This window comes from Candidatus Lokiarchaeota archaeon (assembly GCA_014730275.1).
GTDB lineage: Archaea > Asgardarchaeota > Thorarchaeia > Thorarchaeales > Thorarchaeaceae > WJIL01.
On the sequence record WJIL01000061.1, the window covers coordinates 1 to 57,671 of the forward strand.

General features: G+C 44.3%; 59 protein-coding genes and 1 pseudogene (1 of these 60 running past the window's edge). 31 read left to right on the forward strand and 29 right to left on the reverse strand.

Annotated features, from left to right (window positions below):
• On the reverse strand, positions 1-482 hold a 482-nt coding region (locus GF309_06235; protein MBD3158374.1), incomplete at its 3' end, for a hypothetical protein.
• A gap of 41 nt (positions 483-523) precedes the next feature.
• On the reverse strand, positions 524-1,018 hold the full coding sequence (locus GF309_06240; protein ID MBD3158375.1) for a PIN domain-containing protein: 495 nt from the start codon (positions 1,016-1,018) through the stop codon (positions 524-526).
• Positions 1,019-1,405: 387 nt separating this feature from the next.
• Between GF309_06240 and GF309_06245 the strand changes: the two genes are divergently transcribed.
• The 3 genes from GF309_06245 to GF309_06255 are packed head-to-tail and all read left to right on the forward strand — an operon-like array spanning position 1,406 to position 2,135.
• Positions 1,406-1,576, forward strand: a complete 171-nt coding sequence (locus GF309_06245; GenBank protein MBD3158376.1) for a hypothetical protein — start codon at positions 1,406-1,408, stop codon at positions 1,574-1,576.
• Positions 1,577-1,591: 15 nt separating this feature from the next.
• Positions 1,592-1,762, forward strand: coding sequence for a DUF86 domain-containing protein (locus GF309_06250; protein MBD3158377.1), 171 nt, complete (start codon positions 1,592-1,594; stop codon positions 1,760-1,762).
• On the forward strand, positions 1,722-2,135 hold the full coding sequence (locus GF309_06255) for a DNA polymerase subunit beta (GenBank protein MBD3158378.1): 414 nt from the start codon (positions 1,722-1,724) through the stop codon (positions 2,133-2,135). Before GF309_06250 ends, GF309_06255 begins: the two co-directional genes overlap by 41 nt.
• A gap of 87 nt (positions 2,136-2,222) precedes the next feature.
• Here the strand turns inward: GF309_06255 and GF309_06260 are convergent, their stop codons facing one another.
• The 6 genes from GF309_06260 to GF309_06285 all read right to left on the reverse strand — a co-directional run bounded on the left by GF309_06260 (position 2,223) and on the right by GF309_06285 (position 8,205).
• Entirely contained in the window at positions 2,223-3,602 is a 1,380-nt protein-coding gene (locus GF309_06260; protein MBD3158379.1) for a hypothetical protein, read from the reverse strand.
• Positions 3,602-5,098 (reverse strand): TldD/PmbA family protein, encoded by a 1,497-nt coding sequence (locus GF309_06265; protein MBD3158380.1) that lies wholly within the window; start codon positions 5,096-5,098, stop codon positions 3,602-3,604. The genes GF309_06260 and GF309_06265 overlap by 1 nt, the downstream gene beginning before the upstream one ends.
• 62 nt (positions 5,099-5,160) lie before the next feature.
• Positions 5,161-5,838, reverse strand: coding sequence for an ABC transporter permease subunit (locus GF309_06270; GenBank protein MBD3158381.1), 678 nt, complete (start codon positions 5,836-5,838; stop codon positions 5,161-5,163).
• Positions 5,838-6,584, reverse strand: coding sequence for an ATP-binding cassette domain-containing protein (locus GF309_06275; GenBank protein MBD3158382.1), 747 nt, complete (start codon positions 6,582-6,584; stop codon positions 5,838-5,840). The genes GF309_06270 and GF309_06275 overlap by 1 nt, the downstream gene beginning before the upstream one ends.
• Positions 6,585-6,587: 3 nt before the next feature.
• Positions 6,588-7,253 (reverse strand): ABC transporter permease subunit, encoded by a 666-nt coding sequence (locus GF309_06280; GenBank protein MBD3158383.1) that lies wholly within the window; start codon positions 7,251-7,253, stop codon positions 6,588-6,590.
• A gap of 103 nt (positions 7,254-7,356) precedes the next feature.
• On the reverse strand, positions 7,357-8,205 hold the full coding sequence (locus tag GF309_06285; protein MBD3158384.1) for a transporter substrate-binding domain-containing protein: 849 nt from the start codon (positions 8,203-8,205) through the stop codon (positions 7,357-7,359).
• Positions 8,206-8,464: 259 nt separating this feature from the next.
• Here GF309_06285 and GF309_06290 point away from each other — a divergent pair, with 259 nt between their 5' ends.
• Positions 8,465-9,808 carry a M48 family metalloprotease gene (locus GF309_06290; protein ID MBD3158385.1) on the forward strand — a complete coding sequence of 448 codons (1,344 nt, stop codon included), beginning with the start codon at positions 8,465-8,467 and terminating at the stop codon, positions 9,806-9,808.
• A gap of 44 nt (positions 9,809-9,852) precedes the next feature.
• On the opposite strand, the gene GF309_06295 is transcribed toward GF309_06290, so the two are convergent.
• Positions 9,853-11,142: an aminotransferase class I/II-fold pyridoxal phosphate-dependent enzyme gene (locus GF309_06295; protein MBD3158386.1), complete on the reverse strand. Its 1,290-nt coding sequence runs from the start codon at positions 11,140-11,142 to the stop codon at positions 9,853-9,855.
• Positions 11,143-11,282: 140 nt separating this feature from the next.
• On the opposite strand from GF309_06295, the gene GF309_06300 reads away from it, so the two are divergent.
• Positions 11,283-11,525: an Lrp/AsnC family transcriptional regulator gene (locus GF309_06300; GenBank protein ID MBD3158387.1), complete on the forward strand. Its 243-nt coding sequence runs from the start codon at positions 11,283-11,285 to the stop codon at positions 11,523-11,525.
• Between the two features lie 107 nt (positions 11,526-11,632).
• On the opposite strand, the gene GF309_06305 is transcribed toward GF309_06300, so the two are convergent.
• The 4 genes from GF309_06305 to GF309_06320 form a co-directional block, all read right to left on the reverse strand.
• Positions 11,633-12,550, reverse strand: a complete 918-nt coding sequence (locus tag GF309_06305; protein ID MBD3158388.1) for a hypothetical protein — start codon at positions 12,548-12,550, stop codon at positions 11,633-11,635.
• Positions 12,504-13,406, reverse strand: a complete 903-nt coding sequence (locus tag GF309_06310) for a hypothetical protein (GenBank protein MBD3158389.1) — start codon at positions 13,404-13,406, stop codon at positions 12,504-12,506. Before GF309_06310 ends, GF309_06305 begins: the two co-directional genes overlap by 47 nt.
• Positions 13,403-14,395: an ATP-binding cassette domain-containing protein gene (locus tag GF309_06315; protein ID MBD3158390.1), complete on the reverse strand. Its 993-nt coding sequence runs from the start codon at positions 14,393-14,395 to the stop codon at positions 13,403-13,405. Before GF309_06315 ends, GF309_06310 begins: the two co-directional genes overlap by 4 nt.
• Before the next feature lie 332 nt (positions 14,396-14,727).
• On the reverse strand, positions 14,728-15,348 hold the full coding sequence (locus GF309_06320; GenBank protein ID MBD3158391.1) for a dinitrogenase iron-molybdenum cofactor biosynthesis protein: 621 nt from the start codon (positions 15,346-15,348) through the stop codon (positions 14,728-14,730).
• 244 nt (positions 15,349-15,592) lie between these two features.
• Between GF309_06320 and GF309_06325 the strand changes: the two genes are divergently transcribed.
• The 5 genes from GF309_06325 (at position 15,593) to GF309_06345 (ending at position 20,320) form a co-directional block, all read left to right on the forward strand.
• Complete coding sequence (locus GF309_06325; GenBank protein ID MBD3158392.1) at positions 15,593-15,958, forward strand: hypothetical protein; 366 nt, start codon at positions 15,593-15,595, stop codon at positions 15,956-15,958.
• 67 nt (positions 15,959-16,025) lie between these two features.
• Positions 16,026-16,934 carry an EamA family transporter gene (locus tag GF309_06330; protein ID MBD3158393.1) on the forward strand — a complete coding sequence of 303 codons (909 nt, stop codon included), beginning with the start codon at positions 16,026-16,028 and terminating at the stop codon, positions 16,932-16,934.
• Between the two features lie 92 nt (positions 16,935-17,026).
• Positions 17,027-17,932 (forward strand): EamA family transporter, encoded by a 906-nt coding sequence (locus tag GF309_06335; protein ID MBD3158394.1) that lies wholly within the window; start codon positions 17,027-17,029, stop codon positions 17,930-17,932.
• Positions 17,933-17,999: 67 nt separating this feature from the next.
• A complete protein-coding gene (locus tag GF309_06340) occupies positions 18,000-18,902 on the forward strand; it encodes an EamA family transporter (protein ID MBD3158395.1) in 903 nt (300 codons plus the stop codon).
• 68 nt (positions 18,903-18,970) lie between these two features.
• On the forward strand, positions 18,971-20,320 hold the full coding sequence (locus tag GF309_06345) for a M20/M25/M40 family metallo-hydrolase (GenBank protein MBD3158396.1): 1,350 nt from the start codon (positions 18,971-18,973) through the stop codon (positions 20,318-20,320).
• A 21-nt stretch (positions 20,321-20,341) separates the two neighbouring features.
• Here GF309_06345 and GF309_06350 read toward each other — a convergent pair whose 3' ends face one another.
• The gene (locus tag GF309_06350) at positions 20,342-20,998 is read right to left on the reverse strand and encodes a hypothetical protein (GenBank protein ID MBD3158397.1); all 657 of its coding nucleotides are present in this window, start codon (positions 20,996-20,998) and stop codon (positions 20,342-20,344) included.
• 173 nt (positions 20,999-21,171) lie between these two features.
• Between GF309_06350 and GF309_06355 the strand changes: the two genes are divergently transcribed.
• The 3 genes from GF309_06355 to GF309_06365 all read left to right on the forward strand — a co-directional run bounded on the left by GF309_06355 (position 21,172) and on the right by GF309_06365 (position 24,283).
• A complete protein-coding gene (locus GF309_06355) occupies positions 21,172-22,710 on the forward strand; it encodes an AMP-binding protein (protein MBD3158398.1) in 1,539 nt (512 codons plus the stop codon).
• On the forward strand, positions 22,711-23,736 hold the full coding sequence (locus tag GF309_06360) for a 3-oxoacyl-ACP synthase (protein MBD3158399.1): 1,026 nt from the start codon (positions 22,711-22,713) through the stop codon (positions 23,734-23,736).
• A 118-nt stretch (positions 23,737-23,854) separates the two neighbouring features.
• Positions 23,855-24,283: a hypothetical protein gene (locus GF309_06365; protein ID MBD3158400.1), complete on the forward strand. Its 429-nt coding sequence runs from the start codon at positions 23,855-23,857 to the stop codon at positions 24,281-24,283.
• Between the two features lie 8 nt (positions 24,284-24,291).
• Here the strand turns inward: GF309_06365 and GF309_06370 are convergent, their stop codons facing one another.
• Complete coding sequence (locus GF309_06370; GenBank protein MBD3158401.1) at positions 24,292-26,115, reverse strand: PAS domain S-box protein; 1,824 nt, start codon at positions 26,113-26,115, stop codon at positions 24,292-24,294.
• Between the two features lie 233 nt (positions 26,116-26,348).
• Positions 26,349-27,125: an alpha/beta fold hydrolase gene (locus GF309_06375; GenBank protein ID MBD3158402.1), complete on the reverse strand. Its 777-nt coding sequence runs from the start codon at positions 27,123-27,125 to the stop codon at positions 26,349-26,351.
• 126 nt (positions 27,126-27,251) lie between these two features.
• Here GF309_06375 and GF309_06380 point away from each other — a divergent pair, with 126 nt between their 5' ends.
• From GF309_06380 to GF309_06390, 3 genes are all read left to right on the forward strand, one after another.
• Positions 27,252-28,427 carry a hypothetical protein gene (locus tag GF309_06380; GenBank protein MBD3158403.1) on the forward strand — a complete coding sequence of 392 codons (1,176 nt, stop codon included), beginning with the start codon at positions 27,252-27,254 and terminating at the stop codon, positions 28,425-28,427.
• Between the two features lie 102 nt (positions 28,428-28,529).
• Complete coding sequence (locus GF309_06385; GenBank protein ID MBD3158404.1) at positions 28,530-29,441, forward strand: hypothetical protein; 912 nt, start codon at positions 28,530-28,532, stop codon at positions 29,439-29,441.
• 2 nt (positions 29,442-29,443) lie between these two features.
• Positions 29,444-30,217 (forward strand): hypothetical protein, encoded by a 774-nt coding sequence (locus GF309_06390; GenBank protein ID MBD3158405.1) that lies wholly within the window; start codon positions 29,444-29,446, stop codon positions 30,215-30,217.
• A 2-nt stretch (positions 30,218-30,219) separates the two neighbouring features.
• Here GF309_06390 and GF309_06395 read toward each other — a convergent pair whose 3' ends face one another.
• Positions 30,220-30,960 (reverse strand): hypothetical protein, encoded by a 741-nt coding sequence (locus tag GF309_06395; protein ID MBD3158406.1) that lies wholly within the window; start codon positions 30,958-30,960, stop codon positions 30,220-30,222.
• Between the two features lie 202 nt (positions 30,961-31,162).
• Here GF309_06395 and GF309_06400 point away from each other — a divergent pair, with 202 nt between their 5' ends.
• The 5 genes from GF309_06400 to GF309_06420 all read left to right on the forward strand — a co-directional run bounded on the left by GF309_06400 (position 31,163) and on the right by GF309_06420 (position 38,102).
• Positions 31,163-31,417 carry a hypothetical protein gene (locus tag GF309_06400; GenBank protein ID MBD3158407.1) on the forward strand — a complete coding sequence of 85 codons (255 nt, stop codon included), beginning with the start codon at positions 31,163-31,165 and terminating at the stop codon, positions 31,415-31,417.
• The gene (locus GF309_06405; GenBank protein ID MBD3158408.1) at positions 31,393-32,031 is read left to right on the forward strand and encodes a GTP-binding protein; all 639 of its coding nucleotides are present in this window, start codon (positions 31,393-31,395) and stop codon (positions 32,029-32,031) included. The genes GF309_06400 and GF309_06405 overlap by 25 nt, the downstream gene beginning before the upstream one ends.
• 120 nt (positions 32,032-32,151) lie before the next feature.
• Complete coding sequence (locus GF309_06410) at positions 32,152-34,932, forward strand: heavy metal translocating P-type ATPase (GenBank protein MBD3158409.1); 2,781 nt, start codon at positions 32,152-32,154, stop codon at positions 34,930-34,932.
• Between the two features lie 84 nt (positions 34,933-35,016).
• A complete protein-coding gene (locus GF309_06415) occupies positions 35,017-36,405 on the forward strand; it encodes an MFS transporter (protein MBD3158410.1) in 1,389 nt (462 codons plus the stop codon).
• Between the two features lie 110 nt (positions 36,406-36,515).
• On the forward strand, positions 36,516-38,102 hold the full coding sequence (locus GF309_06420) for a hypothetical protein (GenBank protein ID MBD3158411.1): 1,587 nt from the start codon (positions 36,516-36,518) through the stop codon (positions 38,100-38,102).
• Between the two features lie 39 nt (positions 38,103-38,141).
• Here the strand turns inward: GF309_06420 and GF309_06425 are convergent, their stop codons facing one another.
• The 4 genes from GF309_06425 to GF309_06440 all read right to left on the reverse strand — a co-directional run bounded on the left by GF309_06425 (position 38,142) and on the right by GF309_06440 (position 41,008).
• A complete protein-coding gene (locus tag GF309_06425) occupies positions 38,142-38,909 on the reverse strand; it encodes a glucose 1-dehydrogenase (GenBank protein MBD3158412.1) in 768 nt (255 codons plus the stop codon).
• Between the two features lie 72 nt (positions 38,910-38,981).
• Positions 38,982-39,944 (reverse strand): TSUP family transporter, encoded by a 963-nt coding sequence (locus tag GF309_06430; GenBank protein MBD3158413.1) that lies wholly within the window; start codon positions 39,942-39,944, stop codon positions 38,982-38,984.
• Positions 39,945-40,032: 88 nt separating this feature from the next.
• The gene (locus GF309_06435; GenBank protein ID MBD3158414.1) at positions 40,033-40,461 is read right to left on the reverse strand and encodes a hypothetical protein; all 429 of its coding nucleotides are present in this window, start codon (positions 40,459-40,461) and stop codon (positions 40,033-40,035) included.
• A gap of 100 nt (positions 40,462-40,561) precedes the next feature.
• Positions 40,562-41,008, reverse strand: coding sequence for a hypothetical protein (locus GF309_06440; protein MBD3158415.1), 447 nt, complete (start codon positions 41,006-41,008; stop codon positions 40,562-40,564).
• 109 nt (positions 41,009-41,117) lie between these two features.
• Here GF309_06440 and GF309_06445 point away from each other — a divergent pair, with 109 nt between their 5' ends.
• Positions 41,118-41,780, forward strand: coding sequence for a methyltransferase domain-containing protein (locus tag GF309_06445; protein MBD3158416.1), 663 nt, complete (start codon positions 41,118-41,120; stop codon positions 41,778-41,780).
• A 22-nt stretch (positions 41,781-41,802) separates the two neighbouring features.
• On the opposite strand, the gene GF309_06450 is transcribed toward GF309_06445, so the two are convergent.
• From GF309_06450 to GF309_06460, 3 genes are all read right to left on the reverse strand, one after another.
• Positions 41,803-42,321 (reverse strand): hypothetical protein, encoded by a 519-nt coding sequence (locus GF309_06450; protein MBD3158417.1) that lies wholly within the window; start codon positions 42,319-42,321, stop codon positions 41,803-41,805.
• 61 nt (positions 42,322-42,382) lie between these two features.
• Entirely contained in the window at positions 42,383-43,021 is a 639-nt protein-coding gene (locus tag GF309_06455; protein MBD3158418.1) for a methyltransferase domain-containing protein, read from the reverse strand.
• Positions 43,022-43,225: 204 nt separating this feature from the next.
• Positions 43,226-44,290 carry an aminopeptidase gene (locus tag GF309_06460; GenBank protein MBD3158419.1) on the reverse strand — a complete coding sequence of 355 codons (1,065 nt, stop codon included), beginning with the start codon at positions 44,288-44,290 and terminating at the stop codon, positions 43,226-43,228.
• A gap of 124 nt (positions 44,291-44,414) precedes the next feature.
• On the opposite strand from GF309_06460, the gene GF309_06465 reads away from it, so the two are divergent.
• The gene (locus GF309_06465; protein MBD3158420.1) at positions 44,415-44,951 is read left to right on the forward strand and encodes a hypothetical protein; all 537 of its coding nucleotides are present in this window, start codon (positions 44,415-44,417) and stop codon (positions 44,949-44,951) included.
• Positions 44,952-45,110: 159 nt separating this feature from the next.
• Positions 45,111-45,581 (forward strand): hypothetical protein, encoded by a 471-nt coding sequence (locus GF309_06470; protein ID MBD3158421.1) that lies wholly within the window; start codon positions 45,111-45,113, stop codon positions 45,579-45,581.
• Positions 45,582-45,648: 67 nt separating this feature from the next.
• Here GF309_06470 and GF309_06475 read toward each other — a convergent pair whose 3' ends face one another.
• The gene (locus tag GF309_06475) at positions 45,649-46,296 is read right to left on the reverse strand and encodes a phosphoribosyltransferase (GenBank protein ID MBD3158422.1); all 648 of its coding nucleotides are present in this window, start codon (positions 46,294-46,296) and stop codon (positions 45,649-45,651) included.
• Between the two features lie 24 nt (positions 46,297-46,320).
• Between GF309_06475 and GF309_06480 the strand changes: the two are divergent.
• Positions 46,321-46,398, forward strand: a pseudogene (locus GF309_06480) (LPXTG cell wall anchor domain-containing protein).
• Between the two features lie 106 nt (positions 46,399-46,504).
• Here the strand turns inward: GF309_06480 and GF309_06485 are convergent.
• Positions 46,505-46,753, reverse strand: a complete 249-nt coding sequence (locus GF309_06485; GenBank protein ID MBD3158423.1) for a translation elongation factor-like protein — start codon at positions 46,751-46,753, stop codon at positions 46,505-46,507.
• Positions 46,754-46,819: 66 nt separating this feature from the next.
• A complete protein-coding gene (locus GF309_06490) occupies positions 46,820-47,815 on the reverse strand; it encodes an NAD-dependent epimerase/dehydratase family protein (protein ID MBD3158424.1) in 996 nt (331 codons plus the stop codon).
• A 98-nt stretch (positions 47,816-47,913) separates the two neighbouring features.
• Here GF309_06490 and GF309_06495 point away from each other — a divergent pair, with 98 nt between their 5' ends.
• Positions 47,914-48,246: a hypothetical protein gene (locus tag GF309_06495; protein MBD3158425.1), complete on the forward strand. Its 333-nt coding sequence runs from the start codon at positions 47,914-47,916 to the stop codon at positions 48,244-48,246.
• Between the two features lie 71 nt (positions 48,247-48,317).
• On the opposite strand, the gene GF309_06500 is transcribed toward GF309_06495, so the two are convergent.
• Positions 48,318-49,868 carry a dihydrolipoyl dehydrogenase gene (locus GF309_06500; GenBank protein ID MBD3158426.1) on the reverse strand — a complete coding sequence of 517 codons (1,551 nt, stop codon included), beginning with the start codon at positions 49,866-49,868 and terminating at the stop codon, positions 48,318-48,320.
• A gap of 151 nt (positions 49,869-50,019) precedes the next feature.
• Between GF309_06500 and GF309_06505 the strand changes: the two genes are divergently transcribed.
• The 5 genes from GF309_06505 (at position 50,020) to GF309_06525 (ending at position 56,494) form a co-directional block, all read left to right on the forward strand.
• A complete protein-coding gene (locus GF309_06505) occupies positions 50,020-50,262 on the forward strand; it encodes a hypothetical protein (protein ID MBD3158427.1) in 243 nt (80 codons plus the stop codon).
• Positions 50,263-50,380: 118 nt separating this feature from the next.
• A complete protein-coding gene (locus GF309_06510; GenBank protein MBD3158428.1) occupies positions 50,381-52,204 on the forward strand; it encodes a hypothetical protein in 1,824 nt (607 codons plus the stop codon).
• Positions 52,205-52,383: 179 nt separating this feature from the next.
• Positions 52,384-52,725, forward strand: a complete 342-nt coding sequence (locus GF309_06515; GenBank protein ID MBD3158429.1) for a hypothetical protein — start codon at positions 52,384-52,386, stop codon at positions 52,723-52,725.
• Positions 52,667-54,556, forward strand: a complete 1,890-nt coding sequence (locus tag GF309_06520; protein MBD3158430.1) for a hypothetical protein — start codon at positions 52,667-52,669, stop codon at positions 54,554-54,556. The genes GF309_06515 and GF309_06520 overlap by 59 nt, the downstream gene beginning before the upstream one ends.
• A 114-nt stretch (positions 54,557-54,670) precedes the next feature.
• A complete protein-coding gene (locus GF309_06525; protein MBD3158431.1) occupies positions 54,671-56,494 on the forward strand; it encodes a hypothetical protein in 1,824 nt (607 codons plus the stop codon).
• Positions 56,495-56,562: 68 nt separating this feature from the next.
• Here GF309_06525 and GF309_06530 read toward each other — a convergent pair whose 3' ends face one another.
• Positions 56,563-57,671, reverse strand: partial view of a radical SAM protein gene (locus tag GF309_06530; protein ID MBD3158432.1) — the 3' portion only. 460 nt of this gene lie beyond the right edge of the window; only the last 1,109 of its 1,569 coding nucleotides appear in the window; its start codon lies off the right edge, out of view — the gene reads right to left on this strand; its stop codon occupies positions 56,563-56,565.

Genomic DNA, 57,671 nt, shown 5'->3' on the forward strand with positions numbered 1-57,671 from the left:
TCAACAGTATCTTCTACTCGAGGCTTTTCTATGATTGCTCCTCGCTGATTTCCGTCTTTGTCGAAAATCGTCACCCACGGAATTGCGGTCACATTCCATTCCTCGATTTCGGGGGGAGAGGGTGGAATCCTCCATTGTCGGTCTTTGTTGAGAGGGTCAGTCTTGATACCACCAAACACTCTCACGTCAAGTCCGGCTTCTTCCTCCAACTTAGCAAGTGCTGGAACCATCTCTTTGCAGTCACCACACCATGCTGCGCTCATAACAACGAATACATAATCATCAGAAATCTCTGCAAGCTTTTTTGTTGCTTCAGGAGCAAGTCTACATTCGTTATACTTCTCAAGGAACATATCGCCTTGCTTACCTTCCATCTTCTCAATGTACTCTTTTGCCGTGACAGTCCGGCTTCTAATATCGTCGAGATCAACCATATCGAATCGGATGTACGAAGACAGAGTTCCCATAAAAGTTGTTGTCATCTGCAAAAATCAAGCTGTTCAGGCTATTGGAATTGGTTCATTTACTCGAAAGGATTCCTAATCGTAAGAAATTCATATTTCTCAAAATCTCTAACATTTTCTGTAAGGAGCATTTTTACATGATTCTCTTTCGCAATCGCAGCCAATACACAATCAAATAATTCAGCCCCACTGATTCCGTGTTTCCTCGTGAGCTCAAATACCAAGCTGGGAGTTGTGATTTGAGGTTCAATGATTTCTATTGCGCCACTAATCCACAAATCCTGGCAAATACTGGCGGCTTGATCAGTACTCAGGGGATGGTGCACCCTTCGAACATTGGTAACAACCGAAAAGAATTCGTATAGTATCTGAGAAGTTATGCAAACCTCTAACTGACCATCAAGCGCTTCACGAAGTACTCCTGCTGCTTTCTCTTGATGTGGAGATGCGTGATTATGAGCGTGGACAAAGATATTAGTATCAAGCAACATCTTCATAGATTTCTTCCCTTCTGAGAGTACCTTTGATTTTCCCAAGATTGGGTGGCGCATCAATTCGTTCTAGAATCCGATTAGTAGCTTCAGTAGATTTTAGAACAATCAACTTTACACCATCATCTGTTAGATGAAACCGAATAATATCTCCATCTCTCAACCTGAGTTTTTCACGAATCTCTCTCGGAACGTAGATTTTGTCCTTGTAGTACCTCGTCTCGTTCATTTCAACCTCACGATTACCCAATGTATTGGGTAATTATAACCTTTTGCAAGGAAATTGATAGATTACTAATTGCCCTGGAAATCACAATAAGCAGAGTTAACCAGTAAGGCATATGCTAACAGATAAGCAAAGCAAATGCTCGCCAAAGCATATTTGATAAGGGTGAAAATCGAAGTACAAATAAGTCAGAGTGAGTGGTTTCTAATCCAGTAGTGGACTACATGGAGCGCAGCAGAGCTATCAGGTATAAACAGAAGATTGCCTATATCCTTACTTGCCTTGATGAAATTGACAGCGCTATGCCCAAACCAGAAGGGATTGTGTTAAAGGGAATATACTATGACCTCAGTTTCGCGATTGATGCGGCAATGGATATGATTGCCATGCTTTGAAAGGATTTAGGAATAATGCCAAGGGGAGACTATGAGAATATCGAGAGCTTAGAAGCGAAAAGCATTCTGAATGCTGATTTGGCAGAGAGGTTAGCAAAGTGCAATGGACTAAGGAATGTCCTAGTTCATCAATGCAATGGAATAGATGAGAACTTGGTTGCGGAGGAACATATTACCAAGCATTGATGAAATTCGAGATAATTTGAGCTTCCTATCAGACAAAGGAGTTGTGCTTTTTGGTTCATACGCATCTGGAAAAGCTGGGCCTCAATCGGATATTGATGTAGCCATTGTTACACGTTTAGACGATCGAAAAGAAATGATGCAGATTAGAATTGAAGCTGCTGGAAAGGCTCCGGATTATTATGATATTCAAGTATTCGAAGCTCTTCTACTGATTCTACAAGGAGCCATAATAGAGAATTTCGTAGTTCTAATTGGCGATCCTCTTGAAATTGGAATGTATTTCTACCACATCAGAAAAATCTGGGATGATTACCGCCACAGGATTGAAGTTCCCACGATAGATGAAATTCGCAAAGGAATAGCAGAAAGCTAAGAGGGAATTTGGAAACAGCAACATATACTTCCTAGTAAACACGGAAAAAAGAGGGGGAATGAGACCCCCCTAAGACGATTCTACCAGCTATTTTGTTGCAGCGCTGAACGTACAGTCCTCAATTCTCACACTAGGAATGAATGTCGGTGTATTTACTTCCCACCAGTACACCTGCCTTCGATCATTCCCCAACGCGGAAATATTCGAGAACATCCGGAGAAGATTGTCGCTTATTCTCAGATTCTTGATAGGTTTCATTGCACCATTCTTGATGAGGAACATCGCATCCCGCGGAATACTCGAAAACTCGCCGCTTTGGTAATTCTGGAATCGCGTGTACCAATTGCTTGTAACGTATATAGCGGGGTCATTCCCTTCTATCAATTCTTCAAAAGAATGATCGCCATTATCGAAAACCAGATTCGTAGGAGCTGGCAAAAGCATCTTGGTTCCTCGACCCAGCGATACTGCATCCGAATTCCCGGTAGATTCTGTTTCATACATCCGAGCGGTACTCGTATTATGTATGAAGCTCTTTAGCACGCCGTCTCCAACAATTTCTGTTTCCTCTGTGGCTGTACCTTCCATATCGAATGTCTTGCTCGCCACTCCGCCTTCAACTTGAGGGGCATCTCGGACAGTAATAGATTCAGGAGCAATCTGCTCACCCATTTTGTCACCCAAGGGAGACATGCCTATGAGGACAAAGAATGGATTAGCAGCACCAGGAATATAGCCAATGAGATTCGCAGCAACAGTAGGACTGAAAATTACATCGTAAGTACCCGGCTCTCCTTGTTCCGCCCCTTCAGCCATTTTTGAAAGACGACCGGCTTTTCTGCCAGCGTTGACGAAATCATCTTCAGATTCGGAAGGGATGGTTCCGCATGTAAGACCTTGTCCGGAGTAGTCTAGTTCATCCTGAAAGGCGCGTATATTGAAATCATATTGCGTTCGTTTCTCATCTGCCTCGGGACCAAAACTGGACCGGAAGAAAATTGTTTCCTCTGAAAACTTGAGCGCTCCAGCCACTCGCTTGGCACCTTTAGCAAGAGCCGCATCTATGGCAGCATTGACATGCTCTGGCGCTTCCGCGGTGAAATCATCGATATTAGAATCATAGCAGCCAGACAATGATTCGTATTCCTGAGCACTATCCTCGACACCTGCAAAGAATTTCGACTCGGGGAGTCGTTTGATGAAAGTAATGGCATCATCAATGGTTTCTTTGACTTCAGCCTCGCCGGTTACGGAGCGATTGGTAAAACCAGTTTTAGCACCTTCAACTATAAGAAACAGATCAAGTTCAAGTTCTTCCCAGCGTTTGCTAATGTCAATGGCATTTTGCGAAAAGCGAATCTGAGAACCTGTTGAAATAGTTCCCCGAGCAAGGATGCCTTCAACCTTATCTTCTGCATAATCCACGGCTACGTCAACGTAATGCTTCAAGCGATCTATATCATGCATTAGCCAACACCTCCAAGCCGGATATTTCTGAATCGGATTTGCCCGCCTCCAGCATAAATCGGGACACCCTGCATCGGATCGCTTTTGCCGCACGTTCCAGGAAAGTCCAAGCTGAGTTCATCGGATACAGCGTCTACAGAGCTTAGCAAACCAACGCTTGTGGTCTCCAGAACGGGACGCTTAATCATTGTATCAGTAAGCTCTCCATCCTTTATCAGATACGCTTCAGAGCCCTTGTACTTGCTCTGATACCTCCTATCATCTATATTCCACTCAGCAAAGCTTCGCATGTACACGCCCAAATCCACATCCTCGATGAGCTCTTCAAAAGAATGGTCACCAGGTTCGAAATAGGTATTGCTCATTCGAATGATAGGCTCACGATTGAATCCGGAACAACGTGCAGCTCCATTCGAGCCCATGCCAAATTTGACTCCGAATTCTCGATTCAGGAGCGGCTCATTCGCAATTCCATCCTTGATGAGTTCGCGTTTGCGTGCCTTCACACCTTCATCATCGTAAAGGTAGTAGCCGCCAGTATTCGGAATTGTGGGGTCTTCAGAGACGTTTACAACCTCGGATCCTACCCTCGATTCACCAATATCTAGATCCCGCCAGAAACTCTCACCTGCCTGTGCCCCTTCTCTGCCCATGATTCGGTCACCTTCGCTAGGATGTCCGACATTCTCGTGGGCTATGATGCCGGCAACTTCATGACCAACCACCATGTCAATCTCTTGTTCCATCAGTTCAGGAACTTCTTCAGCTTCTTGAGCAGCACTCTTGAGCCGCTCGACTTTGTCCTTCAGATCGTCAACTAGGTTAGTCTCTTCAATCCGTTCCCAGCCGCCACATTTCGTTAAATCGAAGAATTTCTGTTCCGTTCCGACTTTGGCTTTTGCGGTCAGTATGGCACTAATCAGGATGAAACTCTTGAAGGCAGAGATTTTGCAGCCCTCATTTGTTACCAAGTACTTCTCATATTCTGTTGGTGTCATCATGAGAGTATATTGAGATAAGCCCTCCATCTGTTCATTAAGATCGTTGCAGACTTCCATGATGGTGTCATTATCAACATCTGAGACCCGTTGATCGACATCTATTCTCCATTCTGCTTCCGTGTCTACTGGCTCACCAAAATCAATGGGTTCCTTCCGATTCGCGTTCTTCGCCATTTTGTAAGCAGCCTCAATGACTTCCTTGGCTAGGCCTTTTTCCATTCTATCAAAGGATCCAAAACCTAAGCCACCATCGGCAAGAACTCTGACACCGATTCCCTCAGCGGGTTGAAATCCTCCAGCCATTGGTTCGCCGTTTCTGTAAGCAAAAGATCGCGACTGTTGATTGATATAGCGAGCTTCTACGTAACTGCAGCCGAGTTCAGTACCGTAATCTATACAGAATTCAGCCATATCCTTTCCGTTGTTCAAGATTCTCTCCACGAGAATTGTAGATTGGTTACTAGAAATAAAGACTCCGAATATCTTTTTTCGCATACTCTCCAGTTTAGATGTGAAATAATCAGCGATTTCTCACCAGTTTCCCAATGACGTAGATTCTATCCAGGAATCTTGACGCGTTCATAGATGATATTTAGAACCTCTGCAATTGCAAAAATTGTTATCACATAACCGATCGCGACGAAAATATAGACTTCTAGAATTCTGTAGGTAAAATGGGCAATTGCCCACCCTGCACTCAAAAAATCAAAGAAACCAATCAGAAGGCCAAGAGATGTCATTTTTGGCAGATATGTAGCCTCGTTTGACCAACCTGGAATCATTGTTCTAACTGCTTGCGGAATGACGATGTAGATTATCCCCTGTAGTTTGGTCATTCCAAGGGATCTCGCAGCTTCCATTTGCGTTCCCGCAACCCCCTCGATGGCACCCTTTATGTATCCTTCTTGGTAAGCACTACTATTCAACCCCAAAGCCAGGCACATTGCGGTGAAAGTATCAAATGCAAGAAAAGGATACTGCTCAATGAGACCTGAGGCGCCTCGGAGACCGAAATAGAGAATGAAGAGCTGAACTGTCAGGGGGGTGCCTCGGAATATCTCGACATAACCAGAAATAATAGTCTTGGAGATTCTCCCACCAAATACTTCAACAATAGATGCTGGAAATCCTATAACAAACCCCAAAAGCAAGGCAATACCAGCTACCTGAAGAGTATGAATATACCCTTCAATTAGCATATCTTGATAGATTGGATTTGTTAACCACTCAAACATTAGTACCCCTTCAGTATTTCCAAGAAGCTCTTGGCTCTCTTACTCTCCGGATTCTCGCTGAAATGCTGTGGTGTTCCCTGTTCAACTATCTGTCCATCTTCCAAGAACATCATTTCATCAGCCGCAGCCATAGCGAAGCCCATCTCATGAGTAACCAATATGATTGTTCGTCCTTCTTCTGATAGTTCGCCCATCACATCAAGAACTTCACCCGTGAGTTCGGGATCTAGCGACGAGGAGGGTTCATCAAAGATTATGAGTTCAGGATTCATTACAAGTGCTCTGGCTATCCCCACTCGTTGTTTCTGGCCCCCAGACAGCTCTGCTGGATAGTGGCTTGCATGAGTTTCAAGTCTCACATCCTCGAGTGCTTTCATAGCCCTTTCTTCTGCTTCTTCCTTCGAAAGACCCATTACCCTCCTCGGACCAATACTAACATTTCCTAAAGCTGTCAGATGATGAAACAGATTAATGTTCTGGAAGACATACCCTATCCTTGCTCGGATTTTATTCAGGTCAGTCGAAGCAGAAGTTATTTCGATATCACCAAGCCATATCTCTCCCTTTGTTGGTATCTGAAGCATGGCTATACACTTAACAAGTGTACTCTTTCCACTTCCACTAGGACCGAAAAGGACTTTGGTTTCACCCTTGGCTAAGTCAAAGGATACCCCTTTCACAGCAGTTATGTCGGGGTATTCCTTCCAAAGGTCTCGAACTTTCAGGACTATGTCACTCAATTCTATCCCTCATATACCTAATTCCTTTCTTTTTCTAGTTGCCCACCAGTTGAGAGCTCGTGATATTGGCAGAGTTAGGCACATATATAGAATGGCGGCCAGTACATATGCCCAAAGCACAGGAATTGCCGGATTGGCTCTCAGGTAATCTGCCCTCCTCATAAGCTCGGCAATACCTAGTATATAGGCAAAGGATGAATCCTTCAGCACAACAGCGTATTCGCTTGACCATCCTTGGAGAGATACGGTGAGGGCTTGGGGCAGTATAATCAATCGTATAGCTTCGCCTTTCGTGAGTCCAATTGACCTTGCTGCATCCATCTGTCCTGTACTCACAGTATCAATCGCGCTTCTGAATATTTCTGATTGGTAGGCTCCACTTCGTATTCCAAGCGAAAAAGATGCAGCAGGAAGTGGTTGGTTGAAAAATGGAATGAACAAACCCAATACAAAATACGTTATCAAAATCAATGCGAGAATTGGTATTCCTCTAAGGATCCGTTCATAGCCTCTTGCAATTGCTCGTATTTCACGCCCACCATAAACTCGGCCAATAGCGACGATAAACCCAATGCCAATGCCAATCACAAGGGCAATTATGCTTATAAGGAGAGTCTGGGGAATTCCTGGACCCAAGTAGAAAAGAATGTAAATCAATGAATCCAAGATAGTCATTCGAGTCCCCTTGTATTTCTCTTTTGATTAGATATAGATAATAAGTGTGTTGAAAATCAGAATTGCAATCAAAAAAAAAGATTGGGAGGGGAATTGAAATTCCCTATACGTCCCATTTTGCTCTCAATTCGTCTATTGTTCCATCAGCTATCATATCAGTTATTGCTGCATTCATCTTTTTGCAGAGCATATCAAAGTCTTCATGGAGTAGGATTCCATATGGCCTTCCGCTACCTCTGAAGACAATGGTCATTGCTGGTCCTAGCCAACTTGCCTTCTCAGAACCCTCAGCTATATCCTCAATAAAGGGTGCGTCCATGAAGGCACCATCAACTGGAACTGATGTTGAGTTCAATGCTGATACTATGGAGTCAGCCTTCTCGTAGGTTTCTATGTAGTCAGACAATCCCAAATTCAACATCCGTTCATGCTGGACGGTACCTGATTGAACAGCGATTGTGAAATCGTAGTCCTCAACTTCTGTTAGACTCGAAATTGAGCCATTGCAAGCCTCAGTAGCGCTTTCAGTAAGAACCAATGCCACACCACCCGGAAGGTAGCCAAGAGTTGTTTGGATGGGGTTCCCTTCCAATCTTGATGCCTTGATGGTAAAAGCAGCTATAGCAGCATCGAAGTTCTTGTATTTTATGTCAGGGATAATGGTGGTGAAAGACTTCTCAGACCATTCCAGGGTAAGATTCAATCTGGCCGAGATATTTCGCATGATGTCAGCGTCAAATCCTACAATCTCGTCGCCTTCTTTGAATTCGAACGGCGGATAGTCAGGACTTGTCGCCACTGTTAGATAGCCGCGCTCTTGGATTTCTTCCCAACGCGTTGCTTCGGTTTCGGCTCCCATCGGGGAGAAGTAGAGAGCTGTCATTGCAGCACCCCAGATGATAGCCACAACCATCACAACGGCCAGAATTTTGTTCATTCTACCTGATTCCATATTCACTCCTCATGCCTTAATAATGTGTAAACTCCCTTAAAAACATCCTCAAACCTGAATAATCAAATAAAAATCACATATAGCCCGATAGGTAGATTATAGCTACATTATTCACTCAATTGGACCACTAATGACTACCAGAAATGCACAGCATTGTGAAATGCAGTTAGAAACGACACTTAGTAACCCTCGAGCAAGCTCATAGAAGATATAAAATAGGAAGAGGCACTATCCCAAAAAGAACATCGAGTGATGCAGCTTGGAAGACATACAGAACATAGAAGTTATCCGGAACAGGAAGAACATAGCCATAGCCATATTCCTCATTTTAGATTTTATCCAAATCGCTTTTGTCTCCTTTCTTACGTTTGACGAGCAATCACCCCTGGTAATCGGATTTGATCTTGCAAGGGCAAATCCATACAGCTCCATATCGGTATTCACAAGTATTTGTGTAGCTCAGGTTTTGCTAATCTATCTGTTTGTTGCAAGCATCATCAACAAGAAGGAAATGATTCAACTCTATCCTGAATATGATGAAAGCCAAAAACTGCCATGTGATTTTGCTCGTGACGAGATTGTTGATTGGACCCAGAAATTGGCCCAAGAAGCCTCAGTAGATGTTGATAGAATATTTCTGTTACACTCACCTATACCAAATGCATTTACATTCAGTTTGCCAATTGTGGGAAACGCGATTGTTCTTCATAGCAATACGCTTGATTTCCTGTTACCAAGTGAAGTAGAATCCATTATTGCTCATGAATTGGGTCATATTAAGAATAAGGATTCGATAATCAACATATTGACACATATGCCAGGGTTCTTTGTGCAACTAATCTATCTGTATGTTTACCTTCGTTTAGGACTTGCTGCTGCTACCTCGTTCATAGTCGATTTCAATCCGCTATTCGGAATGCTCAGAATTGCAATTCTTGTTAGTTTCTTCTTTCTTTCAAGGTTCATGGTGAATCTAAGCAGGTTATTTACTAAGAAGGCATCAAGAGACGCAGAGCTTCTGGGCGATTTCTATTCTGCAGAGATGACAGAATCGAATCAAACAATGAACGCACTTATTCGACTAGGGCAAAGAGTTGAGACAGTTACGATTTTTGCAGAGGAGCTGAGATGGTTGGATTCGCTTAGTGAAGAGAATCGCTGTAAATTGACAGGAGAACAGCTTAGGGAAATCATATTTTCATATCCACTGGACGAAATTGATGAAACGAACGCAAGAGAAGAGGCCCCAAGGATATACTTGACGAGGAAACTGGAGAATCTAAGAGAAGACTACAAACTGAAGATTTCAGATGAGGAGATTAAGGAAGCCATAGACCCTGCAGTGGAATCTCTTAGTCTAGCCAGAAAGACGAAGACAAAATTAGAAAATCTCGAAGATAAAACTGTCAACTGGAGAGAGGTGGACTACAACAGCGATAAGCGGCTTAACAAAGAAGAGCTCGCCGATTTGGTAAAGTTGTTGAAAAGCAACCCAACCAAGCTGATGTTTACAAATGAAGTTGGAGCAAAGCTTCTGATGATTGATCATCCGGATTTCAGAAAGAGAATTCTAACGCTTGCCAAACACTTTCCATTGGAATGAAAACAACCAAACAACAGTAGCAACGAAAAGCATTGTGACGGTGCCTAATCCAGTGATTCAGTGAATGATGTAATTCTGTCACAGGCAGCCACAACCCGTGGAGCTACAGTCATGATGAATTCTTGGTGGTTTTTATGGATTCTATCTTTTGAGTTCAAGAAGTTTTCAAGCGCTGAAGCTCCGTCATAATCCACCGATGCTAGACGTAAACACAAGTCTTGCTCGGGCATGCCAAATTCCGAGCCGGGTAGACTAACAACACCGAGGTTTTTCAAGAAGAATTGTGCAAGTTCTTTTGAGGTAGAAACCCCTCTTTCTTGCAATGATGCTCGATGCTTGTTCCAATCAGGAAGAAGATAGAAGGCCCCTTCAGGTGCAGGACATCGAATGTCTGCTGAATCAAGACGGTTATGCACGTATTTTGTCATAATCTCATGAATGGAAGCACAGTCTTTGATGTAGTTGACCATCGTAGAGGCTGTACTATAGCCTTCTATGGCGGCATATTGAACAGGGGCTGCAACACAGGACCATGTCTCGCTGGCAATCGATGAAATAGCATCAACAAGTGTTTCCTCGCTTTCAGGAACCAGCATGACGCCCATCCGATAACCACCTAAAGATCTATCTTTAGCCATTCCTCCTGTAACAATCGTACCCTCAGGATAGTATTTTGCGATGCTTTGATGTACATTATCTCCGTATGATATGAGACCGTAAATCTCATCGGATATGACTATAATGTTGTTTTCTTGGGCAACTGTTGTTAGGGTTTTGAGGTCTGCGGCTGAGTATTCGTGACCAGTTGGATTATTCGGATAGTTGAGAAGTAGAATCTTCTGTTGGTCTCGAGAATAGTCCATTTCACTTAGTTTCCGTTCGAGAGTCCTAACCTGCAATCGATAGGAATCCTCGTACATCGTTTTGAGGGAGAATGTCTCTTTGCCAACTAGTTTCGCCTGATGCTGATAACTTACCCACGAAGGAGCTGGTAGAAGAAGTGGCCCCTCAAGAGAAAGCAAAGCAGCATATATCAGAGTCTTACTTCCAGGCCCAACTACTATTTGTTCAGGAAGATATTCTAAATTGAACATAACACGATAAAATGTGGAGATTTGTTTTCTCAGCGGCAGAATTCCTTGAGAAGAGAGGTAACTTTTTTGATCTGCATTGTTGCAGAGGGCCTCCCTAACAGACTGATTTACGGGGAATGGTGATTCTCCGAATCCCATGTGAAGCAATGTTTCACCCTTGGCGCGAAGGTTTTTCGCGAACTCGTTGATTGCCAAGGTAGCAGAGTGTTTTGTGTGCTTCACCCTTGAAGAAAGCTCCATTTTTGATACAATCCATAGTGAATAGGCAATCTAAAACAGATATACATGACGCTCATCTGTGCTGATTTGTAACAAACACTTGCTTCCGCGCTCTCAATTCATTTTTATGCAATGAAGTGTAAGAATAGGTGAGCTAAGGAATTGTTGAGGTTGAGACAGTGGTTGTAGTAATTGTGCTTATTCAAGTGAAAGCAGGAGCAGCTGAAAAAGTCGAGAAAGCAGTAGGTTCTTTCGACGAAATAGAACGCGCCCATATGGTGACCGGGCCTTATGATGTCATCGCCCATGGCGAACTGGAATCTAAGGCTGATTTTAGAAACTTCGTGGATAGAATCCATGAACTAGAGGGAGTCATTAGAACGGAGACCTGTATGGGAATCTAGGAAGCTCCACTGAGTCCGTTCTGTGTTTGCGGGACTATCGTTCTGTTGGCCCTAACAGCTGGTTCAAACGCTCATCAGCTCAGATGAGAGTTTGGGTCATGAGTCTCTTAAAATTCCGAAAGAGCACCTCTGGATCGTATGTTTCTCTCAGTTAAGCGGAAGAGAAGCAATCCAATAACTATGAAAACAACATCCAAAACTACAAGTGCCACAACAGCATTCATTGCTGCAGAGAATGCAAGACCCTGCATCAGAAAACCTCTGAAACCCTCAACACTCCAAGTAAGAGGGGAAGCTAATGCTACATATTGAAGCAATGGAGGCAAAACTGCGAGTGGGTAAGACATTGGTGCAACAAGCAGAAGAATGCTAGATAGAAACTCTACAACCATCCACGCCTGCTTGGCCACAAGCACTATACACACAACAGTCAGTACCAATCCCTGCATAGCTAGTATCGAAAGACCGACCACAGCAAGTGCAGGTAGAACACCCCATATACTTAGATTGACTCCAAAGAGCAGTACGGAAACACCTAGCTGAAGCACTACGCCTAGACCACCATGTTGTAAGTTATGAAGTGTCGAGCCCCAGACAATTGTCTCACGTTTAATCGGAGTCGTCATAAGTGTCTCTAGGGTTCCAACGTTCTGCTCCCGTCGTAACGCGAATCCAGTTCCCCAGAGAAGGCTAATTGCCAAACCAGTATATGCAGTTCCAATTGCGACGTAACTGAGCCAGTCGCTTGTTCCTACTAGCTCTTGAAGAGAACCGGATTCCATTCCGCCTGTTACTGATGTTCCTACTAACAAATAGGGAACGAGCCAGAGGATAGGCATGACAATAAACCAAAGAACACTAAGCGGATAGGAAAGCTCCACTTTCCACTGTTTTATTGCTAGGGCACTAGCAGCACGAATCTCTGCTCTTATGCCCTGTCGTTGCCAAATGCGTTCATGTATATTCTGTTTCTCCATTTCAAAATCCCCCCATATGACCCCGTTTCTTCGTCCATCGTTCAGCATATTGGAATACAACAAGCCCGATTCCCCAGAGTAGAAGACCTAGCAGGCCAAGAACAGTCAGAGCTTGCAAGAACGACCAAATTTCAAATACTCCAGTAATGGCAATATGCCGAATCGTTACTAGTGCGATTGTAGTTGGCACAAGGTAAGCTAGAAACCGCACATTTCCGGGTAATGCTTGGAGAGGGTAATTGATTGGTGATACCATATACGTCGTCTCGGATATCAGCTGAGTCAATACGCTGGGATCTTTAAACACCATAATCAGACCTGCTAGCATGAAGCTGAATCCGTAGAGGGCCGTTACCATAATTGTGAGCAGGATTACAGTTGGAGCAATGGCTATAGCTGTATAGGTAACTCCAAACAGCAAAGTTGACAGACCTAACAAGACCAGTGCTTGAACGGTCCCTTGGATGGTGTCTGAGAAGGCCGCTCCTAGGAGGATACTGATCCTTGGAACAGGTGCGAGGAAAAGTGGTTCTAGGGTTCCACTGAATTGCTCCCATCGGAAATTGTTTCCTACAGCCCAAATGCTATTGTCCAAGTACATGAAGACAAACCAGCCGATAACACAGAATTGAATGAAATCGGTGAATCCTGAGAGCTCAATGAAGCTGGCCGAGGTTCCAAAACCTCCGACCGCATTGGCCATAAACAAATACGGTGAGAACCACAATATAGGAAGCAAACCCCAGACTAATAGATTGGCTGGATACCTAAGAGCAATCTTTAGGTTCTTGGTCGCAAAGACCTTTGCTGCAGACCAATCCATCAATTTTGGTTCAAACTCAGTGAGATAGCCATTGACTTCGTGCTCCCAAGATTCTTGGTCTTGAAATTCGGGTGCAGTCAATCTTCGATCCTCCTCCCAGTGAGCTGCAGAAACACATCGTCAAGTGTGGGTTCTTTTATCTCAAAATGTTCGACTTTCACGTCTGGAGTATTATGCAAGTAGTTAAGCAATGTATGTGCCATATCGTAACCATCGTGTGCATTAACAACAATCTCAGAATGGCCATTCCTCGTGCTCATTGCGGTCGACATCACATTAGCAAAGCTCTTGATTTCATCAATATTTGGAACTCCTAGAACTCTGATCCGAACACTATCATAGTCACGAACATTTTCTTTGAGCTCATGCGGCGTGCCTAGACTCTGAAGTTCACCTTCGTTGATGAGGGCTATTTTGTCACAAAGCATATCGGCCTCATGCATGTAGTGGGTTGTCAATAGGATAGTTTTATCCCGCAGTTTGTTCTGAATGTAGCTTCTCAAATCTGTTGCAAATGTGGGATCCAATCCCTGTGTAGGTTCATCAAAGAGGAGCACCGGAGGATCATGGAGCAACGACCGTGCAAATACAATCTTCATGCGCATACCATGGCTGAGGTTTTCCGCTTTCTCGTCAGACTTCTCAAGCAAGTCCATTCGCCCCAGAAGTTCATCAGCCCGTTCCTTTGCTTCAGATGTTGTCATGCGATAGAGTTTGCCAAAGAAAATCAAGTTCTCTCGAGCTGTAAGTTTCCAGTAGATGCTTCTTTCGTTTCCTTGGCATACACCCATAGAAGCTCGTGCATAGAATGATTCCTTCAGTACATCGAAACCGTTGACCTTTGCAGTTCCAGATGAGGGAAGAACGAGAGTTGCCAAGCACTTGATTAATGTGGTTTTGCCCGCGCCGTTTGGCCCTAGTAATCCATAGACTCTGCCTTTTGGAATGTCCAGTGATACACCTTTGAGCGCCTGGACTTGTTTTCTTTGCGTGGGAATGACAATTGCTCTCCGTTTCACGCTCACAAATGTTTTGGACAGCTCCTCAATCTCTATGGCATTATTGTTCATTTTTTCCACCTATGTGTTTCTTCGGCATTCGCAAATATGACCAGAAGGCATATTGTGAATTGCAGTGGTTCAGAAGAAATCTGCTCTTGACACACCTGAAATATCCGTGTCTATCTGGTTTTGGTCAGGTATAATGTAAGCATGTCAAGCAAACCCTAGTAGCGCTCTGCTGAATCCGCTATAAGGATTTCTACCAGAGCCATACTCGTATCTATGAATGCTAAGTCCATGTGTGTAATAGAAATTGATTCGTGGCTTTCCCGAATGTCTCAAATCAAAAGGGATAACCTACTGAGATAGATTCAGGCCGCTAATAGCCAAGGAGGGGGAATCTACTTACTAAGTTCTTCAATTCGCTTCTCGATTCGCTTTAGCTGCTTCTGCATTTTGTCCATGCGCTTCTTCAGGTTCTCCAATTCCTGACTCTGTGAGGCAGAAGGCTGTGAGGTCGGAGCCTGAGGCATTGAACCCGTTCCAGCGAAGCGTCGAAAGCCCATTCCACGTCCACCGCCGCGGCCACCTCCACGACCCATCCCCATTCCATAACCAGCACCCGAACCTGGCGTTGGTGTTGTTCCGGTTCCTGTACTTGTGCCCATTGCAGTTCCAGAAGGTGCAGCTGTTGCGGAAGATTCAACGTCGCCGCTCTTGAAGCTCTCAACTGCATTTCGAACGGTTCCTGCCACTCCAGTGATCATCTGGATTCCTGCGGCAGACAATGCCTGAGTGGCATTTGGACCAAGATTCCCTGTTAGCACCGCCTGGACGCCTTTCTGTGCCATCATCTGTGCCGCTTGAATACCTGCTCCTCTTGCTGCACCAGCAGCTGTATTCTGTATGGCTTCAGATTGCATTGTATCTGAATCCACAATAACGAAATACTGGCATCGGCCAAATCTCGGATCTATTTGTGAATCCAAATCAGGTCCAGTTGATGATACTCCAAGCTTCATTTGAATTACTCTCGGTACTTCGTATTTGTGTTTATGCACAAATAAGATAACACTTGCGGTTTGCACATCGACTAAGTTCGATATCAGTGAGACACTAGCAATATCAAAAGCAAGACTACGAGTATTCTCTTCAAACCCGTGGATACTTAAATGAAAAAGACAATCACCTGTAAAGCATTAGAGGTATCCACAGAAGGAGTTCGTTTGTCCTTCTGTGAATGATACTAAGATGCGAGGGATTATCATGATTCAGAAAAAACGAATGGGTACTTCTATTTTGGCAGGCGCTCTGCTTGGAGTTCTCTGCATTATTGGAGTTGGCAGCAGGCTTGCGGGAGGATACATAGCAAACGCGGTATTTCTTTTCGGCATGTGGTACAACAGAGTCATAATGGGAATACTGATTGGCTTTGCCGGCGAGATCAACCTGCTAGGTGAAGACGACCAGAAACAGTTTGCTAATGCCGCAGTTAGAGGACTAATCCTTGGAATAATAGTTTCGTTTGCTATTTTCTTCTCCTCAGAATTCAGAGATCTTCCAGGTTTGCTCGCTGGATTCGCGTATGGACCAATTATCGATATCGTTGCGACTTATGTCGAGAAAAGGTAATGAGACAAGCGCACAACAGAAGGGGTTTGACCAGAAATATTAGCAGTAGGCCACTATTGCAACTGTCATGGCCCCTCTGTCACCAGATTTGATCATTGGAGTTGCATCCGGGTTACTGCATGCCCTCTTCTTTGCGATTTCAGTAAACATCTACAAGGGTCAGCGTGAGGGAATCCACCCAGTAGCAGTTAGTGCACTGAAAATGTGGGTTGCATTCTTGCTAATGGGATTCATTGTCTTAGTCACTCTGAGGGCATCCGCACTACAAGTGCCTATGGATAATGTTGTGATTCTATCTATCAGTATGATTACTTCGATGGTTGTTGGGGATACGCTCTACTTGTTATCTCAAGAGCGGATTGGTGTGGCTTATGCGTATCCCATAAGCAATGTCTATCCGGTAGTAACATACATTCTATCCATGGCTCTTCTCGGTGAAGCTTTCGTGATGGCGCGATGGTTTGGAGCCATTCTAGCTGTAACCGGTGTTGTATTGCTTTCATGGGAACAAAATCGAAACAAACGCGAAGAGCTAGATGTCCGTGGAAGAACAATTGTAGGAATTGTTTTGGTTATCTTAGCAATACTCTGCTATGCTGCCGGTACTGTCCTCGTGCAAGTGGGTCTTGAAGGTGTTGACCCACTTGATGCGAATTTCGTTAGAACAATGGTCTGCAGCTTTGTTTTTGTTCCGATATACGGCTTGGCTAGGTACAAGGGAATGGATCGACCAACCAAGAAGGCAACAAAAGTCACTGCAATAGCCGCCTTATTTGGTATGGGATTCGGTTCGTTGCTCTATGCAATAAGTGTAAAATACGTTGGAGCGACAACGATGTCAGTAATGGCCTCAATGGGTCCAATTTTCGGTCTTCCGATGTCAGTACATCACCTGAACGAAAAAGTGACGCTTCGAGCTGTTGTTGGAACGATTATCAGTATCATAGGAGTCACCCTTGTGGTGATTGGGTTTTAGCGTTCACCAAGAAGGCAAAATATCACGTTTCTGAAGCCGCCAAATGTCAGTACCCCCAATTGTAAAAGTAAGTGATGGGGGCATGAGTTACCATGACACTCCTCACCCAAGGTCTGTTGATTGGTGTTTCTGCGGGATTGTTAGAAGCTGTTCTTTATGCGGCATCAGTGACAGTTTACAAATCACAAGAGGAGGGGATTCGTCCCATTGCAACAAGTGCAATCAAGATCTGGGTGACACTGGCACTGATGACAACGCTCGTTCTCATCTTCTACGGAACACTCCCGCTTTTCATGTCACCTCCTACGCTGTTTCTTCTTGCATTAACAATCGTGGGTCCTGTGGTGGCCGATACACTCTATATTCAAGCACAAGACCGAATCGGTGTAGCTTTTGCGTTCCCCATTGCTTATGCCTACCCTATCATGACGTATTTGCTCAGCGTTACATTCCTAGGAGAATCGTTGCGACTAACTAGGTTAGGAGGAGTTGTTCTGGCAGTTGTGGGCATTGGCATTATTTCATACGAACGAAACAGGGAAACAGCCCAAGAATTCAAACTACAAGCAGATCGAATCGCGGGTGTACTGCTTGCCATTTGTGCTCTGATTGGATACGCCGTTGGTGTAGTGTTGCTGCAAGTCGGACTGCAGGGAATAGATCCCTTGCCTGCAAACTTCATTCGTTCCATTTTCGGTTCCATTGCCTTTTTGCCCATTTACGCAGGGGCGAGGATAAAAGGTATGAAGAAACCCAATAAGCGATCTGCTGCAATCGTTGCTGTCGCGGCTCTTTTCGGTTTCGGAATAGGCTCACTATTGTACACCATAGCGACGAAGTTTGTAGGAGCAACCATAACTTCGCTTTTGGATTCAATGGCTCCAATATTCGGTGTTATGATTGCTGTTCCTTTATTGGGAGAAAATGTTACAAAGAGAGTCATCTTGGGAACGCTGATGTCTGTCACAGGAGTTGCAATCGTCATTCTCGGATTCTGATTTAGGGGATATACAGCTGAATATCCCAAAGGAATAGATTTAATCAGCACCCATAGGAAATTCTGTTATGCAGCTATCGCCAGATATCATCGCAGGAACAGTTTCTGGAGTGTTGGGTGCAGCTTTCTATGCATTATCTGTGGCAATATACAGAAGGCATGCAAATCAAATCGAAGCGATTGCTGTTGCTTCAATCAAGATGTGGATAGCTCTTCCATTCACGGCCATCTTGGCGTTTATTCTGTTCTTTCCTGCATTACCAACTATGTCATTCATGACCGTGCTTCTGCTTGGTCTATCGGTTCTTTTTGGAGCCGTTGTCGGAGATACAGTGTATTTGGTTAGCCAAGAACGAATTGGAGTATCAATTGCATTTCCGATATCAATGAGTTATCCGGTTCTAACGTATTTCCTGACTGTCATATTCCTTGGTGAGGCGCTTATTCCTGTGAGATTGACTGGAGCGGTCATTGCCGTTGCTGGCGTCATTTTGATTTCCCGTGAACAGGATAGAGGCGGAGATGAAGAGAATCCCGAAGGGTACGATATCTTAGGCATCAGCTTCGCCTTTCTCACCTCGGTTCTCTATGCAGTCGGTGCAGTTGTGCTACAGGTAGGAGTTACGGATGTCGATCCAATCTCTGGAAATTTGGTTCGTGTGTTTTTTGGCTCCATTGCATTTATTCCTCTTTTTGCATTCGCTAGAAGAAGCGGCATGACCACGCCACCTCGCAAAGTTTTGAAATCCATAGCTATTGCTGCTTTGATTGGAATGGCTATTGGCTCAATATTGTATGTAAATGCCACGAAGCTGCTAGGTGCAGCTACCACATCTGTGATTGTGTCCTCAGCCCCATTGTTCGCAGTCCCACTTTCAGTGAAGTACCTAGAAGAACGGGTAACACCGCCAATGCTCGTTGGCATAGTTCTAACTATTCTGGGTATTGCTCTTGTTGTCCTCACTTCATAGCTATCAGGCATTCAGAAAACAGAAGCGCTTATACACTACTAAACGCAGTTCTTCAGCCGTGTTTCAGTATGATTCAAGCTATTCTTGAATACATTGAGGAGCATCTAGATGAAGCTATTGCTGACCTTAGCAATTTGTGTTCAATTCCCTCAGTTGCCGCAAAAGGAGAACACATGGAAGAAGCGGCTGAAGAAGTCACTCGTCTTCTCGAATCTGTTGGCCTAGAAACTTCAGTGCACGAAACCTCTGGATTTCAGGTAGTTACTGGTGAACGTGACGTTGGTGCTGAGAAGACTCTTCTTTTCTACGATCATTACGATGTACAGCCTGCAGAGCCATTCAACCTATGGGAAACACCACCATTTGAAATTGACAGACGAAATGGAAGGCTTTACGGTCGAGGGGTAGCAGACAACAAAGGAGATTTGATTACAAGGGTCTGGGCCCTCAAAGCATTCCAAGAAACCAACACGAACCTTCCGGTGAATATCAAATTCATAGCTGAAGGAGAAGAAGAAATCGGCAGTCCTCATCTGAACGAATTTGTAAAGGAAAAGGGCGATTTTCTGAGGGCTGATGGTGGTATCTGGGAATTCGGTAGCACAGACATAGACGGAAAGCAGGAAATGTGGTTGGGTCTCAAAGGGTTGTTGTACGTACAGCTAGAAATCGAAAGATTGGCTATGGATGCCCATTCATCTTACGCATGCATGCTACCATCAGCTGCCTACCGTCTTGTGTGGGCTCTAAACTCACTCAGAAACGAAGATAACCAGATTCTAATCGACGGTTTCTATGATGACGTGAAACCGCTTTCCGAAGCTGAACAGAAGGCTATTGAGAACATCAACATGCATGAAAAAGATGTGCGTGAGTTCTATGATATCCCCGAATTCCTCGATGGTATGAGTGGGATGGATTTGAAGAAAGCCTTCTACAATGCACCAACATGTAATATTGCGGGCATAGACAGTGGCTGGCAGGGGAAAGGAGCAAAAACCGTATTGCCAGCAAAGGCCTCAGTCAAAATTGATTTCCGACTTGTTGAATCTATGCGGCCAGAAGACATACTACGAAAGCTACGAAATCACCTAGACAGGAAGGGATTCACAGATATCAGAATCGCTTGGAACCATGGCTATCCAGCGGCCAAAACACCGATAGATCATCCATTTGTTGACATAGTCCGAAAAGCAACAGAGCAGATATTCGGTCATAGTCCAGTTGTACATCCAACAAGCCCCGGATCTGGGCCGCTATACCTTTTCAAAGAGTTGGTGCCAATGGTTTCTGTTGGCTGTGGTGATTTCGAATCAAGAGTGCACTCGCCAAACGAGTCCATTCGTGTTGATAACTTCCTGAAAGCAGCACAGAGAATAGCGGCAGTAATCCAGAAGATGGAGCGAGAAGTCTTCTAGAGGAAAGAATGCTATCCCAGTTCAACCGATACTAGTGCCGCAGTATTCGCAGGCGACCATTTGTCCAGAACGCAATCTTTGTGCCAATTCAGGAGAGAATCTTGATCCACACAATGGACATAGCCAAGGCTTTGCTTCTTTATCTCGTAATTGAGCATCACCAGGTATCTCTGAATAGGCCCTTTTGGCCCATGAGGCAAATGCTTGCTGGTTCTGAGCTTGGAAGCTTGATAGCGCTTTTTGCAGATTACCCTTGGCTTCAGAGAGCTGACCTATTCCCCGCAATGAGTTTCCTAGACCAAAAGCGTTCCAAGCAGTATACCATTGGTCAGCAATACTTTCGGCTAGATTTAGGCCCTTCCTAAACCAGTTTGAAGCAGCCGTGTAATCCATTCGATGGGCTGCAACTTGACCAAGTCCCCAGCTGGCTGCAGATTGATACCATTTGCTGGGTGCTTCCTCCAACAGCTCCTCGTATAGCTGTTTTGCCTTGTCAAGATTACGCTGGTTTATGGTACAATCGGCCATAACACGCAATGCTTCAACAGCACGTTCTGGTTTCTTATCTTCCAAGAATGCGTTTCGTGCCTTTTCTGCTAGCTTGAACCCCTTCTCAAATTGTGAGCTCTGGTGCAGTTGTACAGCTTCTTCAAGAAGCGCTTCAGGATTCGATGACATGACTAAGCTAGGTAGGATACAACCATATAAGGAGCTGCTATCATCCGATAAGATTCTTGGGAAGGCATTGATGACTAATTCATCACAAAAAACCGCAAGACTTCTATCTCATAATCAGACTCTTTACGGTAAGCTCTAAGATATAACATTGCTTCGTCTTTGGAGGAAGGACTATGAGAGAAATACCACGCGACTGGTCATGGATTGGAAATTGGGCCGGAAAAAGGGCTACACTAACACCAGACAAGGAAGCCTTTCTAGACAATACAACTGACGAACCCTATACATTCGCAGATATGGAAAAAAGAGCTAACAAAGTGGCTCGGATTCTTAGAAACTATGGCATCGAGAAGGGAGATAGAGTAGCGACGTACTCGAAGAACCGGTTCGAGATGATTGATCTCTTTCTGGCGACGGGCAAAATCGGAGCTATTTTGGTCCCATTCAATGTTCGATTGGCACCGCGAGAAGTTGAATACCTACTTGGTAAGACTGAACCATCCCTCGTTCTTTATGATTCTGACATAGCGCAGAAATTTGAAGAAGTAAGGCCTGATATCGATATTCTAGCAATGGGGAAATCACCAGATACTGATGATTCGGATATCAACGAAATGTTGGCTGAGCAGTCAGCTCAACCCGTGGAGAGACCAAAACTCGAATTCGATGATCCGCACATGATTGTGTTCACCGGAGGGACTACAGGACTACCCAAAGGGGCAATTCTCTCACACAGACTGATTTTTTGGAACTCGGTAAATACATGCATGAGTTGGGGGCTTCGTCCTGATGATATACAACCGCTCCTCTTTCCTCTTTTCCATACAGGTGGCTGGAATGTACTCCTTGTGCCATTCTATCATCTTGGTGCAAAAACGATACTCATGGGGGACTTCAATCCTGATGAAACGTTACGTGTTATCGAAGAGGAAGAATGCACCATCGTCATTGGCGTGCCAACCATGTTTCAAATGATGGCACAACAAGACAGCTTCAAAAAGACAGATTTCAGTTCAGTAAGGGTCTTCATTAGTGGAGGGGCACCATGCCCTGTTGCAATTATGGAGAACTACTGGAATCGTGGTAAACCATTCAAGATGGGCTATGGTCTCACAGAAGTTGGCCCGAACAACTTTTACCTTCCAATAGACGAAATCAAAGAGAAACCCAACTCTGTTGGCTACCCCGTTATGCACTGTGACATGAAAATTGCAGATAAAGATGGCAACGAGGTGCCCCAGGGTGATGTCGGAGAGCTGCTTTTGAAAGGTCCGCATATATTCTCAGGATACTGGGATGAACCGGAAGAAACCAAGAAAACAATTGAGCCAGATGGTTGGGTTCACACAGGCGACCTCTGCGAAAAAGACGAAGCTGGTGCTTACTATATCGTTGGTCGCAAAAAAGATATGTTCATCTCTGGCGGAGAAAACGTTTATCCCCCAGAAATTGAAGATGTCCTCTACAAGCATCCAGCAGTGATGGAGGCGGCAGTTATCGGCGTACCTCATGATAAGTGGGGTGAAGTTGGGAAAGCATTCATTATGTTGAAACCTAACAAATCTGCAACAGTTGAAGAAATACAAGACTACTTGGATGGCAAACTTGCAAAATACAAAATCCCGAAGCATTATGAAATCAGGGAGGATCTTCCTATGAGTGCGGCGGGTAAAATACTGAAACGTGAACTGGAAGAGGAGGAAAAATCATAGATGAAGAACAAGCCGATCGGTATTGAGGCAATTGGAACATATATTCCACCAGAGCGACATACAGCAGAATATATCTCGGAACGGTCTGGGACCCCTGTCGATATTATGAAAACCAAAATCGGACTCAAAAGCAAGGCAGTCCCAGCAGAAGGTGACCATACTGTCGCAATGGGTGTGAAAGCGGCAAATGTGGCAATCGAACGAGCAGGCATAGACCCGGAGAAAGATCTCGACATGGTCATTTGGGCAGGAGAGGTGTATGCAGAACATCCTATGCAAACGTACGGAATAAAGTTCCAAGGAGATATTGGAGCTAAGAACGCTTGGGCATTCGACATTAACCAGCGTTGTGGTACCATAATCGTTGCGATGATGGTCGCAAAGTCTATGATGAGAACTCATGGCTATGAACGTGTAATGATTGGCAGCGGTTACAGAAACTGCGATCTAATCGATTATGATAACATCAGAACCCGCTTCATGCACGATCTTGCTGCTAGCGGAGCCGCAGTCATTCTACGGAATGATTATCCCGAAAACGTGATGAGGGAAGGAAGTGTCATATCGGATGGTCAATTTTCAGAATACGTGTACGTCCCAGCAGGGGGAACCAAAATGCCCATCACGTGTGAAGCTATAGAGAAAGGGCTTCATTACTTGGATGTTACAGATCCAAAGAAGCTGAAAGAAAATCTTGATGATGTATCTATGCAGAACTTCCTGAAGGTTGTTGATGAATCGCTGGAGAAAAGTGGCTACACACGCAAGGACATTGATTACTTGGGGCTGATTCGAATGAAGCGAAGCGCCTTCGAGTACGTAGCGAAAGAGCTCGGTGTTGATCCGTATAAGGAATCCACCTACTTCGAGGAGTACGGCCACATGGGACAAAACGATGCAATTGTCTCAGTTGAGGAAGGCCTTCAAGATGGCAAGATTCATGATGGAGACCTAGTTGTTCTAACAGCCGCTGGTATCGGTTGGTCTTGGAACGCGCTAACAATTGAGTGGGGTAACCAACAGTAGTGGATTCGTCGTACGGGCCATCTGTGAAAGGACCGATTCTACAGTTCAGCCTGCATCTCCGTTACCTTTATCCAACTGTACTCATTACCAAATTAAAAACATAGGGAGAGAACAGCCAATGAATGAAATAGTAATTCCAAAGTATTCAGACATAGAAATAGGACAGACCGCAGAAGTGAAGCATACCATAACTGATGATGATATTCAGACGTTTGGCGAACTGAGTGGCGACAAAAACCCCTTGCATTTCAATCAGGAGTGGGCAGAAACAACGATGTTCAAGGGCCGTATTGCCCATGGGCTCCTAACAGCAGCTTTTGTTAGTACTGCGATAGGGATGAAACTGCCAGGACCAGGCACAATCTACCTTAGCCAGCATATGAATTTCAGAAAGCCAGTGCACATCGGTGATACACTAACAACAACTGTAGAGGTAACGGAGAAGAACGATGAGAAAGAGCATATCACCTTAACAACAACAGTACTCAATCAAAAGGGCAAAACAGTCTTGGACGGGTATGCAATTGTGACCTTGATGCGTGAATAAACGCCCATTCACGAGCTATTCAAAGACTTCGGGAATCTGATTTCAAACATTGCACCATTAGTAACGGAATCCCCAAGCTCAAAACTTCCTCCATAGGCTTCGACCACCCTCTTGGAGAGATACAAGCCCATGCCCCCAGTCGCAGAACCTTTCCTTTGAAACAGAGTCGGACGTATGGATTCAGGAATGCCAGGCCCATCATCAACGAGTGTAACCACGACATCGCTTTTCTCCTCGCTTATCTTGATTTCAACGGATGTATCAGAACCGGCATGTTGAGCAGCATTTCTGAGGATATTGTCGAATACAAGACCAACCAACTCACCCATATTCAGGTTGATTTGATTCTTATTTTCTTCCAGATTCAGTGAAATCTGTAAATCTGGATGAGCTTCTTCAGATTGCTCAATAGAGGTCTGAATAACATCAATAAGACCTTCACTCTTACCCGTCTTGGCCTCAGTGAAAAGCTGAAGAAGTTTGCCCATTCGCTCACTAGCGGCACGAACCTGTGCACACTGAGTTTTGATCTCCTGCGGGTCATCTAGCATCTCAACATATTCAAGGCGATTGATGAGTATCTGCATGTCATTGGCCAAGTCATGCCTGAGAAGAGAGGTGTATATTTCAAGTTCTCTTTTGGACTTCTTCAATTCCTCTTGGGCTTTCTTTTGTTCAGTGATATTGATTGCAATCTCCAGACGTACCTGTCTACCATCCGACCAGCGGATTATTCTATCTGTAATGAGTAAATCAATATCCAAAACAGGATTGTGATACTGCCAAGTATAGGGCTCGCCAGGATTATTCAAGATGATTTCATTCGTGCAGAAGTCGCAAGGCTCATCAAAGTCCTGAAAAACTTCATAGCAGGTTCCACCAACCAAACCAGAACCGAATTGTTCTCGCATGTATTCATTCACAAATAGCACTTCATTGGACTCAGGATCTACCACGTAGACAAACTCGTCTATACTATCGAATATTTCTAGTAGTTGTTCCCTTTCAGTCTGCAATGCCTTCTGTGCTCTTTTCCTCTCAGTAATATCCATATGGGTTCCTGTTGCCCGAATTGGGTCACCATTTCTATTCCGTTCAACAACCATGCCCCGATCTTCTATCCAGACCCAATCTCCGTTTTTCGTTCTCATTTGATGCTCTGACACATAAGAATCGCTTTTACCCTTCAAATGGTCGTTCAGAATTTGCATGACCTCGGGTAAATCATCTGGATGAACTCGCTTCTTCCAAGCATCAAGGCTTGGTTCAATTTCCGAAAGCTCATATCCAAGCATAGTTGCCCATCTTTCATTGAAAACTACGTCACCCGTTTGGACATTCCAGTCCCAGGTTCCGAGGCCAGAACCTTCGATGACGAGGCTCAAACGGTCCTTGCTTTCTTCCAGCTCCTTCTCAGCCTTCTTTCGCTTAGAGATATCACGTGCCACGCTAATGATGACTGGTTCGCCGTCATATTCGACTACTGTACTGGAAAGCTCTATCGGGATTCTTTGTCCATCTTTCGTTACGTGTGCGGTCTCAAAAACTAGATGACCATCCTCCACGATTTTCTTCATGCGCGGTTCAATCATATCAGCAAAATCAGGCGAATCGATATCTTGTGGTCCCATATTGAGGAGTTCTTCTCTACTGTATCCAAGTTGATTTACTGCTTGTGAATTTACTTCGAGGAAGTTTCCTTCAAAATCATGAACAAAAACCGCGTCATGTAGTGAGTTAAGCAGTGTATAGTAACGGTTGTAGAATCTTTGATCGAGCTTGTTTTCGGTGGTGTCGCCAGCCCGATGATTGGCGTCTGCATCGTTTAACATCGTTCATCATTATCCTAGTGAGTTTTGCGGTCCTTTTCACTGGGCATATCAAGAACCGTTAGGGTTCTACTAAGGTCACTTGCAATTCGAATTTTCTTGGATTTTCTATAAAAACTATTGTAAGTGTATACATATGTTAGTTATTGTTACATATGATGTGCTTATGCCTTCAAATGAGTCTTATTGACACAAATTCATCCATTTAGAGCATCTCTGCCATCAATTCTGCGTTTCTAGTTTTCTTGTAAAAACGACGTAACATGATTGTTGAATTCTTCGGAATGATCTAAGATTACAAGATGTCCAGCGTCTGGTATTGTAGTTAATCTTGAATTCGGTAACCATTCATGCAGCATCTCAGAAGCCCATACAGGTGTGGTAATATCCTCTTCACCTACAATCAGGAGTGTAGGAATCTCCAAATCGCGAAGATGTTCACATATGTTGAATTTAGCGGATGCAGCTGTTGCGAGAAGGGCATCCTTCTTCGACATGTGGTCTGACATCTGCTTAGCTACCCATGTTGCAGTTTCTTCATCATAAGGGGATAAACCTCGCTTGCTGATGCCCATTGCGAAAGCATCAACAGGATTATTCTTTACACGTCCCAAAACATCGGTGGTAGCTTCATCACTGACATAACAATAGGAGCTGCTAATCACCATCTTACTAACCGATTTCTTGTGTTCAAGAGCGTACACAAGGGCTACCATTCCACCTAGTGAATGACCTACGAAACTAAGCTCTTCATTCCATCCGAGATGATCAAGTAGGATTTCCATATCTGTAACATAGTCCCGGATAGTGAATCGTTCACCAGGCTTTATTGACCGACCATGGCCATGTAGATCAAAACGCAGTACGTGATACTCTGGTTCAAAGACAGGTAGCTGATACTTCCAGCAATCTGAATTCAAGAAAAGGCCATGAATCAAAATCAGTTTCTCACCATTCTCGTCTCCGCTTACCGTGTATGCAATTTTAGTGCCTTCTTTTTCCAGAATCTCCATTGTCTTCTACCAGTTATACCGAACGGACACTTCCGCCATAAATATCAGTCGGTCAAACTGCAGACCATCCGATGCCTTTTAGTAGGGCCGTTAGTCTAAACGTGGTACTTGCTTGGGGTGAGATGATTGACATCACCAGAGGATAAGAAATTGAAAGAAAGAGTGCTAATTCCTGAAAGCCAAGAAGCTCCAGTTGCAATGATTCCGAGATGGAAGCAGCCCGTATCGGGCATCGTTTCGCTGATCTTGGTCTTCGCAATTACATTCTTGGTATGGTTTATCCCAGGAGTAGCGACGTTGTCGTCAATACTTGCTGGTTTTGGAATTATGGGTGTTCTATTCGCCATTTGGGGAGAGAACTGGCCCATATCCAAATTACGAGAACCGTGGAAAATAGGACTTGTAGCAACAATAGTGAACATCGTAATAGCATTCGTTTTCTTTTTTGTTGCTAATTGGTTCGCCATGGTCTATAGTCCATGGATTGGCGTCACAGACCCTGCAGCCTATATCGGTGTAGGATGGGCGATATTTGGATCGCTATCCGCCTCCATGTTCTCGTTCGCTGTATTATGGCTTGCCGGAAGTATGTATTGGCCATGGTTCGACAAGAAGCAACCAGCTCGGGGAATCAGGCTGTTTATTGTAGGATGGATCATCACGATTATCGTATGGCTCATACTGTTCTTCCCATACGGCAATCCTGATGCAGTTCCAACTGACGTCCAAAGCTGGGTACTGCCGCAATATGGCATCAGCATGGGATGGACCCAGTGGACGATTTTCTTCTCGCTACTTACGCTCATGGCCTTCGAATACTGGCCATGGGACAAGGCCGGGAAACAACCAAAAATCGGTGTAGCAGCTCTCATTGGGTGCAGCATCCTAGGTCTAATCATGGTTGTAGCTGCAGGCTTCATTGTTGGATTCATCTTTGTGCCTGTCTTTGCCTTGCTTGGCTACACGGTGCCAGGTACTGAGCAGCTATTAGTAGGCATAGGCCTGATGAATGTAGGATATGCCGATTGGCTAATCGTTGCGGTAGTGGTTGTCTCGCTATTCTTTGACAACTGGCCGAAGAAATACAGTCAGGGAAAGAATCTTGCTATCCGATTCATAACCATTCTGGTTATTGGCACAGTACTCTTTGCAACATTCTACCTGTATTCACCATTCTTGGGTGCAGCCTATGTGGGTTCACCGTTTTATGATAATCCCACTAGCTTTTTGCTGATGCTCATATGGGTACAACTAATCTTCGCATATCTATGGAAGAAGTGGCCAGTAGCTGAGGCACTGTAAATCAGTATAATATGGGGAGAGGTAGTCTCTCCCCTAGTTTCCTTTTTCTACCGTTACGGTAATAAGTTAGCTACAGTATTTTATGCAGTGAGGCCTAACCTTGTGACCGAAACGAAACCCGGGCAGTTACCTGTCATTCAAATGACTGTGGATATCCCAAAACCCCTCGAAGAAACATGGAATCTTTTCTTGAATGAACTTGTTATGCTGCAATGGCTAGGAAATGAGATTACGGCAAACCTGAAAGAAGGTGGAAAAATCCAATTCCTTGGGGACAACGCACCGCATTCTCCGGAGGTCGCTAGTCATTGGGAGATAAGAAAGATACGAGAGAAGAGGGCACTTTTACTTGAATGGGAGATTCTGGGAGTTGAGACGCTAGTAGTTTTCAAATTCAGTCCTATTGAAACCGGAACAGTAATCGAGTTGAATCATGGACCGGTTCCCAGTGCAGCACGGCCACTGAATATGCCGGAACACTGGACAATGATGCTTGCCAATTTCAAATCCTTTGTAGTGCTTGGGGAGCCAGCTCATCGATTTGATTACTCCGACTATCACCCCCTACGACCTACGCGATACGATCCAAAAGAAGTCCGGCAGAGCGTGCTCATCAGAGCACCACCCGAATTACCATTCGACGTCTGGACTAATCCCGAGAAGCTGAAACGTTTCATCCAAGCAGAGGATCCCGTCGTTGATAGACGTTATGCGGGACTCTATACATGGTGGGCAGAGGGCAAGGGGCCGGTTGTCTTCAGGAAGCTTGAAGAAAACGAGGAAATCGAGTTCAGCTGGGTATACGGTGATGAGCCAGAAACCATCGTAAATGTTCGGTTCGAACAGGTAGAAGACGATACATTGGTTACTCTACATCACCACGGATTCCGAAAACCAGAGGATGTAATTGGCTACCGTGTAGGATGGGCATCTGTACTATGTGAACTAAAGCTTGTTTGTGAGCTCGGAGACTCAGGAATTACACGCATAAGAGGATGGGGAGAAGGGCCTTAGTAGTGACCAAGCTGACCCAGAAACACACATTAATCAATCACGACAGCAAAGGCGATGTTGAAAACATGATAGCCTTCACTCTTGCACCACCTACAATCTATGATTTCTTCCTCGCGGTTTTCTCCTTGGCAGCAATTTACGCCGCGTTGTACATTGCGGTTCTCCTGAATAACAAAGGTAAACCTGCCTGGGTAGGCCGAAAAGTGATTCATATTTCAGCTGGAACGATTATTGCTCTCATACTTGTTTCCTTTTCCAGCCTTTACGCACCTGCAATTACCTTGGTCTTCTTTCTCGGAAGCATACTTCTAGCCGCATTTTTCGATTTGGAAATCGTAGAAAGAATGGTTCGTGCAGCCTCAAGAGAAGAGGGTAGTCCATGGGGAACTATGGCAGCAGCGGTGGGGGCAGTGATATCATATGGAATTGTATTCTTTGTAACTACCGAGAAACCTTGGATCTTCGTGGCCGCTGTACTGGCTGTATCGTGGGGCGATGGTGCTGGAGAGCTCATTGGGCGTCCTTTTGGAAGTAGGAAGTATTCAGTAGCAGAGACAACCCGGTCACTGGAGGGCAGTCTTGCGGTCTTTGTTTTTACACTAGCTGCTTTAGCCATCTCTGCTTTTCTATTTCGAAATGGTCAAATCAATCTTCTTCTATTCCCAATCATAGTCACGTCTGCAGTAGTTACTTTGCTCGAAGCAGTATCGCCATACTGGACAGATAACATATTCATTCCCCTTTCTGTTGCTGGACTTCTTCTCCTGTTATCATAGCATTAGAAGAGAGTCATACTCGGGAAAATGAAGGCCCACATAAGGAGAGCTGTACCCAAAGGTAGGAGAAGATTATCCAACCATCTTCTGCTCACAAACTCAAGCATAGAAATACAAAATCCTATGAAAAGGATACGAAAGGCAACATCAAAGATGGATATGGTTGCATACAGTAGTAGTGAGGCTATGCAGGCAAATACTGAAAAGAAAAACACAGCAGCCATTCCTTCGATTGATTTATCTCCAAATGGTCTAGGAATCAGAGCCCCACCAAAGGGCCTACCAATAATCTCGCCGGCTGCATCTCCCCAAGAAACTGTAAGAATAGCAGATACCAAAATACTGGGCTGATTCAAGAACAAGAGGAATACAACACCAAACGATGTTAGACCGAAAATGCCTGAAGCAAATGTACCGAGTGTATCCTCACCATCTCGGCTCCCAGCAAGAAGGAGATCCCAGATGAGATTGCTGTTATGAGCCCATGCGTACATCAAAAAGGCACAGAAAATACCGGTTGCGAGGAGGGGACCGGTCAAATTCGAGTAGCTCATAATGCTGAGTCCGATAATAGTCCCCATTGAAACGTGGACAAGTTTTCTCGCCTTCCAGCTTTCTGTACCGTTTTCATGCTGTCGGTAGGCTATAGCAAGGATAGTTGCCCCAGCTACTCCAGTAAAAACTGCAAGGATAACATCCATACAGGTCAATTCACCGAAGAACAGCTGAACCATAGTCCTCAAGACGAAATTCCCACAAGCTCCCTTTTGTATATTATTGAGATTTGCTCGTTCTTCTGCCAAGAATCAACAGTTGAAGGTTGCTAATCAACACATTTCTCCAATCGATGATTTCTCACAGTTGGTCATTCTTAGTGAAGCGTAATTGTTATTAGTAACGGTATTTTAACTATAGTTAATGACCACCATAAATAGAGGCTACATAATGACGCCAAGACAGCAAAGAGATGTTACCCGGAAAGAAGGAAAGCCAAATGAGATTGGCATTGGTTCGATCTGTAATTGGCCATCAAACGTTCTTCAAAGATATCAATTGACTGACAAAGATGCTAGGCCTTATATTGCTTTCTTTACAATTAGAAATGCCTGTAATGACTACGTTGCAGGTCCCACACTTGTAGATGACCATGAAATCCTTAAGAGTAACGTTGACCAATACAAAGTGTGCGTGGGAGGTTGAAGGCATTGAGAGATCAAGATGACGGAAGCAAAATAGTAAAGTCAGTTCTAATTGGAGATGCAGCAGTTGGCAAAACCAGTATCCGAAAACAATACTTAGGAGAAGGCTTCCAAAAAGACCACTTACCAACCATTGGCGTGGATCTCGCCACTAAGAAAGTCTTGTTTAATGATGAGCTTGTGAAATTTGTGATTTGGGACCTAGCCGGACAACACAACTTCAAGTCGGTCAGAGGGCACTATTACCATGGCTCAAACGGAATTATCTTAGTCTACGATGTAGTCAATCGTGAATCGTTCTTCAATGCATCCAAGTGGCTGGTTGAAGCCTATAAGAACATGGGTCCACTCCCACCGACAATTATTGTGGGCAATAAAATTGACCTCAGACGGAAACCAGAATATACTGATATGGTAACTACTGAAGAAGGGGAGGCCTTCAGACAGAAGTTCGTTGAGAAGCTCGATGTGCCAGCTGTTTTCAAGGAAACATCTGCTCTTACTGGCGAGAATATCGATGATACATTCAAAGAGCTTCTATCCATGATGGAAGAAGACAGAAAACAAGAAGCCACAGAAATCTATCAAAGCAAGAGTGCCCCTCGAATCAAGTAGGTGTTTGTGTAGCTAGCGAAGTTGCCAAATCATAACGATTATTAGGGAAATTGTTAACTATTGTTAATGAGTATTGGCTCGCAGCAGTTATTCATACGCTTATTCTAAAGAGGGACAAAGATGAGCAAGGACAAAGAGAAACAAAAGAAGCTATCACTAAACGTAGAAGGTATGCATTGTGCTTCGTGTGTCGCAACCATCGAAAAATCTCTCAAAAACGAAGACGGAGTAATCGATGCTAGTGTAAGCCTTCTTGATGAAAAGGCACTTGTTCAGTATGACGCTGAAAAGGTAGACCGATTCAAACTTGAGAAAGCAGTCGAGAATACGGGATACAAGGTCAAGAGAGCCGGAATAACCTACTCCATCAACCCAAATCCGGGAGAAGATGAGTGGGAAGAAATCGGATCTCATATGAAAGAAATGGATGGCATAATCACCGTCAATACATATCCAGAGACCGGACGTGTTCTCCTAGAATTCGACGAAGAGTTGCTTAAACCGCGGCGAGCCAAAAACCGTCTTACCGACATGGGATATGAGGTTCAAGAGAGTGGAGGATATGCAGCAGACCGTGAAGCATCTGCAAGAACGGAAGAAATAAGGAATTACTCTCGCCTTTTTGCGTTTTCACTAGTATTGACGATACCAGTTGTTCTCATCATGTTCAATGTCATCACACCATTCCTTCCCTCGTGGATGCCTCCAGAAATTTTGATGTTTGTGCTTACAACACCTGTTCAGTTCATTGCTGGATATCCATTCTACCAAGCAAGCTTCCGTGGACTGATTCATGGGAAGACAAACATGGATACACTGATTATGCTCGGAACGAGTGCCGCGTACTTCTATTCCGTCGCGGCCACGTTCATTTTCCCGTCATTTGCATCGTTCTATGATACGTCAGGTATGCTCATCACATTCATTCTTTTAGGTAGAACACTAGAAGCAATAGCCAAGGGAAGAACATCAAAGGCTATCCGTAGTCTCATGAGCTTGCAGGCCAAAGTTGCTAGAGTAATCCGCGATGGCAAAGAAAAGACGATACCTGTAGAAGATGTACGCCGCGATGATCTTGTGCTGATTAGACCTGGAGACAAAATTCCAGTAGATGGAGAGGTGATAGAGGGGCAATCCACTGTTGACGAGTCAATGATTACAGGTGAATCAATACCTGTTGAGAAGACACCAGGTGACTCAGTTGTAGGAGCTACAATCAACAAAAATGGCGTCCTAAAAGTAAGAGCAACAGAAGTAGGAGAAGATACGGTTCTATCTCAAATAGTGAAACTCGTGGAGCAAGCTCAAACCGAGAAACCTCCGATACAAAGGAAGGCTGACTCGATAGCGGAGGTCTTTGTTCCAGTAGTTCTAGTCATTGCGGCCATAACTTTTGGTGGTTGGCTCCTAATTGGTGCGGTTTCATGGACTCGTGCGCTAAGCTTCACTATTGCTGTATTGGTGGCGGCTTGCCCGTGCGCGCTGGGACTTGCTACTCCCACAGCGATAATGGTAGGTTTAGGTAAGGGAGCAAAGAATGGTATTCTTATCAAGGACGGATCAGCCCTGGAAGCGATTCCAACTATTGATACAGTTGTATTCGATAAGACAGGAACCCTTACTACCGGAAGACCAGAAGTCACAGATTTCGTTACTGTAGAAGACACAGATGAAGACAGTCTACTTGCGAGCATAGCATCAATTGAGAGAAATAGTGAACATCCTCTGGCACAGGCCATAGTCGATTACGTAGAACAGCAATCACTTCCTGTTGATGACGTTGACAGCTTCAAAGCACTATCCGGAATGGGTGTAGAAGCGCGAATAGGCAACAATGAGTACTTGATTGGGAATCAGAGACTCATGGAAGAGAGATCTATCAGTATTCGTGAGCTCATACCCCACAGCGATGTCCTTGAGGAACAAGGAAAAACAACGGTTTACTGCGCACAGGACGGAATAGCCAAGGGAGTGTTTGGAATTGCAGATACACTGAAGCCGAGCTCAGAGGAGACTGTAAAGACTCTGAGTAAGAAAGGTATAGATGTCTGGATGATTACTGGCGACAGAGAACGAACTGGAAAAGCTATTGCCAAGAAAGTAGGCATTAGTAATGTGATGGCTGAAGTGATGCCTTCGGAAAAGGCACAGAAGGTCAAGGAACTACAGTCAAGAGGGAGGATTGTTGCCATGACTGGCGATGGAATCAATGATGCCCCTGCCTTGGCACAGGCCGATGTTGGAATCGCACTTGGATCAGGAACGGATGTATCTGTAGAAACGGGTGAAATAGTGCTCGTACGGGATAATCTTCTAGATGTCGTAAACGCCATCGAATTAGGCAGTCGTACGATGACGAAAATAAAACAGGGCTTCTTCTGGGCCCTCATCTATAACATGGCACTCTTACCGATTGCTGCAGGGTTATTATTCCCTGTTTTTGGGCTCGCACTCAGACCAGAATTTGCAGGACTTGCAATGGCGCTATCAAGTGTTAGCGTTGTATCGAATGCTCTCCTTTTGAATAGATTTGAACCAAGTCGCGATACTGAAGCAGAGGTAAAGACTACTGATGAACGCCACGCGGTTGCGATAGATCCTGTGTGTGGAATGGAAGTTGATCCAGAGTCCTCTGAGCTCTATACAGAATACGAAGGCAATACATTCTACTTCTGTGCTCCGGGTTGTAAGAAGAAGTTTGAAGACAATCCGAAAGAGTTCCTAGATTCTGATGATGAGAAACAAGAGTCGGTTGCAATCGATCCAGTATGTAAGATGGAAGTGAATCCTCAGGAAACAGACCTTTTCACAGACTATAATGGCGAGAGATTCTACTTCTGCAATCCACACTGCAAAACAAGGTTTGAAGAACAGCCAGAAGAGTTTCTAGAAAATAAGTAGGTTCACCGTTCAGTTCTCAATCTAGAAAAGAAACTGACTCGGTAGAAATTAATATCGTGGTTCCATTTCATTCCACAAGCGTTAATGCTTGAGGAAACGGAGTTGCTGACAAGACTTCAGAAAATTTACTACGGAATGGCCAGATTCGGTCCCAGTACCATGTTGGATATGTTGGACATGGCCACCTCGCTTTTTTACTTCTCTATTCAAAGACTCCCAGCCATATACACAGGTATCTCCATGGCGATGAGCTACATCGCGATAATGATTTCCGAATTGGTTTTTGGTAATCTTTCTGACCGAACACACACAAGATGGGGTCGTAGAAAGCCCTTTGTTATGATAGGGGCACCAGGTATGGCCATATCGTTCACCTTGGTGTTCACACCGCATCTCTTCCTAGCTCAGGGAGATTTGATAGCACTCTTTCTCTATGCCCTCGTTACGCAGAGCCTCTTCAAGGCCTTTTATGGTATGACTATGACGCCCTTCCAAGCGTGGATGCCCGAACTCACAGAATCCGAAGAGAGACCAGCTGTCTCCCAGTGGCAGAATATTGCAAACTTCATGGGTTTTGTTGTTGGAACGTTCGGTACAACACTTCTTGCTATCGAATCCCATCAATGGGGCTTGCCACCAGTTCTTGTCTATATGATACTCGCGTTCATTGTCATTCAAATAGGTGGTTTCATTTTGCCCCTTGTTGGATTGAAAAAAGAAGGAAAGCACATCGACCAACCGGACCTCCTAAAAGATATAGGCCGGGCTCTTCATGACAGAGATTTCGTAGGTTGGATCCTAGCACAAGGTTTCTTGTCCATTGGTTTTGCTATGGTGATTAAATCCGCATTTCCTTTCATTAACGACTATCTCCTTTTTGGTACCCTTGAATTCGTTATATTCGGTGCTGAGCTCTTGCTCGTTGTCTTCATTTTCTTCATGATCTGGCGTTGGATGATCAAGAATCACGGAAAGGGGATAACACTACGAATAGCCATGATTGTTACAGCACTAAGCTTGTTCCTGACTTTGTTTGTCCAAACACCTTTGCAGGGTTTCCTGATGATTGCCATTGTTGGTTCAGGCCTCGCAGGCTATTATCTGATGCCATACATCGTGTATGCAGACTTCGCTAACAAGGATGAGATTCTAACAGGTGAATCGAGGGCAGGATTCTATACAAGCTTTCCATCTATCCCGCTCAACACATTCCAAGCAATTTCTGTGTTCTTATGGGGTTTCGTGTTTAGCCTACCTGAAGTTGCTCAGGTTCCACGAGCTCCGTCCGAAACAGTGACTTTGGGATATCTGTATTGGGGGCCTATCGCGGCTGTCTTCATTCTTCTGGCAGTAATTATTCTATTCCAAATCAACATAGATCCCGATTTTGAGGCGTTAGAAAAAGAACACTATGGCAGTATACCCGGCGAGGATGAGCAGGAAGATTATGCAGATGAATCCGGTAAGTGGTAACCATAATCCTACGAACAGTGGAACTTCGCCAGTGACTCCTCTTCAATATGACCGTGTAAACTTAAATCACTTTCAATTTCTCAGGATATCGGAAACGGAGAAGTGAGGAGATGAACGAAGGTGAAGGGCCCTATGGTGTGATTGCATCAATTCGGAGGAAGGCAGTAGAGTCTATCAAACAACGGGCTTTGTTGCTTCTTCTTATTTCAGCAATAGTGATCACTCTTCCGGCCATACTTCATCAGCTCCTAGTCATGGCATCATGGGAAGTCTACGGCTTCTCTTTCGACGATTCATGGATCCACGTTCAATATGCTCGAACCATATTCGAGGGTCATCCGTGGGAATACTCCGAAGGAATTCCAAGCACGGGTAGTTCTGCACCATTATGGTCAATCATCCTCTCCCCAATCTTCCTTTTTGGAACTTCAAGAGCAGCAGTCGTTACATCGGTACTCACTATCTCGGCAATTCTATTTGTAGGTAACACAGTCCTCGCAGGTTTTCTCGCAGAATCACAAACTAACGATTGGAGAGCAGCTATCTTTGTACAAGTGGTATTTGTTCTAGTTCCTAGAAATGTGGGGCTTATGCTCTCCGGTATGGAAACTCCATTAGCTATGATGATTCTGTTGTTAATTCTTATTCTACTGCCAAAACGTGATTGGCGATTCGATCCTTTGTTAGGAATACTCGCCGGGCTAGCTTATCTCTGCAGACCCGAATTTGTGCTTGTAGCAGTCCTTTGTTTTCCAATCAGAGCACTACACGTATTCTACAAAGAAGGGTTTAGTATACATAGATTCATTTCTTTATCGTCCATGTTCATCATAGCTCTTCTCACTGTGGCTCCGTGGGTGCTTCATTGTTTGAATGTAACAGGATTGCCACTCCCTGATTCATACTATTCAAAAATGCGCTGGAGTGTAAGCAGTGACGCCGTGAATCTTTGGAATTTCTTCTGGCTAAGAGTATGGCTTCCATCCGAACCATTCTTGATACTTGGATTCATTGGGGCCATTATACTGGCTTTCAAGCGACGACCGTACGAAGGTGTTCTCATCGCGGGAATGGTAATTCTTTATCGCCTTACAATGCCAGGTATGGCACTCCTATTCGATGCAAGGTATCTTGTTCCTTTGTTCAGTCTATTGGCTCTTTCATTTGCAGGAGGTACTTCCATACTTTTCAGCGAAATTATCTTGAAGGTGATACCCGAGGAAAACATGAAACCAAATGAAGAGGGAATCATTGCGATATTGCTTTTATCTGTCTTATTCATCCCGTCCGTTATTTCCTATAATCATCACGTACAGATACATGCTAATCAGGCAAGCAACATACAAGAGATGCAGGTTACACTTTCCTTGTGGATTCGAGAAAATATTCCTGGCAATTCGACAATCGCCACGTACGACGTTGGAGCCATAGGCTATTTTGCTCGTGGAAGAGTCATCGACCTCTACGGTCTGGTAACTCCGGAAATACTACATAATCGTACTAGCATAGAGCAACGAGTTACCTATCTAAGGGAAATCAATTGTACCTACATTATGTTCTACGTACAGTGGTTCGCTGGCCTGAGATTCGGAATATCCAGACAGAATGGAACAATTACTGAATTGACACGAGCACATCTCGATGATAATGTCGTTTGCGGGACTGATGATATGGCCGTCTACAGAATCACATGGTGAATGTGAAATTTTTCCTACCACTATGTCTGCGCTAGTCTCTCAGAAAGCAAGCCAACCACCATCTACGGCAAGCACATGGCCAGTAATGTATCGGGCATCATCGCTTGCCAAGAAGCAAATTGCTCCACGAATCCATTCCTTTTCGGCGAGCATGGGCAGTGCAGTGCGGGGTTCAATCATGTTCTTTCGGATTTCATCGTTGGTCATTGCATCGATGCTCTGATCCGTTGGGAAGAAGCCGGGCGCTATGGCATTGACTCGAATGTTGTATTCTCCAAGTTCAACAGCAAGAGCTTTCGTCAGGCTAACCACCCCGCCTTTAGCTGCATAATACCCGACAACGGGAAACTGGGTTGCACCATACGCGAAAGTAGAAGCCATATTCACTATCACGCCAGATCTCTTTGGAATCATAACCTTTGCAGCTTCACGACTTCCAAGAAATGCGGAAGTAAGGTTCAGGTCGATAGCATAATGCCAATCTTCCAAGGTCTGTTCAATCAGCGGTTTGGATACATAGTTGCCTACATTGTTGACCATCAAGTCAAGCTTGCCAAATTCGTCGACAGCAGTATTGACCACACGCATGATATGGCTTTCCTTTAGAACATCAGTCTGTACCGCCAGAGCCGCCACATCAAAATCGCTCTCGATTTTTTCGGCATTCGCTTCAAGTTCTTCAATACTCCGTGAAGCTAGCACGACGTTGGCACCTGATTCAGCAAGAGCATACGAGAATTGCTCACCGAGCCCGGAAGACGCCCCAGTCACGATAGCTGTTTTTCCATCCAGATCATAGTCTGCCATCGTATACACACATCCAGTATCATATGCTCTACTGATATATGTGGTATTAATGCTTAAGGCGGAGGGTTCCAGCTACTCAGCCGGCACCTCGCATTCCTCATCGTCCTCTTTGATGAATTCTTCGCCAGCCTTTCTAATCTGATAGAACCGGAAAAGACCAATTGGTACAACAATGAATAGCCAGATAATGATGTCACCAATTGTAGCAATCATTATACTCTGACCTGTAGGATCAAGCCAGATTTGCCCTAGCTTCATCATTTTCACGAGGGGAAATACAAGTACCAAGCCAAAAACACGTTTTAGGCCAACTGCATCGACATCACATGCGATTCGTGGGCCTATCTGGGCACCGACAATCATTCCTATACCCAAAGCGATAGCAAAGAACGGATTGATGTGGCCGCCTACATAATTTCGAACTGTTCCCGCGCTGGCAGTGAATATCATTGTGAACATGGACGTAGCAACTGCTCCATGAATGGGCATTCCCATAAGAATCGTCAAAACTGGTACAACAACTGCACCGCCGCCAATACCAAGCAAACCTGCAGCCGCACCACCAACAAAACCGCCAAGCAAAGATATGGCAAGCCGTGTGTGGCTTATATCGGAAAAATCGAATAACGCCATATCCTCAGCAGAGGTGCCACGACGCTTTGCAAATAGCATTTTGAGAGCAACGGGGAAGAGAGAAATTCCAAAAATCAATCTGAGGATGTAATCATTGGGAATGATTTCTCGTAGGGCAACACCAACCAAGGAGCCCGGGATTGTAGTTATGGCTAGAAATAGCCCCGCCTTTGGCACAATCGGGGATGGATTCTGTCTCGCATACGAAATCGTGCTTGCAACTGCAACAAACAAAGCTGCAACCAGAGCTGTTGCTGGCGCAGCCTGTTCGTCCAGCAAGAACACGATGATGAGCAAGGGTGTGTTGATAATTCCGCCACCGATTCCGACCATAGAAGCGATAGTTCCAACGGCTATGGCAAATATTGCTATTGGGAGAATGTCGAGCAGTAGTTGTTGCATTGAAGCCTTCCGTCCAGTAAGTTTCGAGCAAATACGCAGCTACTTAAAACGTACTATGTCCCCAATTTCGTCCGAACAGGCTGATGCACTACTGCGGAGTCTTTCTTGTGCCGAGATAGTAACATCCGCTCAGCATAATCGCGATGCCTATAAACAGCACAATTAGCATGAAGTTACTTGTCTCCATGTCCGCCGACAGAAGATATCCCGCCAGAGATATAGCCACAACAATGAATCCTATAGCAGCAGCAATTCTACCGGGACGCGGATCGAATTTCATAAACGGAGGAACATCTTCGTCAGTAGATTTCACCTTATGCTCTATCTTTACATCGCGCTTGAAGAACCTCTGACCATCATCTGTGATGTATCCTTTAAGCTCTCCTTTGTCAACTAGGTCTCTGAGCATTTCCCTCACCGCCTCATCATCCAAATTGAGTCGGTCAGAAATAACTTGGATAGAACTCAAATGCTCCTTCTTCACTGCTTCCAGTAGTTTTTCCCTCTGAGAGGACATAGTTTTTTCAACTACCCTACTAGTTCTCCTCTATTATGAGCTGAAAAACTTATTGCTCAAATTGGAGGCTAGAATCTACGACTACCTGTTACACTACGTTTCATTGGTGATTAGAAAACGCCTTAACTATTTCATTGGCCCACTCCTTGGCTAGACTTTCTTGCTCATCAAAATTCCTTCTCCAAATCATATAGCCTTCAAAGAATTCTTGAGTTAGGGGTTCATCTGAAATCAATTGCAGAATCTGGTTCATATGACATTCTGGTTCTTTTGTCTCTTTGCAAACGATAAACGTGGCAAATGGTTTATCGGAGAGAATTGATTTGTTGTTAGTCACGAATTCTAGTATATCAGCCTGAACTTTGCCGCCATACACTGCAGAACCTATCACAAGCCCATCAAAGGTCTCAGGATCCAATTCGCCTGGTCTATTTGCTTCAGCGTTAACACCTTCTTTTTCAAAAGCATTGAGTAACCATTCCACCACTGATACCGTGGCTTTCTCACGTTTCGTTGAGTAGATTATTCCAATTTTCACTGAATTCAATCTCCCGTTTCGTAATTATGCAGTCTATTAAGAACTAGTCTTTTCGTTCAATAAGGGTTTCTACAGACAACACATCCCTTATCAAGCGACATGCCCGGTAATCACTGTGATGACTATGAATGACGAGGACATTTCGGTTGCAGCTCCCGAGGAATGGATGGGTGGCTGGAACAGGCATTATCGCGATTTGCTTGAGAAAGATACAGAAGAGCTCCTCGACTTCGTACCAGCACACCCAATAACGCGGCTTCGACACGCCCTTAAAATCGAAGATATCAATCCAAAGGAAATAGACGCTCTGGATCTCGCATGTGGAGATGGTAAGGCAGCATGCGCCATAGCGAAATGGGGAATAAATGTGACTGCAATGGATGCACTCGATTCTGCACTCAGGTTAGCAAAGAAGCGTGCAAAAGTCGCAGATGTGCTTGAGCGTATCAGATTCTTGAAAGGAGACATAGACTCGTGGCCTATTCCTTCGGATACATACGATGTTATTGTTGCGGTCCAAATTCTTCAGTACCTTTTCGAACGAGCAATTCCACGGCTTGAAGAAATCAAACAAGCTGTAAAACCTGGGCGGTTTCTGGTGTATTCAGGCAATATCGAACCCCACTTCGAAACGGACCCAGAAATCCGATTCATCAAAGAGAGGGAGCTTAAAGACTCATTAGAAGATTGGAAAATTCACAGTTTCGGAAAAGAAGTGGTCCTCGTGAGGGAGGAGGACCGGAGGGGCTACATTTGGATTGTAGCCCAGAAGCCCTTCTAGATACTCGTCCAGATAAGACCAATCAATCATTATCTTGGAAGAACATCATATCTACAACGATCGCCGCAGTTACACCATGAAGCCAGTCCATATATCTGCCAACAGTAACTCGGAATTCGTCGCGTAGGCTGATTACTTTCTTGTCCAATTTCAATGCAAAGTGTCCAGAGCTGCTATAGCCTTCAAACCCCCAGCCTAGAATGCCACCTTCGGCCTTGATGACTTCGTCGCGATAAAGAATCTTGAATTTCTTGCCAAAGGAAAACCATGGGCGTTCAATGGCACCCACAACCTCACCAGACGGTTCGACGAGTTCAAATTTCTTCTTGAACAAACCGCTCTTTGCGGTCAATAGTCTATTCTCATTTGGGTCTTCTATATGAATGGTGGATCTCAGAAAACTCAGCCATGTTTGTCTCCCAATGGCCACTTTCTTGTCAGAGGCTTCCTCGTAGATTTCGTAGACAGGTCTAAGCGATATAATCTTCTGCTTAACCCTGAATTGCCTTTCTTCTCCGGGTATTTGTTCGTTAGTCTCCAATGTGACTACTTCCTTATCTTCACATCTAGCTCGAGCCCTAATAAACGAAATTTGCACAGAGTCAGGAGGTCTTCTTCATTGCGAAAGTAATGCCGCCTCCAATTGGTAATATCGTGCTTTCCAGACCGGTAGAATCCGCCACCTTCTTGTTGAAAGTGTGTATTGATTCCATAGTATCATCCCAATCCTCCCGATTCCGACGAAGCGGGATAAGGGCGTCATTTGCAAGAAAGAGGCCTCCCGGTTTCAGTACTCGGAGGCATTCATCTAGCAAAGGCGGATACAGTGCTTTGTCCGCATCCTGAAAAACTGCATCAAAAGATTCTCCTTCGAAATCAGCAATCAAGTTCTCTGCATCACCAATCTTGACTTCGATATAATCTTCCAAATCCAATCTTTCGAAGTTCTTACGAGCGAAACTAGCTATATCCTGGTCGATTTCGATACTTGTAACATGGCCTCCATGTGCCTTCACAGTATTTGCAATCGACGATGTCGAAAATCCAATGCTCATGCCAATTTCAAGAACATGTTTGGCTTTCACCAGCTGAAGAAGGACCCTGAAGAAATCAGCAACTTCATTTTCGATAACAGGCATGAAATCCGCAGTTAGTGTCCGTTCAAGATATTCTTGGTGCCTCGGTCTAGGGGTGTCAGCATATATCTGGGAGATGTAATCTGCAGCTTTTGAATAATCCATTATGCCTCATCCTAATGTATTCCGTTGTCTTTTCCCTAGAAAACCATTTTCCTTACGAAGATAATCGGTCCGGTGATTCATCTAAACCATGCAGTAACTAGGCAAAAGCAATCAGCACTAGAATTCGTCTTCATAACGATAGTATCTCGAAAGACAACGAAGCAGGTTTAGATCCTCGTTGCCTCATGAGGGTCTCTATGCGGATTATTCTTCGTAGAAGTATTTGCCTTTCTCGTAGATGACTTCATCTCCAGCAAGAACCTTTCCTTCTTTCATGTCCTTAATCATGTCCACATGAACAGCACTGTCATTGGTTCCATTGCAATCCTTGTAGGCTCGACCTAACGCGCAGTGGATGGTGTTACCAATCTTCTCATCAAAGAGCATGTTCAAGGTATATTCCTTGATACCGCGGTTTGTTCCAATTGCCATCTCTCCAAGATAACGAGAGCCCTCGTCAGTATTGATTATAGACTCGAGAACTTCTTCATTCTTCTCCGCCGAGTAGTCCACAACCTCTCCATTCTCAAAGGTGAGTCGTACCCCTTCGATAACTTTCCCCTGCTGCATGAAGGGTATATCAAAGTAGATGTGTCCTTCAACAGTATCTTCTACGGGAGCTGTGAAGACTTCACCGCTGGGCATGTTATGCTTACCGTCAGAAGCAACCCAGATTCGTCCTTCTGTTGAAGCATGAAGATCAGTTTCTGGACCGATGAATCGGATATCATTATGGCTTTCAAGGTGCTCTTTCATGAGATACATGTTCTCACTTGCCTTTTCCCAGTCGATGAGCGTTGCAGAATACACAAAATCCTGGTATTCATTCAGAGACATATTGGCCTGCTGAGCCAGTGTTCTACAGGGATGGACGGTACCGCACCACCGCTTATCCATGATGATATCACTCAATTCCTTCCGCGTTTTGCGTGAAATCATCTGCCGTTTTGGATCCACATTCGCCATAGCTTTCGTATTTACTGGCGAACTGACGCCGATAAATACATCAGCTGCTTCAACTGCTGCCTTCTGATGTTCGGGGAATATCTTCAACGTTTCATCTGATGCGCCATCAAAAAAGGCTCTAGAAGCTTCTTCACTGGACATAAGAACCATCGGAACTGCACCAGCTTTTGCTATTTCGCGGTTCAACGCAACGACAAGGTCATGCGCATCCGGATGTGCACGAATAATGACCATATCGCCTTCTTGAACTTCTGTGGACCATTCGACCAGAATCTTTGCATGTTCTACTATCCTTGAGTCCATTGAGAGTCACGTCTATTTTACTCGAGAAAGACGAAGGTCATATAGCTTGCGAAAGCTGCGAAAATATTTTAGAACAAAAGGTCTTAGAAAGGACAGAGCAGCACATCGACGGAGTTTCATTCTTTTGGCGCGCAAAAACACAGGGAACTGGTACATCAGTTGTGTTACATCGCTGATATTTCTTGGTGGAATCTATCTTGTCATCGTAGCGTTCACTGGCACGACAGACATATACACAAATCTCCCGTGGGCGTTTTATGCCTTCTTCCAGGTGGCCGTTATTGCAGCAGGTATCAGTTTTATCTGTAAGAGCTGGGGAATTCATAAAAAACGGGAGACGAAGTACGTCGAATTTGATACTAGCTTTCTTCGGCGTGTTATTGTAGACGAGCATACGGGCGAGGAATGCGTCGTTTTTGGTTCTCCTGAGAGCACGTTCAGAAAGGCTTGCAGGAGAGACTGGCCATTTGAAAACATCGATGAAGACGCAAATTGGATAATCGAAGACGCAAGAGGCAATGATATCACTCGAAAACGTTTGTCTGATTATGACGGCATCGCACGGATTGTCCCAAAATACGGTGTAGAAAGGGTGAGCGATTATCACAGCGAGGAGAGATCATATTCCTCAATAGAAGACAGTGTAGAATACTATGATTAGGGATCATTTTCAGTCTCATGGCGAACATTGCCAAGAGTTACAATTATTCTGCACATCTGGCAGAGATTCTTCAATTACCTGGGCAAACCTATCATTCTTGGTGAAAACCATAAAAGCACAAAATGAAATAGTGACATGAATGTAGGAGGTTCAGACTAAGTGAACTACGAATCAATCAAGAACCTTGTGAAGCTTTTTGCAGTGGCTTTCGTTGTTACTGGAGCCTTCATCTTAATCTATCCACTCCTGGGAGCATACTTCCTATTTGGTGGACTGTTGAGCCCCCCGTTCAATTATATTTTGATGGCGCTCGTTACTGGGATTGGAGCAGTCATACTGCTTTCCTATGCCAATAGTCGAATAGGGGCTACAGATGAACGCTCCGGTGGATTCACCGAAGTGGACACCTCACGATTACACAGAGTGATTGTTGATAGCAAGACTGGAAAAGAAAAAATAATCACAGGCCACAAAGATGCAACTTTCCGCTCTGCGGCCAAAAAGAACTGGCCTTTCAAAGGCGTTGACCAAGACTCAGATTGGATGATTGTGGACGACCGCGGAAATGACATCACAGACAAGAAATTGAGTGATTATGACGATATATCACGAATACAACTGAAAACATAGACCAGAAAAAACCAGAGCAGAACTCGATCAATAGCACGTCTATGATGCATCAACGTACTGTATGCTATCAGTTATCGTCTTTTGTCCTTTCAAGCAAGTCTCTCACTTCTTGATCTGTTGTTTGTGAGAAATCCTTGTACCAAGTTCCAACACCGAAGAAAGGTTTGGGACCAAGGAGGCTGATTGCTTCGTCTACCATTGATTCGATTTCTCTAAGGGTGTCAGGAGGGGCTGTTCCTACTGCAACGATCAAGCTCTTCACGCCAGCTCCTTTCAATCCTTTGATGGCAACCTGCATAGTCGCTCCCGTAGCCATACCATCATCAACCAGAATGATGGTCTTCTCCTTCAAATCGTCTTCTAGAAGGCTGCTGCCATATTTCTCTTGCCTCTTTGCAAGCTCTTTCTGCTCTTTCTCAAACACCCTTTCGATAGCTTCTTCGGTGAGATTCGCCCGTCGCACCATATCATGGTTGATTATTTTTATTCCTCCTGACGCGATAGCACCGAATGCAACCTCAGGGTTATATGGCAGCCCAAGCTTTCGAACAATCAAGACATCAAGTGATACTTCCAGCTTCTGGCCGATTTCGAAAGCCACAGGAACCCCACCGCGAGGAAGACCTAGAACCATCAAATCCTTCATGCTTTTGTATTCCAGAAGTTTGTCCGCTAGCAGCCTACCAGCCTCACGACGATTCTCAAATCGATTCAATTCTTCCCATCTCTCTGATTCAGTTTTCTTCTTGGCACTGATTTACTCTTAGGTCTAGCAATTTTATTAGCTCAGAAGAAAAAGAAAACCCAATTAGCTTGAATATTCTATTGAATATGATGTGACAGACTTCAATCTCAGTTGGGACTGGAAGAGCGGAAATCGTAGCGGCAGATGAAGATTTGACGCCGAGAGAGGATTTCTACTATTAGACTAGAAAAACCTCGTCATGTTCTCGAACGCGGTTCTTTACCTTTATGGCAATTTCTTGGCCAGGTTTTCCGGTTTCAATCGGATCTCGATCAACTTCCATCGAGTCGATTTTCTGTTCGAAATCGGTGGTATGGCCTTTGATTCTAATGGTATCACCTACGTTCAGTTCATCTTCAAGCTCGATTGCTGCAACATCTATGTTTGTGAAGTAATGGGTCACTTCGCCAATCTTTCTCTCCATAATTATCATCCACAGTTCATAGATAGTTCTTTCCTAGAAAAAGTCTTTGTGTCGCACAAAAACCGATTTCTATCTGGGTTTTACGAAACCACGCCACTCAACCATATCCCAAACTGTTGATTCCAAATCCCATTTCGGACTGAATCCAATCTTTTCGCGGATCTTGGTATCATCGATAAGATACTCAGATCCAAACATTTTCGCTCTGAAGGAAGTCAAGAGAGGTGCATTATCTCGACCAAACGCCCGATATAGCGAGCCAAGAAAGCCGCCAACAGCCTTAGCAAGCCCATATGGGATTTCTCTGAATGATGGTTCCACACCAAGTTCTTCAGCGATTGCTGTCATGAGTTCTTTGAACTCGCAATTGAAACTTGTTACATTAAACGCCTCATTTTTCGCTGATTTGAAATTCTCTGCTGCCTTCACAAGCGCACGGGCAACATCATTCGCATGAACGAAGCTTTGTTCGTTGCTCCCATCTCCAAATACGACCATATTCCCGTTTTCAATCCGCTCAATGAACTGGGGCCCAGTGAACATGTCGCCTTCGCCTAGAACAACAGGCGGTCGAATCATCGAGGCTCCAATGCCATAGTCCGCAATGTATTCATGAATCAGCTCTTCCGAGGCCAGTTTCGACTCCTGATATGCATTGGCCGGATTCTTCTCATAGTCCTCAGTAATAGACTCAGAGATTTCAGGAAAGCCATAAACTGCTGTCGATGAGGTATGCATCAATTGGGGAATCTCTTTACGTCGAATCACTTCGAGTATGTTCTCCGTACCTCCGACATTGACTGGGAAGTAATGCTCCTTTCCTCCCCAATCAGCCATGACTGCTGCGTTATGGAAAAGCCATTGTGTGTCATTCGGAACACCTTCGAGAAGGCTTTCTAGATTCGTCACATCACCTACAACCGTTTGATAATCAAGCCCTTCTAGAAGCTCCAGACTCGAGTCCTCACGAATTAAGACGGTGATGTCATGTTGTTCTTCGAATAACTGCTTCACGATATGATGCCCGATGAATCCAGTACCACCGGTTACAAAGCAATCAGCCATTGGAATTCACCCAAACAACGAAGCACAACGTCTTAGGTCTTTCGAACACAAGAATATAATGCACAGAAGCTATTCATACAAGGCAAAAGGTGTGAAACATGACCTCGAAAGTCCTAGTGATAATAGCCAGCGGCAATCCCGATAAAGCTCTTGCAGGAATGATGTACGCTCGGAATGCAATTGTTCACGAATGGATGGAAGACGTTCAAGTCGTATTCTTTGGCCCATCCGAGGAACTACTGAGCTCCAATGAGCAAGTTGCCAAGTCGGCGGCCGCTCTTGCAGATGTAACGGAACCGCTTGCCTGCAAATACATATCCGACCAACAAGAAACATCCGAAGATATTTCCGGATTGGGTATCGGAGTCAAATACGTAGGTACGGTCGTGTCAAATTTCATCAAAGAAGGCTATGTGCCTATGGTTTGGTAGAAATTCACCCGTGGTCAACACGCAAATCTCACGTTGGCAGAGAATCCGCAATAGGCAACATGGAGCAGAGATTACTCGTGATGGTGATGATGTTCTTGACCTTCAAGCGGAGCCATGCTACCTGCAGCTCTTTGCACAACCTCAGACAAAGCCGGATGAATATGAATAGCTTTCAATAAGGGCACGAAGCTCTGACTTTGGGTGTACATGAGATTAGCGACTTCTTGAATAAGAATTGGAGCATGCGGTCCGATGATACTAGCTCCCAGTAGCCTGCCCGATTCCTGATCCGCAATAATCCTCACGAAACCCTCAGGATTGCCCATGGCCATGCCTTTAGCTGTATTTGTGTAAGAAGACTTCCCCACCAGCAATTTGTAATCTGTTTTCTTTGCTTGCCGCAGTGTCATGCCAACAGTAGCAATTTGAGGATGGGAGAAAACGGCTTTGGGAACTGCATGATAGTCAGCTGGAACCAGTTCTTCATCACTGACATCTGGGTCGTTAATCGATTTCACCATATTATGCCAGACAATCTGTGATTCATCATTAGCGACGTGACGGAACATATGCTTTCCAAGAGCGTCCCCGAATGCCCAAATTCGTTCCTTTGAGGTTCGGAAGTAGTCGTCCACAACAATCCAGCCTTTGTCATCGGTTTCTACACCGGTGTTTTCTGGTTTCAGTAAATCAGAGTTTGAACGTCGACCAGTGGCAACGAGAATTTCTTCGGCTTCAAACTCCAGTTCTCCTCCAGTCTGCCGATTCTTTGCGGTTACTTTCTTCATTCCATCTTCTTCTTTGACCCGAATTACTTCATGATTCGTGTGCACTTCCATCCTCTTGGAGAGCTCCGCTTTCAGCAGGTCGGAAACATCATGATCCTCATCTGGAACAAGATATTGATTCCTGCCCAGGATGGTTACATCAGTGCCTACGGCTGAGAAGAAATGACCAAACTCAGCTGCAATGTAACCGCCGCCAACAATAATCAGTGAATCGGGTCGCTTATTGATTTCCAAAATGGTCTTGTTTGTAAGATAACCTACATCCTCGATTCCATCTATGGGCGGTATGAGCGGTCTAGCTCCACTCGCCAGCACAACATATGACGCCTCTATAGTCTCATCGCCGACTTTGATAGTATAGTCATCGATGAACTCGCCCGTTTCATTGTAAAAATCGTAGTCATCTGTTTCAGCAATGGATCGCTCAATTTCTTTTGAATCGCCCCATGTTTCTTCACGCATTCTTTCCATGAGTGACTTGAAATCAATTTCGTCAATGTGCGCCTTCAAATCAATGCTTTCAGCTTCTTCGATTCTTGTAATGATGTCGCCAACATAGGTCAAGATTTTGGTTGGTATGCAACCTCTGTTGAGACACGTGCCACCGAACCTTCCGTTGTCAACGATAGCAACAGACAAACCCTGTTGATAAGCAGGCGCCCCGACGTTTGCTCCAGCTCCAGATCCGACTACTAGCAAATCATATTGCTTCATAATCGTTAAGTCTCTAGATTTCAACATAAAGGTAATGGTACGGAAGGCCCTGTGTAAAAAGTCATACTGATATATCGGATTGACACACATTACTGTTCCGGATTGTCTGTATTCGTGCATAGGAATAGAGAATTAACTACTCATCTTGTCTTCTCACACTGATTCGGGCGACTTTTTCCACAGAGCTGGTACAGAAAGAGAAGATTTACTTATGCCAACACTTTTCACACCATTTTCAATATCTTAAATATAGTTAAGACGTGGTTAACGTATGGAAGTTGTAGAGAAGGTTCTTAGGAAGGACATGAATGAAGTGATGGAAGAAGCCAAGGACTTCTTTGAAGGTGAGATTGGACTATCACTTCGCGATGAAATTGAGGATTGTTGCCTTGAGTTTATCACAAATCAGGGATTTGTAAATGTCCAAGTAAGTGAACGAAATGGAAAAACAGCGGTTACCCTAAGATCCAGAGAATACGAAAGAGAAGCAAACAGATTCATCAGAAACTTGTAAAAATAGCCTCCAAAGGATAAACCTGGACCTCATCGGTGAATATCAGCAATATGTGTGCAAAAATACCAAACAACATCTATAAGCCAGCGTAGCTACACCTATAGCTGGGTCGAGGTTCATGAAGAGGGATAAACTAACGATTTGTGTCATTTCTTTGCTCTTGGTGGGGGTCATACCGCTTTCTGTATTTGCCAACTCCAATACGACGAACTCTATCAAGAACGGTTTGTTTCTAGACAAGATCATGTTTCACCACTTGAACGGAGAAGAAGCTATTCAGGCGCTTTTGGATGATGAAATTCAGCTCATAGGATATATGATTGACCCTACGCTTATGCCTGAATTAGAACAATCTGAAGGGATTGAGATTTCAGAAACTCTGAGAAATGGCTATGGATACATAACCATTAACTGCCGCAAATATCCGTTCAACATTACCGCGTTCAGAAGGGCTCTTGCGTTCGCAATCGACAAAGAAGCCATCTGTGAGGATGTTTGGGTTGGCAAAGCCGAGCCACTTGATAGCCTTGTCCCAAAAATCAATCCCTTCTCTATCGAAGAAGATCTCACATATCACTACTATTCTGCTAATGTCACAAAAGGGAATGAACTCCTTGACGCTGCTGGTTTCAATGACATCGATGAGGACAAATACAGAGAAGCTCCAAATGGTGATTCCTTTAATGTCATAGTAGAAGTAGCTGAATCATCCGAAATTGCGATCGGAGTTGGTTCAATCGTAGAAGAAGCTCTTCAATCTCTTGGAATCAACGGAACTTCAAAACCAACCGATTTCTATGAGTATTTGAACAAGCTATACTTTCACCATCAAGATTATGACATTGCGTTTATGGGCGAATCTTTCTCTGATTTCAGTGTTGACTGGCTTGCTGATATACCTTGGCCGCAGTATGCTGGCGACAGCTGTCATTTCCCTCACTTTACGAATGCAAGTTATGATTCTTGGAAAGACCAGTTGCTTCACAATACGACACTGGAAGGTGTGAAAGAGGCGGCCAGAGAGATGCAGGAAGTCTGGGTCTATCAGAGCCCAGAGATTATCTGCTATGAAACATATGAATACTCTGCTTACAGAAACGATAGGTTCGTAGGATTTGTAAATCAAGTCGATAGGGGGGTATTCTCATTCTGGACAAGCCTACAGACACATCTAAGAGAAGAACAAGGGGGCCCTTACGGAGGTACACTCCATAGGAGCTTCCCCCTAGATGTGGGAACTTTCAACGTGTTTCAACAGCATTGCTACGGCGTTGAGCAGTACTATGAACTTCTCTACGATAGCTTGTTGCGTGAAGGACCAGATGGATATTTCATCCCATGGCTTGCTGAATCATATTGCATTGAAACACATGAAGATAACGAGGAAGTACAACCAGGATATACAAGATTCACCTTCAATCTAGTTCAAAATGCGACTTGGACAGATGGTTCACCGCTTACCGCGGAAGATGTATCGTTCTCATTCAACTTTTTCAGAGATACAGTAGGCAATCGGTTTAGGTACGGACTGGAGGAAATGAAAGCAGCCTTTGCGAAAACAGCGAATACCTTTGTCATTGAATTCAATACTACCTCATACTGGCATCTTCATAATATAGGAACAAAGCCTATCATCCCCAAGCAGGTGTACAATCAACTAGATCCAGGTGAATGGAATTCATACAATTTGAGTCCTCCAGAAGATGAGATGATAACTTCAGGGCCATATAATGTGTCAGACCGCCTTGATGACCATTACACGGAATTTAGCCGAAATCCGAATTACTTCTATCAATACAATGATGGTATATCAACACCTCAGACGACACCACCTCAGTTCATAGTAATCAACCCATTAGCAGTAGGAGTGCTAGTAACTGCTGTTGCGGGTATCGTTGGAGGTTCTGTAATGTGGATACGGGAGATACGATCCATGAGGTGATGCTAATGCCCCATCTCCCAGATTGTCTTTTGTGCACAAAATGAGACTGAATCATTGTTCGCGGCCGATGTTCGACACTTTGCCGAAGACTAGAAGCCATACAAGGAATGTGTAGGTCCTAACAAAACAACAACAATAAGATATCTTCGTATTAATAGGAGGTGTCTTCGGTGTTTCTGATGGGATGGAAAGGAATACTGGTTGGATTCTGTTTGCTGTTGATAGCAATAGTCCCGTTTCTTGCTTTTCCTCAAATTCATGGCACAGAAATCACAAGAGGGGGGCCGTTCAATATCTCATCCTATGAGTTCGGCGAATGCATTGAACTAAGACGTAATTCAAATTACTTCTATCACTACTCTACTTGGGAGCCAACAAACATAACTACGAATCCTCTCGTTCCAATTCTTACTCCTTGGGCCGTGGGAATCGTAACTGCAATTGTAGTTAGCATTTCAGGGCATGCATACTCTGGGTACTGCGCACGAAAACAGGGGAGGAAGGGGAGTGAGAAACCGTAAGAAGAGATTCTTGGGTATTCTATGCATCATTTGCATTGGAGTAATACCGCTATTTGCGAGTTCTCAGACCCATGTAGCAAACACCAGTCAAAACGGCCCATTCCTGAACCAGATCGTTTTCCATGACATGCATATGGGAGAAGGAATTCAAGCATTGTTAGACGATGAAATACAGCTTATCGATGAGTCCATCGATAATACGGCTTCAGCTGAATTAGGAGAATCAGAGCATATAGAAACCGCAGAAATACTCAGAAATGGATATGGCTATCTGAGTATTAATTGTCGACGTTATCCTTTCAATCTAAGCTCCTTCAGAAGAGCCTTCGCATACGCATTAGACAAACAGAAAATATGCGATGAAATCTGGGGAGGATTCGCATATCCCCACGATAGCGTGGTTCCAAGGATCAATCCTTTTTCGATTGAAAACGAACTGAGAAATCACTATTACAATGGCAACATAACACTGGCTAACAGAACACTTGATTCTGGAGGATTTGCTGATATCAACAATGATGGATACCGAGAGGCGCCCAATGGTGAAAGCTTCGAAGTAGATGTTGATATGGGGACCTGGTCAGCTATTGCTATCGAAATCTGTGAGATTGCAGCACAAACTCTCCGAAGCATGGGTATCAAAGCAGTTCATGAGCCACCTGAATACTATGAATACTGGGGAAGAATACCTTACAATTATGATATCGTTTTCCTCGCTGTTTCATTCAATGATTTCACCCTCGATTGGCTTGGATATGAGTACTGGTCCGAATACGCAGACGAAACCTACTGGAACTACCCCAAATTCGTAAATGCATCTTATGATTCGTGGATAGACCAACTATTGCACGCAGTAGAATACGAAAAGGTCTATGAAGCGGCTACGAATATGCAGGAGATTCTGCTTGAGCAGTGTCCAGTGGTCGTTTGTTATGAAAGTTTCAATGTTGCAGCGTACAGAAACGATAGATTCGGTGGCTTTGTAAATGATGTAGCCCATGGGCCGTCGAATTTTTGGTCGAGTCTGAAAATTCACCTTAGAGATGAGAGGGGGGGTCTGTTCGGGGGAACCCTGCATTGGAGTGACTTTCTTATAGTTAGATACCTTCGAAAGCCCCATTCTTGTTCGGACATCTACTATCAAGTATCCGACATATTCGATTTCCTATACGATAGTCTGCTTCGTCAAGGACCAGATGGTAATCTTGTATGTTGGCTTGCTAAGTCATACACCATTCAGACCCATGCGGATAACGAAGCTGTTCCAGTAGGACATACCAGATTCACGTTTGAAGTAAGTAAGAATGTGACTTGGACAGACGGGAAGCGACTTACCGCACATGACGTAGTATTCACATTCAATTATTTCCGACGAGTGATGCCATGGTATGTATCCTCACTCAGGAATATGAATTCGATCTATGCCAAGACTGACTACACGCTCGTTCTTGAGTTTGAAACCGAGTCTTATTGGCATCTTCATTCTATTGCATCTAAGCCAATTATTCCAAGACACATTTTCAGACAGCTGGATCCGGAGGAGTCAGAAAGCTGTGCCATTTCTCTATCGTCAGATAATGTAACATCAGGACCGTTCAGCATATCGAATAATGAATTAGGAAACAAGGTGGAGCTGACTCGCAATCCACATTACTTCAAAAGATACATCCCGCCTGAAATGGATGAACCAACCACAACAACCGGTGGAAAATGGAACGCAATTGATGTCTTATCACCCTTTGTACTGAGTGCATCCATGATTATTTTCGTCGGGACAACCGCAATATGTCTTGGAGATAGAAAAGAAGAAAATCACAGTCTCCGTCATTAGAATAGGGGGCATTGGGTAGATATAGAAATTAGAACTAGCAGTATTTGTGTATCAAGATACCACACAAGAAATAATACTCCATTGACGAATACATGTCTACGGTGATGAGTTTCCATGAAGAGGGACATGGTGGCGATTTGTCTCGTTTCTGTACTTCTGCTAGCAACCATACCTCTGGGTATGCCTTCAACAGTCAATGCAACAAATGTAACTAGGAATGCCTTATTCCTAGACAAGATCGTACTGGATTCGATATATGGAGAGGAGGCCATTCAGGCGCTTCTAGATGATGAAATCCAAGCTATCGATGATACTATACAGTGGCAGTATTTGGATGAACTATCCGAAGCCGAAAGCATCCGCATAGCTGAAATACCTCGGAACGGATATGGATACTTGTGCATCAACTGCCAGAAATATCCACTCAATCTTACTGCCTTTAGAAGGGCATTTTCTTTTGCGATAGATAAAGAAAGAATGTGCGATGAAACATGGGAAGGACATGCCTATCCACAGGACAGTGTGGTTCCAAGAAAGAGTCCATGGTCAATTGAAGAAGATTTGCCGTATCACTACTATGAATCAGAGATTTCCCGTGCCAATCAAATACTGGATCATGCAGGCTTCGATGACATCGATGGCGATTCATTCAGAGAGGCACCAAATGGAGAAGTCTTCAATGTGACCATAGAAACACCCGATTCAGCCTCATTTGCCATGGAAATCGGTGAGATTGCAGAACAAGCATTGCGTACAATCGGAATCAACGCAATATTCGTGCCTACTGAGTTTTATGATTATTTGAACAGGCTCTATTTTCATGGAGATTATGATATGGTTTTCACTGGACGGACCTTTTCCGATTTCGACTTAGATTGGCTCGCCTACGAGTACTGGTCGGAATACGCGGACAAACCTTACTACAACTTTCCAAACTTTCAGAATGACACCTATGATTCCTGGAGAGATCAGCTACTTCATGCAACAGAATATGACAAAGTGTACGAAGCTGCCAGAGAAATGCAAAAGATACTATTCTATCAGTGTCCTATTGTTCCCTGCTATTCGAATTTCGAAATCTCAGCTTACCGAAATGATAGATTTGAGGGTTTTGTGAACGATGTCAGTGAGGGGCCTATAAGCTTCTGGACAAGCCTACAAGTACATCTAAGAGAAGACCAAGGTGGGCCATTCGGTGGCACACTCCACCGAAGCTTTCCATTAGCTATTGGATCTTTCAACATATTTAAACAATGCTGCTATGGTGTAGAGCAGTTCTATACTCTATTCTACGATAGTTTGATGCGACGAGGACCTGATGGAAAGACCGTTCCTTGGCTTGCTGAATCGTATATAGTCGAAACACATGATGATAATGACTATATTTCACCGGAACACGTTCGATTTACCTTTGATTTGATTCAAAATGCAACATGGACTGATGGAAAACCAATTACAGCAGAGGATGTAGCATTCTCATTCAACTACTACGGCAATACGGTAGGCAATCCATTTCGACGGGGTTTAGAAGGCATGATCGCATCTTATGTAGAAGGCAACGACAAATTTGTAATCGAGTTCAATACGACTTCTTACTGGCACCTGCATACTATCGGATACAAGCCTATCATCCCAAAGCATGTATTCAAGAATATCACTGGCACGGACTATCAACACTACTACTCAGTTCCTCCAGAAGAGGAAATGGTAACATCCGGACCATACAACGTATCAGCTCTGGAGAATCGATATGTGGAGTTCAGTCGCAACCCAAATTACTTCTATCGATACACACCAAGCAATGCAAACGAAACGACATCAGAGAACCCCATTGCTTCATTCTTTAGCCCCTTGATGACAGGCGTGTCTGTAGCCTGCACAGTCATATTCGTAGGCACGGGTGTTCTCGAGATAAAAGAGGCTCGAGACAGGAACTAGCTACACAGCCAAATCAGTCATTGAAGTAGCTTGACTGAAGCTACTCCGAGAATTTCCCGTCACTTACCTCATGATTCTAAGTAGCTACTTTCTACTTCTTCGCGATGAATCGTGTTGTAGGTACAGAAGGGGATTATTCGTCCATCAGGTGTCGAGTAGTTGATGCTGCAGTGTTGAACACGCTCCAAATCCAAATTGAAAGGATCTTGAAAATGCATCATCCCAATCATGATGACGCGATGCATGAAAGCTGCGAGCGAATCGTAATCACCCTTGTTGAGAAACGCCTCAATGATTGGGCGCATGAAGGTCTTCTTCTTGATGTGCCTCAAGAAGCCCATGAGTTTGAATTTCGATCTGATACCGGCCAAGCGTTTTCTATCGACATAGAGATTGCAAACATCCTCCAGAACCTCTAGCAATTTCTCGATATCGAGGATTTCCGTTATTGGATAGTAATTGCCGTTCTTGTCAAAGAGCAGAAAAGTGGCCATGCCGCATGCGAAGTGCGAGTGCAGTTCAACCGTCGGTTCGCCTTTCATCAGCCCAAGAGCCCTTCCAACGTTCATCATCGCAGGAACCGGGTACCAGTCCTCTGTCGTAATCCGGTTATCCGTCTGTTCTTCTATCCTCTTGATAGCATCTGGTATTGTGATTCGCATCTCTTTCCGCTTCTCATAGTCGATTCTTCCTGTTATACTGACAGGCTGGAAGTTAATACAGCGAACAATATCGCGGTTATCTATGGCGTAGTTAACTATGTCACCGATTTCTTGGTCATTAACGCCTTTGACGATGGTTGGCACAAGTACCACTCCGTCAAGACCGATTTCTCGGCAATTATCAAGCACCTTGTCTTTTACATTTCGAATGTCCCTACCGCGAGCAAGTTCGTATGGCTTAGCTGTCACACCATCAAATTGGAGATAGATCGTATTGAGACCTGCATCCATAAGCGATTGAAGATATGAAGAATCTCCAGCCATCTTCAAACCATTAGTTGCAATCATGATGTGATTATATCCAAGTTGCTTAGCCCATTGGACGTATTTCAAAAGATGGGGGCTGACTGTTGGTTCACCTCCTGCAAATTGAATACCAGGGCAGGGAACTGGAAGATTACGTCTCAAATTACGAAGCATCTCAAGGATTTCAGACGGCTTCGGCTCAACCACTC

Coding starts and splice junctions, on each gene's coding strand:
- GF309_06245 (MBD3158376.1), top strand. CDS start 1,406: ATGGAGCGCAGCAGAGCTATCAGGTATAAACAGAAGATTGCCTATATC.
- GF309_06250 (MBD3158377.1), top strand. CDS start 1,592: ATGCCAAGGGGAGACTATGAGAATATCGAGAGCTTAGAAGCGAAAAGC.
- GF309_06255 (MBD3158378.1), top strand. CDS start 1,722: ATGAGAACTTGGTTGCGGAGGAACATATTACCAAGCATTGATGAAATT.
- GF309_06260 (MBD3158379.1), bottom strand. CDS start 3,602: ATGCATGATATAGATCGCTTGAAGCATTACGTTGACGTAGCCGTGGAT.
- GF309_06265 (MBD3158380.1), bottom strand. CDS start 5,098: ATGCGAAAAAAGATATTCGGAGTCTTTATTTCTAGTAACCAATCTACA.
- GF309_06270 (MBD3158381.1), bottom strand. CDS start 5,838: ATGTTTGAGTGGTTAACAAATCCAATCTATCAAGATATGCTAATTGAA.
- GF309_06280 (MBD3158383.1), bottom strand. CDS start 7,253: ATGACTATCTTGGATTCATTGATTTACATTCTTTTCTACTTGGGTCCA.
- GF309_06285 (MBD3158384.1), bottom strand. CDS start 8,205: ATGGAATCAGGTAGAATGAACAAAATTCTGGCCGTTGTGATGGTTGTG.
- GF309_06295 (MBD3158386.1), bottom strand. CDS start 11,142: ATGGAGCTTTCTTCAAGGGTGAAGCACACAAAACACTCTGCTACCTTG.
- GF309_06305 (MBD3158388.1), bottom strand. CDS start 12,550: ATGCTGAACGATGGACGAAGAAACGGGGTCATATGGGGGGATTTTGAA.
- GF309_06315 (MBD3158390.1), bottom strand. CDS start 14,395: ATGAACAATAATGCCATAGAGATTGAGGAGCTGTCCAAAACATTTGTG.
- GF309_06320 (MBD3158391.1), bottom strand. CDS start 15,348: ATGAAGCTTGGAGTATCATCAACTGGACCTGATTTGGATTCACAAATA.
- GF309_06325 (MBD3158392.1), top strand. CDS start 15,593: ATGATTCAGAAAAAACGAATGGGTACTTCTATTTTGGCAGGCGCTCTG.
- GF309_06330 (MBD3158393.1), top strand. CDS start 16,026: ATGGCCCCTCTGTCACCAGATTTGATCATTGGAGTTGCATCCGGGTTA.
- GF309_06335 (MBD3158394.1), top strand. CDS start 17,027: ATGACACTCCTCACCCAAGGTCTGTTGATTGGTGTTTCTGCGGGATTG.
- GF309_06340 (MBD3158395.1), top strand. CDS start 18,000: ATGCAGCTATCGCCAGATATCATCGCAGGAACAGTTTCTGGAGTGTTG.
- GF309_06345 (MBD3158396.1), top strand. CDS start 18,971: ATGATTCAAGCTATTCTTGAATACATTGAGGAGCATCTAGATGAAGCT.
- GF309_06350 (MBD3158397.1), bottom strand. CDS start 20,998: ATGTCATCGAATCCTGAAGCGCTTCTTGAAGAAGCTGTACAACTGCAC.
- GF309_06355 (MBD3158398.1), top strand. CDS start 21,172: ATGAGAGAAATACCACGCGACTGGTCATGGATTGGAAATTGGGCCGGA.
- GF309_06360 (MBD3158399.1), top strand. CDS start 22,711: ATGAAGAACAAGCCGATCGGTATTGAGGCAATTGGAACATATATTCCA.
- GF309_06365 (MBD3158400.1), top strand. CDS start 23,855: ATGAATGAAATAGTAATTCCAAAGTATTCAGACATAGAAATAGGACAG.
- GF309_06370 (MBD3158401.1), bottom strand. CDS start 26,115: ATGTTAAACGATGCAGACGCCAATCATCGGGCTGGCGACACCACCGAA.
- GF309_06375 (MBD3158402.1), bottom strand. CDS start 27,125: ATGGAGATTCTGGAAAAAGAAGGCACTAAAATTGCATACACGGTAAGC.
- GF309_06400 (MBD3158407.1), top strand. CDS start 31,163: ATGACGCCAAGACAGCAAAGAGATGTTACCCGGAAAGAAGGAAAGCCA.
- GF309_06410 (MBD3158409.1), top strand. CDS start 32,152: ATGAGCAAGGACAAAGAGAAACAAAAGAAGCTATCACTAAACGTAGAA.
- GF309_06415 (MBD3158410.1), top strand. CDS start 35,017: ATGCTTGAGGAAACGGAGTTGCTGACAAGACTTCAGAAAATTTACTAC.
- GF309_06420 (MBD3158411.1), top strand. CDS start 36,516: ATGAACGAAGGTGAAGGGCCCTATGGTGTGATTGCATCAATTCGGAGG.
- GF309_06425 (MBD3158412.1), bottom strand. CDS start 38,909: ATGGCAGACTATGATCTGGATGGAAAAACAGCTATCGTGACTGGGGCG.
- GF309_06430 (MBD3158413.1), bottom strand. CDS start 39,944: ATGCAACAACTACTGCTCGACATTCTCCCAATAGCAATATTTGCCATA.
- GF309_06435 (MBD3158414.1), bottom strand. CDS start 40,461: ATGTCCTCTCAGAGGGAAAAACTACTGGAAGCAGTGAAGAAGGAGCAT.
- GF309_06445 (MBD3158416.1), top strand. CDS start 41,118: ATGACTATGAATGACGAGGACATTTCGGTTGCAGCTCCCGAGGAATGG.
- GF309_06455 (MBD3158418.1), bottom strand. CDS start 43,021: ATGGATTATTCAAAAGCTGCAGATTACATCTCCCAGATATATGCTGAC.
- GF309_06460 (MBD3158419.1), bottom strand. CDS start 44,290: ATGGACTCAAGGATAGTAGAACATGCAAAGATTCTGGTCGAATGGTCC.
- GF309_06490 (MBD3158424.1), bottom strand. CDS start 47,815: ATGGCTGATTGCTTTGTAACCGGTGGTACTGGATTCATCGGGCATCAT.
- GF309_06495 (MBD3158425.1), top strand. CDS start 47,914: ATGACCTCGAAAGTCCTAGTGATAATAGCCAGCGGCAATCCCGATAAA.
- GF309_06500 (MBD3158426.1), bottom strand. CDS start 49,868: ATGCACGAATACAGACAATCCGGAACAGTAATGTGTGTCAATCCGATA.
- GF309_06505 (MBD3158427.1), top strand. CDS start 50,020: ATGGAAGTTGTAGAGAAGGTTCTTAGGAAGGACATGAATGAAGTGATG.
- GF309_06510 (MBD3158428.1), top strand. CDS start 50,381: ATGAAGAGGGATAAACTAACGATTTGTGTCATTTCTTTGCTCTTGGTG.
- GF309_06515 (MBD3158429.1), top strand. CDS start 52,384: ATGGGATGGAAAGGAATACTGGTTGGATTCTGTTTGCTGTTGATAGCA.
- GF309_06520 (MBD3158430.1), top strand. CDS start 52,667: ATGCATACTCTGGGTACTGCGCACGAAAACAGGGGAGGAAGGGGAGTG.
- GF309_06525 (MBD3158431.1), top strand. CDS start 54,671: ATGAAGAGGGACATGGTGGCGATTTGTCTCGTTTCTGTACTTCTGCTA.